Source organism: Shinella fusca (assembly GCF_014203155.1).
Lineage (GTDB): Bacteria > Pseudomonadota > Alphaproteobacteria > Rhizobiales > Rhizobiaceae > Shinella > Shinella fusca.
This window is the reverse complement of record NZ_JACHIK010000001.1, coordinates 332799-389192: the sequence shown is the minus strand read 5'-3', so window position 1 is coordinate 389192 and position 56394 is coordinate 332799. Positions and strand designations below refer to the sequence as shown.

Here is a 56394-nt window from a genome sequence, read left to right as displayed (position 1 = left end):
CCGATCGTGCCGGCGAGCGATGAGGAACTGGCGGCGCGCTATGCGGCGGTCGAGGACGGCGGGCATCTCATCCCGGCCATTCCCTACAGGCAGATCGACCCGAAATACTACCGCCAGCGCGTGAAGGACCCGACCGGCGAGCCGGCGGGCACGGTCGTCGTCGATACCGCCTCGCGCTTCCTCTATGTGGTTGAGCCCGGCGGCACGGCGATGCGCTACGGCGTCGGCATCGGCCGCGACGGCTTTGCCTGGGAGGGCGAGGGCGTCATCCAGTGGCGCCAGCCCTGGCCGCGCTGGAAGGTGCCGGACGACATGATCAAGCGCCAGCCGCATCTTGCCAGATATTCCGTCGAGAACGGCGGCATGGACCCGGGCATCAAGAACCCGCTCGGCGCGCGCGCCCTCTACATCTTCCAGAACGGCAAGGATACGCTCTACAGGCTGCACGGCTCGCCGGAATGGAAATCCATCGGCAAGGCGACCTCGTCCGGCTGCGTGCGGCTCGTCAACCAGGATGTGCTCGACCTCTACAAGCGCGTGCCCTATCACGCGCGCATCGTCGTGCACCAGGCGGCGATCGCCTGAGACGACGGTTCCCTCAGGCAGACTTGAAGCGCGCCATCAGCTCGGCCCGCGCCGGGTCGGTGAGCGTCACGGCGGCGCCGAATTCCAGCGGGGTAAGGGCCGCCTCGTCCGGGTAGACGATCCTGTTGCCGGTGATTTCGGACGGCAGCAGCGCGATGACGCGGCTGTCCGTGGTCGGCGCGCCGTTGGCGATGTGCTCGCGCACCGCGTTCTGCGGGTCCATCAGGAAGTTCAGCAGCGCATAGCCGGCCGGCCGGTTGGCCGCGCTCGTCGGGACGGCGTAGAAATCCGACCAGATCTCGCCGCCGTCGGTGCCGAGCGTGAAGCGGATTTCCGGAATATCGCGGTTGAGCTGCGCGCCGTCGTTCGTCCAGCACATGGTCATCCAGGCCTCGTTGGCGCGCATGGCGGGCTGGTAGTCGGAGTTGACGGCGTAAAGGTGGGGCTTCACCCGCATCAGCAGCTCCTCGGCCTTGGCCAGTTCCTCCGGCTTGACGGAGTTGAAGGAGAAGCCGAGCGAGACGAGGGCGTTGCCGATGGTGGTGAGCTGATAGTCGTGCACCATGGCGCGACCGTCCGCCTCGGTCATGGCGACCTCGAAGAACTGCTTCCAGCTCGTCACGTCCGCCTTCACCTTGTAGGAATTGACGGCGATGCCGGTGGTGCCCCAGTTCTTCGGCAGGGCATAGAGCTTGCCGTCGATGATGCCCTCGTTGGTGAAGCGCGGATTTTCCGATTTCTGGTCGAAGTTCGGCACCTTCGAAAGGTCGATCGGCTCGATGAGGCCGAGGCCGGCATAGGTGGAGATCGTGTAGTTGGTCGGCACGAACAGATCCCAGCCCATGCCGCCGGCCTTGAGTTTTTCCAGCATCTCCTCGTTCGAGCCGAAGACATTCACCTCCACCGCCACGCCGGTGGCGGCGGTGAAGGCCTCGAAGGTGGCGGGGTCGTGATAGTTCGGCCAGGTGGCGAGCGACATGGTCGAGCCGAGGTCTTCCTGCGCATAGGCCGTGGAATTGAAAAGGCCCGGCTGGCGGGCAAGGACCGCCGCCGCAAGGCCGAGACCGGTGACGCCGAGGAAATGGCGGCGCGTGACGGAGCCGCGCTTCAGCCGCATGAATTCGTCCGTCAGCGCAGCCGGGCCGACGGGGGCATTCTCTTTGAACCATTTCGACATCACGCTGTTCCCCTTATCGTTGTGCGGCCCGTTTCCCCTCGGGCCGGAAAGACATGCGTTCGACCGGGATCGACGGTATCACGACCCGCACGCCCGGCGCGATGCGGTCTTCCGGAAGGAGCGTCCAGTGTGCGGCTTGATGCCTATCTCTTTGAATCTGCTCGGCTCCAGCCGGTATCCTATCCCGACAGAGGTGTTTTATCTGTAAACCGGCAGGCAAAGGGCAGACGGCAAGAAAAAGCCCGGCATCGCTGCCGGGCTTCATCAGTCTTTTCAGCAGCTTGCCGTATCGTCCTGACGGATCGATTCCGGCCGTTCAGGTATCGATTCAACCGACCGCGGCGAGGGCCGCCTGTGCGCGGGCGTCGAGGATCTGGCGGGCGGCGTTTGCTGCTTCCTTGCCCTTGACGACGAAGTGGTCGCGGAAGAAGGCGATGTGCGCTTCCGATTCCTGGAAGTTGTGCGGCGTCAGGACGGCGGAGAGCACCGGCACGTCCGTGTCGAGGCCGACGCGCACGATGGCGTCGACCACCGAGCCGGCCACGAAGTCGTGCCGGTAGATGCCGCCGTCGACGACCAGCGCGACGCCGAGGATGGCCGCATAGCGGCCGGTGCGGGCGAGGAACTGGGCGTGCAGCGGGATTTCGAGGGCGCCGGGCACGTCGACCACGTCGACATCCTCGGCCCTGCCGCCGAGCGCCTGCCATTCGGAAATGAAGGAGGTGACCGCCTGGTCGACGATGCCGGCGTGCCAGCGGGCACGGATGACGGCGATACGGGCGGAGGGGGTGGCATTCGCATTCATAGTCCAGGCCTTTCAAGGGTTGAGCCATCTTGCAACGGGTCCCTTGGGCGAACATGCAAAAGACGGATTCCGCCCGTCAGGCGGAGGCCTCCTGCTTGCTCTCTTCCATCCGGACTGTGACCGTCGGCTCCGGCATCGCACCGGATCTGCTGACCCTTCCATGGGAAGGCGCTCGCGGGCTCCCGGATCGCTCCGGATACCGCCGGTGGGGAATTCCGCCCCGCCCTGAGAACGCTTGGAGACTAACGGGCGGACGCCCGCCGATCAAATCCGCGGGCGACGGAAAGAGCCGGATTCACGACAGATTTTTCCAAATTCCGGCCGGTATCGGGAACGGACGGCTAGTCGGAGATGACGAGGAGGTCGCCGGCGGTGAAGCGCAGCGTCACGGTCTCGCCGACGGCCGGCGGCACGAGGCCGGGGCTGTTGAACATGTCGAAGGAGATGATGCTGTCGCCCACCTTCATGCGCGTGCGGATGACCGAACCGAGGAAATTGGTGGAGACGACCGCGCCGGAAAGCGCCGTATCGCCCTTGGCGTCGGGGGCGATGGAGCCGGCTTCCGGGCGCAGCGCCAGCGAGACCATGTCGCCGGCCTTCACGGTGCCGAGCGGTTCGCGCAGCGTCACGCCCTGGTCGCCGATGGAGACGCGGTTGGCGGCGGGGTCGACCACCTTCGCCTCGATGAGGTTGAGCGTGCCGACGAAACCGGCGACGAAGCGGGTGGCGGGGCGGTTGTAGATTTCCGCGGGCGTGCCGATCTGGTCGGCCTTGCCGGCGTTCATGACGACGATGCGGTCGGAGATCGACAGCGCTTCTTCCTGGTCGTGCGTGACGAAGACCGTGGTGATGCCGAGCTGCTGCTGGATCATGCGGATTTCCTCGCGCAGCGACACGCGGATCTTGGCGTCGAGCGCCGAGAGCGGTTCGTCGAGGAGGAGGACCTGGGGCTTCGGCGCCAGCGCCCGGGCGAGCGCCACGCGCTGCTGCTGGCCGCCGGACATCTGGTAGGGGTAGCGGTCGGCGAGGTGATCGAGCTTGATGAGGCCGAGCATTTCCTTGACGCGCGCGTCGATCTCGGCTTTCGGCCGGCCGGCGACCTTGAGGCCGAAGGCGACGTTTTCCGCGACGTTCATGTTCGGGAAGAGCGCATAGGCCTGGAACACCATGCCGATGTTGCGCTGGTTGGGGCGAAGGTTCATCTGGCTCTTGCCGTCGATGGCGATTGCGCCGCCCGACGGGGTCTCGAAGCCGGCGATCATGCGCAGCACCGTCGTCTTGCCGCAGCCCGACGGGCCGAGGAAGGAGACGAACTCGCCCTTCTCGATGGACATGTTGAAATCCTTGACCACCTGGACGGGGCCGAAGGACTTCTGGATGCTGGAGAGTGTCAGGAAGCTCATGGATGGTCCTTAGACGGGGCTTTGCGTGCCCTTCTGGAAGCGGGAGACAAGCTGGATCAGGCCGAGGCAGCCCCAGGTGATGGCGAAGGCGATCACCGCGAGCGCCGCCGGCTCATAGGCGCGGTTGGCGCCGAGGAGCTGCATGTAGGGGCCGAAGGCCGGGCGGTTGAGGAGGGCGGCCATGGTGAATTCGCCGATGACGATGGCGAAGGTGAGGAACGCGCCGGAAAGCACCGCGACCAGCACGTTCGGCAGGATGATGCGGAAGAGGATCGTCGTCCAGCCGGCGCCGAGGCTCTGGGCCGCCTCCGTCAGCGTCGCGATGTCGATGGAGCGCAGGCCCGTGTCGACGGCGCGGTACATGTAGGGCAGGGCGAGCGTCGCATAGCCGAACATCAAGAGGATGTTCGTGCCGGTGATCGAGCCCGTCAGCGGCAGCCAGCTCGACGTGTTGTAGAGCCGGATATAGCCGAAGACGATGACGATGGCCGGGATGACCAGCGGCAGCAGCGTGACGAACTCGATATAGGGGCGAAGGGCCGGCAGCTTCAGGCGCACCCAATAGGCCGTCGGCACGACGAGCAGCACGCCGAAGAGGATCGTGAACAGCGCCATGACGACGGAATAGGTGAAGGTCTCCTGGAAGCGCGGATCGCCGAGCACGACCGCATAGGCATCCAGCGAATAGACGCCGCGGCGCATCTTCAGCGAGAAGTTGGTCATGCCCATCAGGGGCAGGATGAAATAGAGCAGCCCGATGGCGAGGGCGCCCCAGGCCCAGAACTTCTTCATTTGAGCCACCTTTCGCTGCGCGCGCGCAGCCAGATGTAGATCGTGTTGGCGATGCCCGTCACGACGATCATGCCGAAGGCGAGCGCATAGCCGAGATGGGGATTGCCGAGCACATCGCCGCGGATCTGCGCGAAGAGCAGGATCGGCACGATGGAGAGCGAGGAGCCGGTGAGCGCGATGGCGGTGGCCACGGCCCCGAAGGCATTGGCGAAGAGCAGCGCCAGCGTGCCGAGGAAGGAAGGCAGCAGGATCGGGAAGGCGACCATGCGCCAGTATTGCGCATTGGTCGCGCCGAGGATCTGCGCCGCCTCGCGCCATTCGCGCTTCAGGCCGTCGAGCGCGGGCGTGATGATGAGGATCATCAGCGGGATCTGGAAAAAGAGGTAGGTGACCGTCAGGCCCCAGAAGGACAGGATGTTGAAGCCGAGCAGCCGGAGATCGATGCCGAGCTGGCTCTTGAGGAACACGGTGACGAGGCCGACCGGGCCGAGCGTCGCCAGGAACGCGAAGGCGAGCGGCACGCCGGCGAAGTTGGAGGCGACGCCGGAGAAGGTCAGCAGGGGGCCGCGGATCCATTTCGGCAGGCCGCCGAGCACGACGGCGGCGGCGACCGCAAAGCCGATCAGGCAGCCGAGAAGCGCCGAGGCGATGCTGATCTTGATGGAGATCCAGTAGGCCGAGAGGATCGACCTGGTGAAGAGGCCGTGGATGTTCTCCAGCGTGAAGCCGCCATCGGGCGTCTGGAAGGCGCCGATGACGATGCGCATCGTCGGCATGATGAGGAACAGGAGGACGAAGACCGCGAACGGCGCCGCGCCGAGCCAGTGCAGCGGGAGGCGGAAGGGCGCCCGCGCCGGCGGTTTGGCGGCAGAACTGTCTGAAGACATTACATTAGCCTCATGGGGGTGCCTCACGGCAGGCCGCAATCGCCGCCCCGGCCCGAAAGCCGGAGCGGCGGGAGATGATGTTTACTGCACGTTCGCGCCGACGACGCTGTCCCATGCGCCGGTGACGGCTTCCTGGTTGGCGTTCACTTCGTCGAGCGTCGGGAAGTAGGCCTTCTCATAGGATGCTGCCGGCGGCAGGGCGTCGATCAGGTCCTGCGGAACCTTGCCGGCCTTGACCATGGCGTTGAAACGCACCGGATGGCAATAGCCCTTCAGCCAGCCGAGCTGGCCGTCGTCCGAATAGAGGTGTTCCATCCAGAGCTTGGCGGCGTTCGGGTGCGGCGCGTAGGCCGAGATCGCCTGGACGTAGACGCCGGCAAGGACGCCCTTCTCCGGAACGATGACCTCGGTCGGCGGGTTGCCGTTGAGGGTCTTGGCCCAGCTCAGCGCGTTGTAGTCCCAGGCGATCACGATCGGGGTCGAGCCCTGGGCGAGCGTGCCGGACTTGCCGATGACCGGGACAAAGTTGCCGGCCTTGTTCATCTCGGCGAAGTAGGCAAGGCCCGCTTCACCGGCTTCCTTGCCGGCCTTCGCATCCTTGCCGAGGCCGGCGGCCAGAACGCCGAGGATCGCCTGGTTGGAGGCGCGCGGGTCGCCTGCGAGCGCGACCTGGCCGGAATATTCCGGCTTCAAGAGGTCGGCCCAGTCCTTCGGCGAATTGGCGACGAGGTCCTTGTTCACGAAGAAGGACATGACGCCGTAATAGTCGCCGTACCAGTAGCCTTCGGAATCCTTGACGGCATCCGGAATCTCGTCCCAGGTCGAGACCTTGTAGGGCTGGATGAGCCCTTCGGCCTTTGCCTGCGGGCCGAACGCGAGGCCGACGTCGATCACGTCGGGCGACTGCGGGCCCTTGTTGTCCTTGTTGGCCTTGATGGCCTCGATCTCGTCGGCCGAGCCCGCGTCGGGGTTCAGTTCGTTGACCTGGATTTCCGGGTACTTGGCCTTGAAGGCCGCGATGACGTCGCCGTAGCCGCACCAGTCATGCGGCAGGGCGACGGTCGTCAGCATGCCTTCCTTCTTGGCGGCTTCGACGAGCTCGGCGCTCGGGTCGGCGAAGGCGAGCGAGGAGGACGCGACCACCATGGCGGTGGAGAGCGTAAGCAGACGTTTCGTATATGACATCACGGGTGTTCTCCTTTTGTGTGTCAGTCAACTTCGGCGAAGCTGATACTGGTGGTGCATGAAGGTTATGTGACAGTTTTATTTTGGTTTTTCCGGTGTGCCTCACGCCTTCCCGGGCACCTCCTGGCGCGGTTTGCGAAAGAGCCGGCTGGTCTCGAAAAGACCCTCCAGCGTCTTCATTCGGCCGCTGGTCTCCTCCCAGCCCGAACTTTGCACCGCCTCGATCAGCGCTTCCAGGATGAAGAGCGTCACGACCGAGGAATCCCAGGCGGACGGCGCCTCGATATGCACCCGGAAGACTTTTGCCGCGACCTTCGCCACGGGCGAGGCCCACTGGTCGGTGAAGAGCACGATCTCCACGCCCCGCTCGCGGGCGACCCGGCCGAGCGTTTCCACGTCCTGCTCGTAGCGGCGGATGTCGAAGATGACGAGCACGTCGCCGGCCTTCATATTCAGCACGTAATGCGGCCAGGAGCTCGGGTTCGAGGCGATCTGCGTGACGTTGGGGCGGATGACCTGGAGATGGGTGAAGAGATAGTCGGCCAGCGCCTTCGTGATGCGCCCGCCGATGATGTAGATGCTGCGCTGGCGGTCGGCGAGGAGGGCGGCCGCGCCGTCGAACTCGGCGGTCTCGACCTGTGCGAGCGTCTGGCGCAGGTTCGTCATGATCGCGTCGGCGAAGCGGTTGAGGATATGCGTGCCCGGTGCGTTGGCCGCCCAGCGGTCATGCTTGGTGATGGGGCTCGAAAGGGTGGCCTCCAGCTCGTGGTGGAGGCGCGCCTGGAAATCCGGAAAGCCGCGGAAGCCCAGCTTCTGCACCATGCGCGCGACCGTCGGCGTCGACACGCCGGCATTCTCCGCCACCGTGGTGATGGAGCCGAGGCCGGAGACGGGATAGTTGTCGAGCAGCGATGTGGCCAATTGCTTTTCGGCGCGCGTCAGCGCTTCGAAATGAGCATGGATCACATCCGACACCGTCATGGATGCTTGGTTCAGCGTCAAATTGTTCCCCTGCGCCCCGGTCTTTGCCGAAGTTTTGAAAATTAAACATCGCTGTCACAATTCGAGTCAAATGATTTTTTGAAGAGATTTTTTCAAAACCCCGTTGACAGCGGCAAAACCGTGAAGAATTCTTTTCATCAACGATAAAAGCCGGTCGAGGGGATCAGGCTGATGGGAATTCTGACTGGAGAGGAGGGCGACCCCGTCGCCCTGGAGAACGTTTCCGCACGCGGCAGGGTGATCCTGGTGTGCGAACACGCCTCCCGCCTTCTGCCGAAGGCGCTCGGCACGCTCGGCCTTTCCGACGAGGCGCTGGCAAGCCACATCGCCTGGGATCCGGGCGCGCTCGCCGTCTCGCGGCTGCTTGCCGAAAAGCTCGACGCCACGCTGGTCTTCCAGCGCTTCTCGCGCCTCGTCTACGATTGCAACCGCCCGCCCGAATCGCCGGCCGCCATGCCGGAAAAGAGCGAGGTGTTCGAGGTTCCGGGCAATGCGGCGCTCGACGAGGCGGCGCGCAATGCCCGCACCGATGCGCTCTACCGCCCGTTCCGCGACCGGCTCGGCGCGCTGGTGAAGGGCCGCATCCGCGAGGGCAGGGCGCCGGTCATCGTCACCGTGCACAGCTTCACGCCCGTCTATTTCGGCAAGCCCCGCGCGGTCGAGATCGGCATCCTGCACGACGCGGACGCGCGGCTGGCCGATGCCATGCTGGCCGCCGCGGGCCCCGCCTACAGGACGCTGCGCAACGAGCCCTACGGGCCCGAGGACGGCGTGACGCATACGCTGAAGGAGCACGGCCTTTCCAACGGCGTGCCCAACGTGATGATCGAGGTCCGCAACGACCTCATCCAGGATGAAGCCGGCCAAAGGGTCGTGGCCGACTATCTGGCGGGACTGCTCATCGAGAGCCTGCCCGCCGTTCAATAAAAAGAAGACCCGGGGAGCGGCACGCCCGCGGCGCATATCCCACGCATTTCGTGGGCCTCAGACACAGGCGGCCCTCGGCAATTCCGCCAGGGCCAGTCGAACAGGGGAAAAACATGTCAAATTATTCAGATTCGGATAAGCATGAGGACATGCAGGTCCTGCATTCCATGGGATACGCGCAGGAACTCGAGCGGCGCATGAGCCAGTTCTCGAATTTCGCCGTATCCTTCTCCATCATCTGCATTCTTTCCGGCGGCATCAATTCGCTCGCGCAGGCGACCTCCGGCGCGGGCGGCGCGGCCATCGGCATCGGCTGGCCGGTCGGCTGCTTCGTCTCGGCCGTCTTCGCCGTCGCCATGGCGCAGATCAGCTCGGCCTATCCGACGGCCGGCGGCCTCTATCACTGGGGCTCGATCCTCGGCAACCGCTTCACCGGCTGGCTGACCGCCTGGTTCAACCTGCTCGGCCTCGTCACCGTGCTCGGCGCCATCAACGTCGGCACCTACTACTTCTTCATGGGTGCCTTCGGCACGCCCTATCTCGGCCTGGAGGACACGACGATCACCCGCATCGTCTTCCTCTCCATCATCACCGGCGCGCAGGCGCTCGTGAACCACATGGGCATCGGGCTGACGGCGAAGCTGACGGACTTTTCCGGCTATCTCATCTTCGCCACGTCCATCGTGCTCGCCATCGTCTGCCTTGCGGCTGCCGACAGCTACGACATCGCCCGCCTCTTCACCTTCTCGAATTTCTCCGGCGAGGCCGGCGGCAATGTCTGGCCGGAGACGTCCGGCACCTGGGTCTTCCTGCTCGGCCTTCTGCTGCCGATCTACACGATCACCGGCTACGACGCTTCGGCGCATACCTCGGAAGAGACCGTCAAGGCGGCCCATTCGGTGCCGCGCGGCATGATCTCCTCCGTGCTGTGGTCGGCGCTCTTCGGCTACATCATGCTGTGCTCCTTCGTGCTGATGATCCCGTCCTCCGTGGCGAATGCCGACGGCACGACGACGGACGGCATGATCGCCGCCGCCGCGCAGGGCTGGAACGTCTTCTTCTGGGCGATGGAAAGCCAGGTCAATCCGCTGGTGAAGGACATCGTCTTCCTCGCCATCCTCGTCTCGCAATGGCTGTGCGGCCTTGCCACCGTCACCTCGGTCTCGCGCATGATCTTCGCCTTCTCGCGTGACGGCGGCCTGCCGTTCTCGCGCGGCCTGTCGAAGGTCAGCCCGAGCTACCGCACGCCGGTCGCCGCCATCTGGACGGGCTCGATCCTCGCCGTCCTCTTCGTCTGGGGCTCCTCGCTCGTCTCGATCGGCGATACGCCGGTCTACACGATCGTCGTGTCGTGCACGGTCATCTTCCTCTTCTTCTCCTTCGCGATCCCGATCGCGCTCGGCTTCTTCGCCTGGGGCACGTCGAAGTGGGACAAGATGGGGCCGTGGAACCTCGGCGAGGGCGTCTTCAAGCTCTTCGCCCTCCTGTCGATCGCGGCCATCGTGCTGATCTTCGTCCTCGGCATCCAGCCGCCGAACGACTGGGCGCTCTACATCACCGTCGGTTTCCTCGTGCTCACCGCCATCATCTGGTTCGGGCTCGAAAGCCGCCGCTTCAAGGGCCCGCCGATCGGCGACGAGGTCGCCCGCCGCCAGGCGGAGATCGCGGCCGCCGAAAAGGCCGTCGGCGAAGTCTGATCCTTCCTCCTGCGGGGCCGCGCCGCGGCCCCGCCTTCCTCCGACCAATTCCGGGACCGAACCGCCATGAGCATGACTTACACATTCGATGATCTGAAGAAGGATGTCGCCGAAGGCCGCATCGACACCGTCCTTGCCTGCCAGGTCGACATGCAGGGCCGTCTCATGGGCAAGCGGTTCCACGCGCAGTATTTCGTGGACAGCGCCTACGAGGAGACCCATAGCTGCAACTACCTGCTGGCCACCGACATGGAGATGGACACCGTCTCCGGCTACAAGTCGACGAGCTGGGCGGCCGGCTACGGCGACTACACGATGAAGCCGGACCTTGCGACGCTCCGCAAGCTGCCCTGGCTGGAAGGCACCGCGCTGGTGCTCTGCGACGTGCTGGACCACCACACCCATGAAGAGGTGCCGCACTCGCCGCGCGCCATCCTCAAGAAGCAGGTCAAGCGCCTGGAGGCCATGGGCCTCAAGGCCTATATGGCGAGCGAGCTGGAATTCTTCCTGTTCGACCAGACCTTCGACGACGCCCGAGAGAGCGGCTACCGGGACCTGCGCCTCGCCTCGGGCTACAACGAGGACTACCACATCTTCCAGACCACCAAGGAAGAGGACGTGATGCGGGCGCTGCGCAACGGCCTGCAGGGCGCCGGCATTCCCGTGGAGAACTCCAAGGGCGAGGCCTCGGCCGGCCAGGAGGAGATCAACGTGCGCTATGCCGATGCGCTCGCCATGGCCGACCGGCACGCGATCATCAAGAACGCCACCAAGGAGATCGCCTGGCAGCGCGGCAAGGCCGTGACCTTCCTTGCCAAGTGGAACTACACCGCTGCCGGCTCCTCCTCGCACATCCACCAGTCGCTCTGGAGCGTCGACGGCAAGGAGCCGAAATTCTTCGACAAGGATGCCAAGTACGGCATGTCGGAGATGATGCGGCGCTACGTCGCCGGCCTCCTTGCCCATGCGAGCGAGATCACCTATTTCCTCGCGCCCTACATCAATTCCTACAAGCGCTTCGTCGCCGGCACCTTCGCGCCGACCAAGGCCGTCTGGAGCAAGGACAACCGCACGGCGGGCTATCGCCTGTGCGGGGAGGGCAGCAAGGCCATCCGCATCGAATGCCGCGTCGGCGGCTCGGACCTCAACCCCTATCTCGCCATGGCCGCGCTGATCGCCGCGGGCATCGCCGGCATCGAGGGCAAGTTCGAGCTGGAGGCGCCCTTCGAGGGCGACGCCTATGGCGGCAAGGACATCCGCGAGATCCCGAAGACGCTGCGCGGCGCGGCCGCGGCGCTGAAGGATTCGGCCATGCTGCGCGACGCCTTCGGCGACGACGTCATCGACCACTATGTCCGCGCCGCCGAGTGGGAGCAGGAAGAATACGACCGCCGCATCACCGACTGGGAGGTGGCGCGCGGCTTCGAGAGGGCGTAGAAGCGTTTCGGGATTTGCCCCTCACCCTAACCCTCTCCCCGCAAGCGGGGAGAGGGGACTTGCCTTGCGAAACGGCGAAAGGCAGGAAGCCGGTCCGGCACATCCCTTCTCCCCGCTTGCGGGGAGAAGGTCCCGGCAGGGGGATGAGGGACAATCGAAGCGTCGAAACTGAAATTCCGACAGAACCAACAGGAAGTCGATCATGACTGTGATCAAATGCATATCCCCCGTGGACGGCTCGGTCTATGCCGAGCGCGAGGCGATGCCGCTGGCCGCCGCCGAGGCCGTCGTCGCGCGCGCGAAGAAGGCGCAGAAGGCCTGGGCGAAGCGCCCGCTCGAAGAGCGCGTGCAGCTCGTCCTCAAGGGCGTCGCGCGCCTCAACGAGATGGCCGACGAGATCGTGCCGGAGATCGCCTGGCAGATGGGCCGCCCGGTCCGCTACGGCGGCGAGTTCAAGGGCTTCAACGAGCGCTCCAACTATGTGGCCGAGATCGCCGGCTCCTCGCTCACGCCCATCGTCATCGAGAATTCCGAGCGCTTCGAGCGCCGCATCGAGCGTGAGCCGCACGGCGTCGTCTTCGTCATCGCGCCGTGGAACTACCCTTACATGACCGCGATCAACACGGTCGCTCCGGCGCTGATGGCCGGCAACACGGTCATCATCAAGCATGCCGCCCAGACGCTGCTCGTCGGCGAGCGCATGGTGCGCGCCTTCAACGAGGCGGGCGTGCCGGAGGACGTCTTCCAGAACATCTTCCTCGACCATGACACGACCTCGGCGCTGATCGCCGCCAATTCGTTCGACTTCATCAACTTCACCGGCTCCGTCGAGGGCGGCCGGGCGATCGAGCGGGCCGCCGCCGGCACCTTCACGCCAATCGGCCTCGAACTCGGCGGCAAGGATCCGGGCTACGTGATGGAGGACGCCGACCTCGACGCGGCCGTCGATACGCTGATGGACGGCGCCACCTACAATTCCGGCCAGTGCTGCTGCGGTATCGAGCGCATCTACGTCAACGAGAAGCTCTACGACGCCTTCGTGGAAAAGTCCGTCGCCTGGGTCTCCAACTACAAGCTCGGCAACCCGCTCGATCCCGAAACGACGCTCGGGCCGATGGCGCACAAGCGCTTCGCCGCCACCGTCCGCTCGCAGATCGCCGACGCCGTGTCGAAGGGCGCGAGAGCGCTGGTCGACCCGAAACTCTTCCCGGCCGACGACGGCGGCGCCTATGTCGCCCCGCAGGTCCTCGTCGACGTCGACCATTCGATGGAGTTCATGACGGAAGAGACCTTCGGCCCGGCGGTCGGCATCATGAAGGTGAAGAACGACGCGGAAGCGCTCGCCCTGATGAACGACTGCAAATACGGCCTCACCGTCTCGCTGTGGACGAAGGATGCCGAGCGCGCCGCCCGCCTTGCCGGGGACCTTGAGACCGGCACCGTCTTCATGAACCGCGCCGACTATCTCGACCCGGCGCTGTGCTGGACGGGCGTGAAGGAAACGGGCCGCGGCGGCTCGCTCTCCGTCATCGGCTTCCACAACCTCACGAGACCGAAATCCTACCACTTCAGGAAAGCACTCGCATGACCATCACCGCCAACTGGAGCTACCCGACCGCGATCAAGTTCGGGGCAGGGCGCATCAAGGAACTGGCCGACCATTGCAAGGCCGTGGGCATGAGGAAGCCGCTGCTCGTCACCGACCGCGGCCTCTCGACCATGGCGATCACGCAGGGCGCGCTCGACATCCTCGACGCCGCCGGCCTCGGCCGGGCGATGTTCTCGGAGGTCGATCCGAACCCGAACGACAGGAACCTCGAAGCGGGCGTCAAGGCCTTCAGGGACGGCGGCCATGACGGCGTCGTCGCCTTCGGCGGCGGCTCCGGCCTCGACCTCGGCAAGGCGGTCGCCTTCATGTCCGGCCAGACGCGGCCGGTCTGGGATTTCGAGGATATCGGCGACTGGTGGACCCGCGCCAATTCCGACGGCATCGCGCCCATCGTCGCCGTGCCGACGACGGCCGGCACCGGCTCGGAAGTCGGCCGCGCCTCGGTCATCACCAACTCCGAGACGCACACCAAGAAGGTGATCTTCCACCCGAAGTTCCTGCCTTCGGTCACGATCTGCGACCCGGAACTGACGGTCGGCATGCCGAAGGTCATCACCGCCGGCACCGGCATGGACGCCTTCGCCCATTGCCTCGAGGCCTATTCCTCGCCCTTCTACCATCCGATGAGCCAGGGCATCGCGCTCGAAGGCATGCGGCTCGTCAAGGAATACCTGCCGCGCGCCTACAAGGACGGAACGGATATCGAGGCGCGCGCCAACATGATGTCGGCTGCCGCGATGGGTGCCGTCGCCTTCCAGAAGGGGCTGGGCGCGATCCACTCGCTGTCGCACCCGGTCGGGGCGATCTACAACACGCACCACGGCATGACGAATGCCGTCGTGATGCCGCCGGTGCTGACCTTCAACCGCCCGGCCATCGAGGCGAAGATCGCCAGCGCCGCCGCCTATCTCGGCATCGCGGGCGGCTTCGACGGTTTCTTCGACTATGTGCTGCGCCTTCGCGAGGAGCTCGGCGTGCCGGACAAGCTGTCGGCGCTCGGCGTCGGCACCGACCGCATCGGCGAGATGGCGGAAATGGCCATCGTAGATCCGACGGCCGGCGGCAATCCGGTGGAGCTGACGCTCGACGCGGCCAGGCGCCTCTTCGTGGAATGCATCTGATTTCTTATCGTTAACAATTGACAGGGGCCCGGAAAACATTGGTTTTCCGGGCCTTTTTCTTGCAAAGCGCAAATTCGGCGCCCCGCCTCATTAATCTTCGGGATGCGGAAATTTCCGATTTGTTAACCCTGTTTTGAAAGGTTTCATTAGCGGGCGCCATTCCAACCGGGTCGTCTGACGAGAGCGATGAGGAAGCTCGCAGCATTGTCCAAGAGGAAGCCATGCCAGTCATCACATTTGCCAATGCCAAGGGCGGCGCCGGCAAGACCACCGCTGCCCTGATTCTCGCCACCGAGCTTGCAAGCCAGGGCCACCGCGTCACCATCCTCGATGCCGATCCGCAGCGCTGGATCAGCCACTGGCACGAGATCTCCGGCCGCCAGCGCAACATCGCGGTGATCTCGGAAGTCTCCATGGCCTCCATCCAGTGCCATATCCGCGAGAACCGCGCGGCGACCGACTATTTCATCATCGACCTTGCCGGCGCGCGCGATGCGCTGGTCGCCACCGCCATCGGCCTTTCCGACCATGTGATGATTCCCGTGCAGGGCTGTGCGATGGATGCGCGGGGCGCTGCGCAGATCCTCGAGCTCCTGCGGCAGCTCGACGAGAAGGCCGGCATCCGCATTGCCCATTCGGTGGTGCTGACGCGCATGAACTCCATGGTGACGACGCGCGCCATGACGGCCATCAAGGCGCTGCTTTCGTCCCGCGGCGTGACCGTGCTCGATACGCCCATCGGCGAGCGCACCGCCTTCCGCGATATCTTCGATTGCGGCGGCACGCTCTATTCGATGGATCCGGCCAAGGTCAGCAACCTCGACAAGGCGCGCGAGAACGCTCGCCTCTTTGCCGGCGAGGTGCTGCGTCTGCTGCCGGCCCGCACGCGCATGACGGGCGAGCGCGGCTTCTTCCGCACGATCCGGCAGGCCGCCTGATCTCTCGAAATTGACGATCGTCAGGAACGGCTGCGACGAAGGACGCGGCCGTTTCCTTTTGCCGGCCGGCGTCTTGGTAATGAACAATTTACCATGGCTAACCTAATGATATTCCCACAAAAAGCCGAGCCTGAAGACCCATGACGTCTTCGGCGGGACCCATGAAGGGTCGCGGGGTGGAGCATGCCGCCCCGATGATGCATGTCCTCCTTGCCTGTTCCCGCGTTTCCAGGATGCCTCCAGAATGACTCATGCCTCGCAGACCGCCAGCCCGAACCACGACATTGCCCGCCGGCTCGATTATCTCGGCCTCGACGAGGCCGCGCTGAAGCGCCTGCGCAGCCTGAAGCCCTTCATCGAGAAGGAACTGGGCCCCGCCCTCGACAAGTTCTACGCCATCGTGCGCAAGAGCCCGGAGGTGAGCCATCTCTTTTCCGGCGACGCGCATATCGAGCGGGCGAAGGCCGCGCAGCTCGGCCATTGGGCGAACATCGCCGACGGCGACTTCACGCACGACTATGCCGAGAAGGTGCAGACGATCGGCCGCGTGCATGCCCGCATCGGCCTGGAGCCGCGCTGGTACATCGGCGGCTATGCGCTGGTCGTCGAGCATCTTTTGATGGAAGCCGTGCGGGCGCACTGGCCGAAGCGGGGGCTGTTCGCCCGGCAGGAGACCGGGCCGGAGGAATTCGCCGCGACGCTCACGAGCCTCCTCAAGGCCATGTTCCTCGACATGGACCTTTCCATCTCCGTCTACATGGACATGTCGGACATCGCCAAGCAGCAGGCGGTGCAGGCGCAGGTGGTTGCCGAGGAGCGCAAGATCGTCAGCGACAGCTTCGGCGCCGCGCTGAAGCGCATTTCGGCCGGCGACCTGACGGCGCGTATCATCGGCCCGCTGCCGGAGGCCTACGAGGCGCTGCGCGACGACTTCAACCACGCCATCTCCACGCTCTCGCAGGCCATCGGCAATATCGGCGCGGGAGCCGGCTCCATCCATCTGAGCGCGCAGGAGATCGCGGCGGCATCCGACGACCTTGCCAGGCGCACCGAGCGGCAGGCGGCGAACCTCGAGGAGACGGCGGCCGCCGTCGAGGAGGTGACGACCACCGTGCGCCAGACGGCGCAGAGCGCCAACGAGGCGAACGCCCTCGTCATGGCCGCGCGCGACAATGCCGAGCGCAGCGGCGTGGTGGTCGAGGAGGCGATCACCGCCATGGGCGAGATCCAGGCCTCGTCCGCCGCCATCGCCAGCATCATCGAGGTCATCGACGAGATCGCCTTCCAGACGAACCTGCTGGCGCTCAATGCCGGCATCGAGGCCGCACGCGCCGGCGAGGCGGGCCGCGGCTTTGCCGTCGTCGCCTCGGAGGTGCGGGCGCTCGCCCAGCGCTGCGCGGATGCCGCCAAGGACATCCAGAACCTCATCGCCAAGTCGCACGGGCAGGTCGAGGACGGCGTTCGCTCGGTGGGCGAGGTCGCCCAGTCGCTGCGCCAGATCGTCTCGCAGGTCGTCGAGGTGAGCTCGGTGTTCAACGCCATCCGCGCCAGCACGGCCGAACAGGCGACGGGTCTTCAGGCCGTCAACCAGGCGATCAACGCCATGGACCAGATCACCCAGCAGAACGCCGCCATGGTGGAAGAGGCCAATGCCGCAAGCCAGGCCCTGACGCAGGAAGCCGCCTCCATCGCCGCCCAGCTCAGCGCCTTCCGCACCAGCGGCACGGCGCAGGTCGCCGAGGGCGCGGGGTATGTGCGGGCGGCCTGAGCCGGCCGAACGAAACGGAGACGGGCCGTCCGGCCCGTCTATTTCCGCATCCGGGCTTTCAGCAGATCCATCAGCTTGCCGTCGCGCGGCAGCGCGTCCGCCTTGCCCTCCTCGCTCATCCAGTAGAACTGGCCGGGCTTCAGCCTTTCGGGAAGCTCGTAGTCCATGCCGTCCCATTCGTCCTCGCGGAAGGAGTAGAAGGCCCAGTGGCCGCCTCTCTCCTCCACCGCATCCATGACGTCGGTGAGATAGGTGCCGCAATCGGCCCACAGGCGCATGCAGCCGAATTCGGCTGCGACGACGCGTGTCGGCGGCAGGCCCTCGGCCTTCGCCCAGTCGAAGGCGGCGCCGATATGGCCGGCGACGGCCTTGCGGTCCCAGGTCATCCTGCCGCCGTCGTAGTCGGTCGTGACGCCCGGATAGCGCAGCGGCGTCTTGCGCTTCATGTTCGGCGCGCTCGTCGCGTCATAGGGCTCGTACATGTGGAAGGCGTAGAGCACCCGGTCGTCGGCGAGGCGATGCGGCCAGGCGGCGAGCGCGCGCGGATTGGCGTAGTAGCCGCCGTCGACCATGACCGGCGTGACGGGATCGACGGTCCTGATCGCCGCGATGATCTGCGTGTAGAGGCGGGGCAGGTCGCGCGGGCCGCCGTCATGTTCGGCCTGCCAGGCGAGGCGGTCGGCCGTGGTGCCGTTCTCGGCAAGGCCCGTCGTCTTTTCCGGCGCCGGCTCGTTGAGGAGGTTATAGGCGGCGATGGACGGATGGTCCTTCAGCGCGGCTGCGAGATCGCGCCAGAAGGCGACGGCCTCTTTCGCGAAGGCGGGATCGGACCAGAGCCGGTCGTCGAAAACGCCGCCGTTCTGCTGCTTCCAGCGGGCGCCGGGCAGGCTGAGCGGCGTCACCACGACCTTCAGCCCGGCGGCGTTCGCCGCGTCGAGCGTCGCGCGCAGCCTTGCAAGGTCGCCGGCCGGAAGGCCGCGGTATCCGTCGGCATCGCCGAGCAGGAAATCCCGGCCCTCGCCTTTCCACTTGGAGAAGGTGAGGCGCACCCAGGTCGCTCCGGTCTTGGCCAGCGCGTCGAAATAGGCCTTGTCCGGGGCGGCCGCGTTGAAGCTGTTGCCGCCCTTTTGCGGCGTGTCCCAGAAGCGCATGAGATCGGTGGCGGAGGCGGCGGACGGCAGCAGGAGCGCGAGGCAGAGGAGGGCGGGGCGCAACGTTTCGAGCATGGGATTCCGGATTGCTGGTTTTGGCGAAAGAAGGTTCCTTCACCGGCAAAAGCGGCAATTTGCCGGTTCTCCGCGAGACAAAAAGAGGCTCTCCAAAACAAAAGGCCGGCCCCGGGGCCGGCCTCGAATGCCGTTTCGGCAGGCGTCAGTCGACGAATTCCACCGTCACGCCGGGGCTCGTCATCTTGGCGAGCTCGGTGGCATCCCAGTTGGTGAGGCGGATGCAGCCGTGGCTCTGGGTCTTGCCGATCTTCGAGGGATCGGGCGTGCCGTGGATGCCGTAGGTGGGCTTGGAAAGCGCGATCCAGACGGTGCCGACCGGGCCATTAGGGCCGGGCTGCAGCGTCAGTATCTTGTCGTTGGCGCCCTGCTTGAAGTTGATCTTCGGATTGTAGGTATAGCCCGGATTGAGCGCGACGCGCTCGACCGTGACGATGCCGGACGGGGACGGCGTATCGGCCGAGCCGATGCTTGCCGGATAGGCAGCGATCAGCGTGCCTTCCGCGTCATAGGCGAGCACCTGCCTGCGTCCCTTGTCGGCAAGGATCTTCGCGACCTTGCCGGTCTTCTTCTCGCCGATATCGACTACCTTGACGATGGTGCCGGGAATGGTGAAGTCGACGCCCGGATTGATCTCCTTCAGGTACGCCTCGTCCATGTGGAACTTCTCGGCGAGCATCTCGGTCGTCGAGGTGAAGGACATGTGCGGCAGGGCGGCCTTCTGCGCGTAATCGGCGGGGATTTCCGCGACATAGGGGCCGGCCGCGTCGGCGGCGCTGATCTCGTAGGTGGTGAACGCCATGCCGCCGGAAAGGCGAAGGCGCTCCAGGATATCCTCGGCATTGTTCGGGTCGAGCGTCTCGCCCGTCGCGTTCTGCCAGGCCTCGATGGCCTTGGCGACGTTGGAGCCCTTGCGGCCGTCGATCACGCCCGGCGAAAAACCCTCGCGGTCGAGGAAGACCTGGAGCGCGGTGATCTCGTTGGAGCTCATCTTGCCGATGGCGACGGCCGGGGCGAATTTCGGGCCGGGCACGAATTCGGCATTCGGGTCGGTCGCGCCGTCCTGCGGCAGGGACGCCATCTCCTCGCTGCCGCCGGAAACACCGGGCAGGGGCTGCGAGCCGCCGAACTCGGCATCCGGCAGGGACTGGCGCTCGATATCGCCGGGCAGCGCCTCGCGCATTTCCGGTACGGAGCCCGTCGTCACATCGTCGCCATAGTCGGAGCCGGGCGCCGGCGGGAAATAATCCGGGTTCGTCTCGGGGTAGCCGCGCACCTGGCGATAGCGGTCGCGGCGCGGGCGATAGTCGTCGCCGCGGGCGAAGTAGCGGTCGGCCGGCATGGCGGTGGCGACGATGTCGCCCCAGCTATCGACCAGCACCGTGCGGCCGCGCCCGTCGCGCATCCAGCGCACGCTGCCGTCGTCGGGAACGTAGTCGAGGATATCGCCCTGCGGGGTGACGAGGACCGTGTCGCGGGCGAGCTGATGCTGCTGCGCGCCGGCAGGGGCGGCCGCGAATGCGAGCGCCGAGGCCGCGAAAAGTATCGAAAGGCTTGTTTTGAATATCGAATTCACGATTCTTGACCTGCCGGATTGCACATATCGCGCGGACGGAACACTTCAATTCGGACCTTAATATGGAAAAACTGAATCGATGGTGAACGCAACGTCAACGCTTCCTGCAAAAACTTGCAGTCCGGGATGAAGGTTCCCGCCGGAAGGGGGCGCCCGGCAGGGCATTTCCGCTTTTCTCCCATGCGCAAAAATGCTTCTGTCTGAGCCTGATCGCCCCCCTCTGGAGCCCCGGATGACCTTCGCCCTTGCCGCCGATACGCCCACCCAGTCCTTCCGCCTGGACCTGACGCCGCAATCGGCGCTCGACGTGGCAAGCGCCGTCTTTTCCGGCGTCGACCTTGCGCCGGGCTCGGCCATTCCCTCCGACGGCGATCCGCGCATCGACAGGGCGCTGCCGGGCTTCCTCTTCACCTGCGGGCCGGACCATATCCGCCATCCCGTGCCGGTGGAGGGGGCGGCGGACGGGCGGCTCTATCCTCTGCACGGCTCTCTCTCCTCCCATCCCGCCCGCGACATCCTCTTCGAGGAGGACGAGGGGGAGGCGGTCTGCGAGGGGCGTGTCGCGGCGGCGCTCGCCCATGGCGGGTCGGCCGACCTTGCTCGCCGCTGGCGGGCCGACAGGCGTACGGGGCACATCACGCTCGACGATCTCGTCACGAATACCGGCGATGGCGCATGGCCGCCCTTCGCCATGTACCACATCAATTTCGGCACGGGCCTCTTCGACGACGAGACGCGCCTGACGGGGGCCATGCTGCCGGGCGGCAGCCTTCCCTGGCGCTTCGACGAGGGCGACATGAAGATTTTCTGCGTGCCGGCGGCCGGGAGCGCCGAACACGGCTGGGCGGAGATCGCGGTGGGGCCGATCGCCGCGCTCGGCGGGCGCTCCATGCATATCCGCTTCCGCACCGATACGCTGCCCTATCTCCAGGTCTGGCGGAACCAGTCGCCGGGCTGCGCCGTGCTCGGCATCGAGCCCGTCTCGCACCGGCTCGCCGCGCGGGCGGAACTGATTTCGGCCGGCGAGGCGCCGGAGTTCTCGCCCGGCGAAAGCGTCGGCTATGCGCTCGCCTTCGAGGTCCGCTGACGATTGACGCTTTCGCGGCCTCGGCTTAAACGGTGAGCGCCCCTCATTTCGAAAGGACACGCCCATGGATATCCGCGAGATCAACGACGAATATTCCGTCTCCGGCCAGATCACGGTCGAGGACCTCGACGCGATTGCCGCCATGGGCTTCAAGTCCATCGTCTGCCACCGCCCGGACCACGAAGAGGCCGGCCAGCCGGAATTCGCGTCCATCGCCGCCCGCGCCAGGGAACTCGGCATCGAGACCGCCCATGTGCCCGTCGGCCCGATGGGTGTGACGGCCGAAGCGGTGAACGGCATGGTCGACGCCCTCGACGAACTGCCGCGCCCCATGCTCGGCTACTGCCGCTCCGGCATGCGCTCGACGAAGACCTACGAGCAGACGCGGCATATCCGCGGGTGAGGGAAGGCAGCGGCCGCCAGGGTCGCCTGCCAGTCTTTGCCCCACCCTCTGCCGTCATCCTCGGGCTTGACCCGAGGATCCACAGCCACCCGCACCGGCGATGGATGCTCGGGTCAAGCCCGAGCATGACGAAGGAGAGGGCGCAGGACGAAGGAAGGGATGATGAACGCGTCATCCGCCCCCGGGACGCCAACTCCCAACCTCACTTCCCCTCACGGATATCCGAAAGCGTGCGCGTCGGCGTGATCGCTTCGGGATCGAGCTTCACCTCGATGATCGCCGGCTTGCCGCTGGCGCGGGCGCGCAGGAAGGCGGCGGCGAAGTCTTCCGTCTTCTCCACCGTCTCGCCATGGCCGCCACAGGCGCGGGCGAGCGCGGCGAAATCCGGGTTGGTGAGGTCCGTCGCGCTGACGCGGCCGGGATATTCGCGCTCCTGGTGCATGCGGATCGTGCCGTAGATGCCGTTGTTGATGACGAGCGTGATGATCGGCAGCCCGTAGCGCACGGCGGTGGCGAATTCCTGCCCGTGCATCATGAAACAGCCGTCGCCGGCAAAGCAGACGACCTCGCGCTCCGGATGGAGCTGCTTGGCCGCGACCGCCGCCGGCAGGCCGTAGCCCATGGAGCCGGAGGTGGGGGCGGCCTGCGTGCCGTAGCGGCGGAAGCGGTGGAAGCGGTGCAGCCAGGTGGCGTAGTTGCCCGCGCCGTTGGTGAAGATCGTGTCTTCGGCCGTGTTCTCCTCGAGCCACGCCATGATCGGGCCCATCTGCACGGCGCCCGGGCCGGTCATCGGCGGCGTCGACCATTTCAGGTAGCTCTCGTGCATGGCCTTCGTGCGCGCGGCCCAGCGCGGCGTGGCCTTGGGCGAAAGGCCCCCCAGCGCGGCGACGAAATCGTCCGGCGCGGCGGCGATGGCAAGGTCCGGACGATAGACGCGGCCGAGCTCGGACGGGTCGGGATAGACATGCACCAGCGTCTGCTGCGGATAGGGGCTCTGGAGCAGGCTGTAGGTGGCGGACGGCATTTCCGAATAGCGCCCGCCGATGAGGAGGACGAGGTCCGCCTCGCGGATCTCCTTGCCGAGCGCCGGATTGATGCCGATGCCGCTGTCGCCGGCATAGTTGGGATGCGTGTGATCGAACAGCATCTGCCGGCGGAAGGAACAGGAGACCGGCAGCGACCAGCGCTCGGCGAAGGCGGCAAAGCCCTTGACGCTCTCGTCCGACCAGCGCGTGCCGCCGAGGATGGCGATCGGCCGCTCGGCCTTTTCCAGAAGGGCGGCGAGCGTTTCGACCTGCCTGCGGCCGGGATGGGCCTCGACCGGCATATGGGCCTTCGCCTCCACCGTCTCGACCGCATCCGTCAGCATGTCCTCCGGCAGGGCGAGCACGACGGGGCCGGGCCGGCCGGAGGTGGCGACCGCGAAGGCGCGGGTAACGAATTCGGGAATGCGGCGGGCGTCGTCGATCTCGGCCACCCATTTGGCGACCTCGGTGAAGGCGCGGCGGTATTCCACTTCCTGGAAGGCCTCGCGCTCGCGCGCGTCGCGCTGCACCTGGCCGATGAAGAGGATCATCGGGATCGAATCCTGCCGGGCGATGTGCAGGCCCGCCGAGGCGTTGGTGGCACCGGGCCCGCGCGTGACCATGCAGATGCCGGGCTGGCCGGTAAGCCGCCCCCAGCAGTCGGCCATCATCGCCGCGCCGCCTTCCTGCCGGCAGACGACGACGTCGATATCCGTATCATGCAGCGCATCGAGCACCGCGAGGTAGCTTTCGCCCGGCACGCAGGCGACACGCTGGACGCCGTTTGCAACGAGGGCGTCGACGATCAACTGTCCACCGGTCTTCATGCGCTTTTCTTTCCTGCTTCGAGGGTTGCAAGCTCCGCCAGCACGGCGGCGGTGTGTTCGCCGAGCCGCGGGCTCGGTCGGTCGTAGGCAAGCGGCGTGCCGGAGAAGACGATGGGCGTGCGCACGCCCGGAATGCGGTTTCCGTCCGCATCCGGCAGGTCTATGCGCAGCCCGCGGGCCTTCACCTGCGGATCGTCGAAGGTCTCGGCGATGGAGTTGATGGGGCCGGCGGGAACGCCGTCGCGCTCGCAGGCGGCCAGAAGGTCCGCCTTGGCGAGCTTTACCGTCGCGCCCGTCACGAGGCGGCGCACCTCGTCGCGATGGGCGACGCGCGCGCGGTTCGTCGCGAAGCGCTCGTCGTCCGCCACGCCGTCGAGCTTCAGGATCGCACAGAGTTTCCGGAACTGCCCGTCATTGCCGACGGCGAGGATGATATGGCCGTCGGCCGCCGGCACCACCTCGTAGGGCGAGATGTTGGGATGGGCGTTGCCGAGCCGGGCCGGGGCCTTGCCGGAGGCGAGGAAATTCATGTTCTGGTTCGCCATGACGGCCGACTGCACGTCGAGCAGGGCCATGTCGATATGCTGGCCCCTGCCGGTCTTCATGACGTGGATGAGGGCTGCCTGGATGGCCGCGACGGCATAGATGCCGGTGAAGATGTCGGCGATGGCGACGCCCGCCTTCATCGGCTCGCCGTCCGGCGCGCCCGTCACCGACATGAAGCCGGACATGCCCTGCACGATATAGTCGTAGCCTGCGCGGGCGGCATAGGGCCCGTCCTGGCCGAAGCCGGTGATGGAGCAGTAGATTAGCTTGTGATGCGTCTTCGCGAGGCTCTGGTAGTCGAGCCCGTACTTGACGAGGCCCCCCACCTTGAAGTTCTCGATCACCACGTCGGCGGTGTCGATCAGCCGATGGACGATGTCACGGCCTTCCTCCGTCTTGAGGTCGACGGCGATGGAGCGTTTTCCGCGGTTGGTGGAATGGTAATAGGCGGCGGAAAGATTCTCGCCGTCCGCGCCCGTCACGAAGGGCGGCCCCCAGGCGCGCGTGTCGTCGCCGCCCTCGGGATTTTCGATCTTGATGACGTCCGCGCCGAGGTCGGCGAGCATCTGGCCCGCCCAGGGGCCGGCCAGCACCCGCGCCAGCTCGATGACCCTGATGCCGGCAAGCGGCAGGTTCGATTTGTCCATCGCTCTTTCCTCCTCGCCGGGCGCCCCGCAAGGGCGTGCCGCCGGGCCCTTTGCCCCTTGCCTCTGGATAACAAAAAGCCGGAAGGCACGATAGGCGAAGTGCGGCGCAAGGTCATGACGGGTTGTCCTGACATGATGCCTGCCGCGCGCCGGCCGCCCTTTCCTTCCCTCAGACCGGGGCGGAGACGGGCGGGGTCGTCGCCGTCTTGTTGAGCTTGCGCTCGCGCCAGATGACGTAGAGCCCGGAGCCGATGATGATGGCGATGCCGAGCCATTTCACCGCATCGGGCAGGTGGCCGAAGACGAACCAGCCGAGAATGGTGGCCGAGACGATCTCCAGGTATTGCAGCGGCGCGAGCGTGGAGGCGGGGGCCGAGCGATAGGCATAGACGCCGAGGACGCCGGCGATCACCGCCGCGACGGCCGCGCCCGCGATATAGAGCGTGGTCTTCATGTCCGGCATGACGGGCGTGAGGAAGGAAATGCCCGCCTTGCCGCCGATGACGAGCAGCAGGCCGGAAAACAGCCCGCCCCACAGGCCCGCATAGAACTGCATGGACCAGGGGTCCTCCTTCTGCGCCACGAGCCGCGTCAGAAGATAGAAGAGGGCGAGCGAGAAGGCGGCGACGACCGGCAGGAGCGCGATGGGCCCCACTTCCTCCAGGCTCGGCTGGATGACCAGCAGCGAGCCGAAGAAGCCGACGCCGCAGGCCGTGTAGCGCCGCCAGCCGATGGTCTCCTTCAGGAAGATCGAGCCGAGGATGGTGAGGATGATCGGCTCGACGAAGAAGATGGCGATGGCGTCCGCCACCTCCATCACGGCGAGCGGCGTGACAAAGCTGATCATGGTGGTGGCCATCAGCAGGCCGCGGGCGGCGTGCAGGCCCATCTTGCGCCAGGTCACGGCGAAGAGCGTGCCGCGCATCAGGCAGATCGGCGCAAGCACTCCCATCTGGAAGACGAGGCGCACGAAGGTGATCTCCGTCGCCGGCACGGCGGCGACCGCGAGCTTGGCGAAAATGTCGATGACCGGCGAGACGAGCACCGAGAACACCATGAGGAAGAGGCCGAGACTCACCTCGTTGCGAAGCGGCGTTGCGGTTGTCGTGCTCATGGGGTTTCCGCGGGCCGGCGCCCTTTGTCCACCGCCTGTCGACACCAGCCGGCAAAGGCGTCGATGGCCGGATCGCGCAGCGCCGGAACCTCGTTCAGCGTCTCGTGACGCATGCCGGGATAGACGACCGCGGTCACGTCCTCAAGCCGCGATTTCTTCAGTCGGGCGGCAAGCGCGCGCGTTGCCCGGCCGAAATCCGTCGCCGGGTCCTCCTCGCCGCCGACGAGATGGATGGGCAGGCCTTTCGGAAGGCGCGCCAGCCCTTCCGCCGAGACATTCGCGAAGGTGACGGCGAAGATGTCGATCCACATCGAGACGTTGACGTCGAAGCCGCAGAGCGGGTCGGCGATATAGGCATCGACCTCCGCCGCATCGTGCGACAGCCAGTCGAAGGGCGTGCGGTGGCCGGCAATGGCCTTGCCCCAGGCGGCGAAGGTGAGGCGGGGCAGGAGCGCGCTCGGCACGTCCGAGCCCTTGAACATGCGCTCGGCGGCAAGCAGCGCCTGCGCCGCCCGCCCGGCAAGACCCGGCGCGAGGTTGGAATTCCAGACGGCGAGCGCATCGATCTCCGCCGGATACGCCTCCGCGAAGGCGAGCGCGAGGAGCCCGCCCATGGAATGGCCGAACTGTACGACCGGCAGGCCGGGATGCCGGCCGGCGGCGTGGGCGCGCACGGTGCGCATGTCTTCAACCACACGGGCGATACCGCCGCGCGGGGCGAACTGGCCGAGGGGGGCATCGGGCGCGGTGGTGAAGCCGTGGCCGCGGTGGTCGTGGGCGTAGACGTGGAAGCCTTCGCCGGCCATGCGTTCGGCAAGGCGGGCATAGCGGGCGCTGTGCTCGGCAAGGCCGTGGCTGACAAGGAGGATGCCGCGCGCGGCCCCGCGCGCCGGCTCGTGCCGGAGCGCCAGCGTCGCGCCGCTCGCGCTGGCAAGGGCCTGTCTTTCTGAGAACACCGCATTCCTCCCGTTTGCGCCAGCACAACGCGATTTGCGGTGGAAAGACAACGGGATGCCGCGTGCATTTCGAAGCCTCGTCCCGTTTTTCGGGATTTTTCCGATTATGGGTTGCAATTTTCTGATCTTTGGTTGTAAATGATCCTGTTTTGTTCTTATCGGGGCGCTGGTCATGAAGACGAAAGCTGCAATGCCCGTATTGTCTTTTCTCGTTGTCTCCATCGCTCTCTTCCTCGGCGGCGGCATCGCCGCGGCGCAGTCGGCGCCGGAGGGCAAGGCGCGGGAAGTGTTGTCCGTCGGCTGGCAGGCCGGCTATTGCGCCGCACGGCCCAAGAGCCGAGGCTGCACGGGCTTTTCCGCCGAGGCGCCTGCGGCCGGGCGGTTCTCGCTGGTGAACCGCTTTGCGGCCCGCAAGAGCTATTGCGGCATCGAGGCTGCGCTCCAAGAGAAGGCGCGCAAGGGCAAGTGGACCGATCTTCCGGACGTCACACTCGCCGCAGCCACGAAGACGCGCCTTGCCGCCGCCATGCCCGCCGTCCGCGTCGGCCTCGACCGGCGGCAATGGCTGAAGAGCGGAAGCTGCCTCGCCGCCTCGGCCGAGGCCTACTACGCCCGCTCGCTCGATCTTCTCGACGAGCTCAACGCCTCGCCGGTGCGCGCGCTCTTTACGGACCGCAAGGGCGCCGCGATCACGCTCGCCGAGGTCCGCGCCGCCTTCGACGCCGCTTTCGGCAAGGGCGCGGGCGAGCGCGTGCGCCTTGCCTGCCGCAAGGCCGGCGACCGCGTGATCGTGACCGGCCTCACCATCGGGCTTGCTTCCGGCGACGGCCCGCTCAAGGCGCTGATCGCCGGCGCATCCCCGACGAAATCCCGCTGCACCGGCGGCGTGACGGGCGCGGGCGAGGCGGGTTAGCGGCGGCCGCCGCGTTTTCGCGGCCGCGATTGCCGCGGGCACGGAATTCGCCTACATAGCGGGCAAATTTGTCCGATCCGGAGCGCGTTTTCATGGCACGTCAGTTCATCTACCACATGTCGGGGCTCAACAAGGCCTATGGCAACAAGAAGATCCTCGAGAATATCCACCTGTCCTTCTACCCGGATGCCAAGATCGGTATCCTCGGCCCGAACGGGGCGGGCAAGTCGACCGTGCTGCGCATCATGGCCGGCCTCGACAAGGAGTTCACGGGCGAGGCCTGGCTTGCCGAAGGCGCGACGCTCGGCTACCTGCCGCAGGAACCGCAGCTCGATGCGTCCAAGACGGTGCTCGAAAACGTCATGGAGGGCGTTGCCGCCAAGAAGGCGATCCTCGATCGCTACAACGAGCTGATGATGAACTATTCCGACGAGACGGCGGAAGAGGGCGCAAAGCTCCAGGACATCATCGACAGCCAGAACCTCTGGGACCTCGAAAGCCAGGTCGAGATGGCGATGGACGCGTTGCGCTGCCCGCCGGGCGATTCGGGCGTGGAAAGCCTTTCGGGCGGTGAAAAGCGCCGCGTGGCGCTCTGCAAGCTGCTGCTCGCCCAGCCGGACCTGCTGCTCCTCGACGAACCGACCAACCACCTCGACGCCGAGACGATCGCCTGGCTCGAAAAGCACCTGCGCGAATATCCGGGCTCCGTGCTGATGATCACCCACGACCGCTACTTCCTCGACAACGTCACGGGCTGGATTCTCGAGCTCGACCGCGGCCGCGGCATTCCCTACGAGGGCAACTATTCCGCCTACCTCCAGTCCAAGGCCAAGCGCATGGCGCAGGAGGAGCGCGAGGAGGGCGCCCGCCAGAAGGCGCTCTCGCGCGAGCAGGAATGGATCGCCTCTTCGCCCAAGGCCCGCCAGGCCAAGTCCAAGGCCCGCATCAAGGCCTATGACGAGCTGGTGAAGGCGGCGGCGGACCGCCGGCCCGGCGACGCGCAGATCGTCATCCCGGTCGGCGAGCGCCTCGGCAATACGGTCATCGAGGCGGAAAACCTCACCAAGGCCTATGGCGACCGCGTCCTCATCGAGAACCTCACCTTCAAGCTGCCGCCGGGCGGCATCGTCGGCGTCATCGGCCCGAACGGCGCCGGCAAGACGACGCTCTTCCGCATGATCACCGGGCAGGAGCAGCCCGATTCGGGCTCGATCACCGTCGGCGAGACGGTGGACCTCGGCTATGTCGACCAGAGCCGCGACGCGCTGGGCGGCGACAAGACCGTCTGGGAGGAGATTTCCGGCGGCAACGACGTCCTGAAGCTCGGCAAGCACGAGATGAACAGCCGTGCCTATTGCGGCGCCTTCAATTTCAAGGGCGGCGATCAGCAGCAGAAGGTCGGCACGCTCTCGGGCGGCCAGCGCAACCGCGTCCACCTCGCCAAGATGCTGAAGGGCGGCTACAACGTCATCCTGCTCGACGAACCGACCAACGACCTCGACACGGAAACGCTGGCCGCGCTCGAGGACGCGCTGGAAAACTTCGCCGGCTGCGCCGTCATCATCTCGCACGACCGCATGTTCCTCGACCGCCTCGCCACCCATATCCTCGCCTTCGAGGGCGACAGCCATGTCGAATGGTTCGAGGGCAACTTCGAGGACTACGAGCAGGACAAGATCCGCCGCCTCGGCGCGGACGCGGTGAACCCGAAGCGCGTGACCTACAAGCGGCTGACGCGCTGATCAGGCTCTGGGTAGGTGGAGCGGGGGAATGCCCCTCATCCGCCTGCCGGCACCTTCTCCCCGCAAGCGGGGAGAAGGGATATTGCCGCACTATTTTCCTCAACTGGCTGGCGAGGCATCGCCGCTGGCTCCTTCTCCCCGCTTGCGGGGAGAAGGTCGCGGCAGCGGGATGAGGGGCAGGCCCGGCAACCGGCACCGACCATCCGTTTCAAACCCCGGCCCGCCGGGGTTTTTCTTTGCCGCGGTTGATGGGAAGATCGGTGAGGCGGATTGGCTCTTGCGCATTGCGGGTTAATCACATAAACATATCTTTATGTCTTGATTGGAACGATCATGGGCGACACGCAGAAACTCGGACTGGACGACATCGTGGAGATCCTGAAGGCGGCGGGCGAGCCGACGCGCCTTCGCCTTCTCGCGCTGCTCTCGCACGGCGACCTCACGGTGACGGACCTGACCGACATTCTCGGCCAGTCCCAGCCGCGCATATCGCGCCATCTGAAGCTCCTGGCCGAGGCCGCGCTGATCGACCGCTACCAGGAGGGCGCCTGGGCGTTCTTCCGCCTCAGCCAGGGCGGGGCGGCCGTGGCGCTCGCCCGCGGGCTGCTCGATGCCATCGATCCGGCGGATGCCGTTTTCGCGCGCGATGACGAGCGGCTGCGCGCCTTGAAGAAGGTGCGCGCCGACAAGGCGCAGGCCTATTTCAGCCGCAACGCGGCCGAGTGGGACGTGGTGCGGCGCCTCCATGTCAGCGAGGCGGAGGTGGAGGCCAAGCTCGCCGAGCTGATCGGCACGGCGCCGGTCGATGCCTTCCTCGATCTCGGCACGGGCACCGGCCGTATCCTGCAGCTTTTCGAAGGGCTTTACCGGCGCGGCGTCGGTGTCGATGCCAGCCGCGACATGCTGGCGGTGGCGCGGGCCAATCTCGACCGGGCGGGCATCACCAAGGCCTCGATCCGCCACGGCGACATCTTCAACCTGCCGCTGGAGCGCGACGAGTTCGACGTCGTGACGATCCATCAGGTGCTGCATTTCCTCGACGAGCCGGAAGCGGCGATAAGCGAGGCGGCGCGCATGCTGGCGCCCGGCGGGCGCCTTGCCATCATCGACCTTGCGCCGCACGCGCTGGAGCGCCTGCGCGACGAGCACGCCCATATCCGCCTCGGCTTCTCGCACCAGACCATGTCCGAATGGCTGGAAAAGGCGGGGCTTGCCGTGGAGGAGGTCGTCGACCTGAAGCCGGCACATTCTGAAGAGGATGCGCTGACCGTGACCATCTGGCTTGCCCGCGACCAGCGCGCGGAAGCAGCCGACGCCATTGCCATACGCAGGAGGAGTTGACATGAAGCAGGCGACCGCCAGCCCAGCCCGCAAGGACATCCGCCTGTCCTTCGAGTTTTTTCCGCCGAAGACGGCGGAAGCCGAAGGCCAGCTCTGGGAAACGGCCGCCGCGCTTTCGGCCTATGCGCCGGGCTTCATGTCGGTCACCTACGGGGCCGGCGGCTCCACCAAGGCGCCGACGCTTTCCACCGTGCGCCACCTTCTCGCCATGGGCCTTCCGGCCGCCTCGCACCTGACCTGCGTCGGCGCGACGAAGGCGGAGGTCGATGCCGTCGTCGCGGATTTCCGCGCCGCCGGGGTCCGCCATTTCGTCGCGCTGCGCGGCGATCCGCCGGAGGGCGTCGGCACGGCCTACAGGCCCTTCCCGGGCGGCTATGCCAATGCCGCCGAACTTGTCGCAGGCCTGCGCGGCATCGCCGATTTCGAGGTCTCCGTTTCCGCCTATCCGGAAAAGCATCCGCAGAGCCCGGACGTGGCGGCCGATATCGACATGCTGAAGCGCAAGGTGGATGCGGGCGCCACGCGCGCGCTCACCCAGTTCTTCTTCGAGAACGACGATTTCGAGCGCTACCTGGAGCGGGTGCGCAAGGCTGGCATCACCATTCCCGTCGTGCCGGGCATCCTGCCGGTGCACAACCTCGCGCAGGTGCAGAAATTCGCCGGCATGTGCGGCGCTTCCGTGCCGGGCTGGCTGGCCGAGAGGCTCGCCCCCGTAGACGACCGGCCGCAGGAGCGCGCCGCCGTGGCGGTGGAGCTGGCGATCCGCCAGGTGGAGGACCTTGTCGCCCGCGGCGTCAGCGAGTTCCACTTCTATACGATGAACCGCGCGGCGCTGGTGTCGGCGGTGTGCGACGGCGCCGGCTTTGCCCGGATCGACCGTGCCGCTGCGGCGGGCGCCGCGGCCTGAAGGCTTCCCCCGAAATGAAAATGCATGGCGCCGTTTCCGGGGCCATGCATTCCTGAATGGGTTTCGGCAGGGTTTGTGCTTCTCCCTGACCTTTCTTTTCGCTTGATCGCCTCAGATGAAGATCATCGTTGCGATGAAGAGGAACGCTGCACTGATCATCAGAACATTCAAGGAATGTGTGAGTCCCATGGCTTACCTCCTTGCGTTTACGATCCGATATTACGACCGAAAAAAGCGTGTTGGAAAGGCGTTTTGTTGCTGCGTTGCAACATCCGGCCGCGGCCGGACGGTTATTCACAATGTTAACCTGCTGAATTTCCTCCTTTATTTTGCGCGCCACAAAAAATTCACAATCCCTAACGGATGACGAGTGCAGACATTGTTCATTTACCATGCTGCTCGAAGGCGACCTCGCAATCCGAGGCATTGCCATGAAACGGCGGGAAGGCCGCTTTGTTCCCGGCGCTCTCAGCGCTTGCGCAAGCGGGAAAAAACGCGTCCGTCGAGCACGACGAGGCCGAAAAGCACCAGCGCCATGCCGAGGAGGCCGAGCGGCGTCAGCCGTTCGCCGAGGAAGAGCATGCCGGCGAGAATCGCGCTCGGCGGCACGAGCAGGGTGACGAGCGAGGTATTGGTGGCGCCGGCGACCGCCATGATCCGGAAGAAGAGGATATAGCCGTAGGCGGTGGAGAGGAGGGCCAGCGCCAGCACGGCGAGGATCACTGAGAGCGGCGGCAGGGGGATCTGCCAGGGCGAATCGAGCGTAAGCGAGACGGGCAGCATCAGGAGCGTGGAGGCCGTGAGCTGGCCGCTAGCGATGACGGGCGGCGTCACGCCGCGGAAGCGCTTGCCGTAGGTCGCGGCGAAACCGTAGGAGACGGCGGCGAGCACCGGCAGGACGACGGCCCAGAGCGGCGGGCCGCCCGCGCCGGTGAAGGGGGCGAGCGCCCGGGGGCCGATCAGCACGGCGGTGCCGAGAAGGCCGATGAGGCAGCCGGCGATCTTCTGCGGCGAGAGCTTTTCGTCCACCGTCATGCGGTTGGCGATGAGGACGGTGAAGATGGGCGTCGTCGCGTTGAGGATGGAGGCGAGGCCCGCGCCGATCTGCGTCTGGCCGAGGAAGATCAGCATGTGCGGCACGGCGTTGTTGAGGAGGCCGAGCAGCAGGAATTCGCGCCAGCGGCCCCGCAGCGTCGCATAGATGTCGAAGCGGCCGGCGATATAGGCGTGGAGGGCAAGCGCGGCGATGCCGACGCGCAGCAGCACCAGCGTCGCCGGCGGCACATGGCCGACCGCGACGCGCGCGAAGAAGAACGAGCCGCCCCAGATCATGCCGAGCAGCGCGAGCAGGCCCCAGGTTGCCGCGCTCATGCGCGTCGATGCTGCCGGCTGTTCCATGTGTTTCCTCAAGGCATGGGAAAAGCGGCCGGCCCGGCATTCGGGATGCGCCGCTTCAAGGTCGGGGCATTCCTAGCGCAACGGGCAGCGGGCGGCCACCCGATTTCGATGGGATTGAAGTCCCCTCCCTAAATCCCTCCCCACAAGGGGGAGGGACTTAACCCGCCGCCCCGTTACGGAAAAATGGGAAGGAAGAGCAAGCCTCCAGCGTTCTCTCCCCTTGTGGGGGAGATGCCGGCAGGCAGAGAGGGTCTTGAAGCCCGATCGTCCGCGCCCGATCAGAGCGCGGCGAGCAGGGCCTGCGTGGCCCAGCCGTCGGCGGGCATGCCGAGGCGGAGCTGTTCCTTCTGGATCGCCGCGCGGGTGCCGGAACCGAGGATGCCGTCGATCTTGCCGATGTCGTGGCCGCGCGCCTGCAGCTTGGTCTGGAGCTGCTTCATGGCCTCGTCGGAAAGGCCTTCCTCCGGGTTGCCGCGCTCATAGGGCGGGGCGCCGGCAAGGCGGGTGGCGAAATAGGCGGCCGAGGTCGTGTAGATGAACGACTGGTTCCATTCGAGATAGACGTTGAAGTTCGGATAGGTGATGAAGGCCGGGCCCTTGCGGCCCTGCGGCAGCACCAGCGAGGCTTCGAGGTTGCCGAAGGAGGTGTCGCCGTCGCGCGGCTTGACGCCGAGGGCGAACCAGTCGGCGGCCTTCATGCCTGGCTGCAGGCCGGTCTTCTCGAAGGGCATGACGTCCGGCACGGAGACTTCCTGTATCCACGGCTGGCCCTTCACGAAGCCGAGATGCTGGATGAACTTGGCGGCGGTCAGGATGGCGTCGGGCGAACTCTTCTTCACGTCGATATGGCCGTCGCCGTCGCCGTCGACGCCGTAGGCGATGATGTCGCGCGGCAGCATCTGCACCTGGCCGATCTCGCCGGCCCAGGCGCCCGTCGTGCCGTTCGGGTCGAGGTCGCCATGGCCGACCATCTCGATGGCGGCGAGAAGCTGCGGGCGGAAGATTTCCGGCCGGCGGCAATCGTGCGAGAGCGTGACGAGGGCGTTGCGGGTGTTGAAATCGCCCTGCACGGCGCCGAAGTCGGTTTCCATCGCCCAGAAGGCGGCGATCACCTGGCCGGGCACGCCGAATTCCTGCTCGGCGCGGGCGAAGACCGGCGCGAGGTCCTTCAGCTTCTTGCGGCCGATGTCGAGGCGGGCCTGGCTGACGGTGCGCTTGGAGAATTCGAGGAAGGTCTGGCGGAAGACGCCCTGGGCGCGGTCACGCGAGAGCACCTTCTGGTCGATCGCCGCACCGGCGAGCGCCCGGTCGGCCACCTCGGCGGAAACGCCGAGCGTCTGCACCTCGGCCTTCACGCCTTCGAGGAAGGTGGCAAGGTCGCCGCCGCAGGCGGGGGCCGTCTGGGCCTGCGCGCCGCCGGCGAGAAGGAAAGCCGCAAGGCCCGCTGCCAGTGTCGTCGTAAGGTTCTGCCGCATCTCGTTCTCCTGGATCCGTTGTCCGCCCGGCTGTCTCAGATGAATGTGACGGAAGCAAGAAGAAAAAGGCAAGCCTGGCGTGCAAGCCGGCCCTGCACCGCAAAAAGTCGGCCGTCAGCGGGAAACGGAAGCGACCCAGGCGTTCCAGTTCTTCGCCGAGCCGGCAAAGACGTTGATGTCCGTGTGTTCGCCGGCAACGCCGGGCACCACGCCCGTCGAGGTATATTGCCAGAACGCCCATTTGCGCGCCGGATAGATGTTCTCCGGATGGTTGGCGACCGAGCGCAGCCAGAAATGGTAATCGTCGAAATAGCCGACGAGGTTGTCGCGGTGGAAGTCGACCGTCGTATAGATGATCGGCCGCTTGCCGTAATGGGCTTCGAGGCGGTCCATGAAGCGCTTGAGCGCGGTGCGCACCTCGTCTGCCGGCGGCCGCAGCTTGCAGGTCGGCGAGGCGGGGTTCCATTCGGCGTCCAGCACGGGGGGAAGCTGCACGGCCTCCTTCGGCACGTTGGCGATGAACCAGTCGGCCTGCGCATCCGCCGTCGAGCAGAAGTAATAGAAGTGATAGGGTGCGTGGGCGAGGCCGGCGGCGCGCGCGCCGCGCCAATAGTCGGCAAAGCGGCTGTCGAGGCGGTCCGTGCCTTCCGTCGCCTTCAGGAAGGCGAAGGTGACGCCGCTCTTCTTCACCGTCTGCCAGTCGATGTCGCCGTTCCACTTGGACACGTCGATGCCGTGCACCTGGTGGCGGTGCGGGCTGCGCGCGCCGAAATCCTGCGGATCCTTGTCCTTGAAACGCGGCAGCGAAGCCGTCGACACCAGATCGTAATCGGTGGTCGAGCAGGAGGTCGCAAGGAGCGCGAGAGGCAGGAGAGCCGGAATGAGCCGACGCATGAGTGTCCCGTTGTTGCGTGTTTATGAAGCCTGCCTCGAAAGGGGCGGGCCGTAAAGAGGGACACGCGTGACGGGGCCTTCGATCTATCGCGCCTTTTCGTAAAATTACGGTTAGCGGGACGTTAAGCGCGCAGAAGAACGGGCGGCGCGTCGGCACCGCCCGTTGCGTTCGGTCCGCCGCGGCGTCAGAACTTCATGCTGACGCCGACCATGATGGCGTGCGAATCGATATCGCCATCGAGCCCGGCGGCGCCGAAGACGTCCGATTTGCTGTAGTCGGAATAGCGGTACTCGACACGCCCCGCCACATTGTCGGTGAAGGCGTGCTCAACGCCGGCGCCGATCGTCCAGCCGTGCAGGGTTTCGCCCTCGCTCGCGCCGGTCGTGACGTTGTTCAGCTTCGCATGGGTGAAGGCGTAGCCGCCGGTGCCGTAGATCAGGGTACGGTCGATGGCATAGCCGATGCGCGCGCGCACCGAGCCGCCCCAGGTCGTTTCCGTCTCCAGCGTCGTGCCGGCGCCGGCATCGAAGCGCTCGTCGTTGAAGTCGCGCTTGATATCGGCTTCAACGCCGTAGACCCAGCCGTCGTTGAAGAAATTGTAGCCTGCATAGCCGCCAAGGGCGAAGCCGTTCAGGTCACGGTCGACAAGGGAGGCGCCGCCCGCGGAATAGTCCACGCCCGTCCAGGCGTAGCCCGTGTTCACGCCGACATAGAAGCCGCCCCAGTCGTAAACCCCCGCCACCTCGGTGATCGGGGTTTCCACCGGCGGTTCGGCTACGGCCATGTCGGCCGAAAATGCCGGAATTGCACTGGCGCTCAAGAGGATGCCGGCGGCACCGAAGATCATGGATTTCATGGAATGGTCCTTCCCGCTCGATACTCGCGCGAAGCCCCGCGCGCGAATGACAACAATGGCTCCAACGCACCAGGCGGGCCGCGGTTCCCGAAAAAGAAGCCTCCCCTTATTTCTTGGGGTGCGGATGCCAAGGGACGCTTAACACTCTGTCATCCTTTGTCCGCTAGAACACCCTCAGGCCGTGGTGGCCGAAGCACCCTGTTGTCATGATAACAACGGTTTAGGGTTACATGATGTTGAAAACCTCGTTGCCGGGGACCGGCCGGCATCCTGCGCTCGCGGGAGCGGTCTTCGGAGCCTTCCTGCCCGCCGCCTGCCTTGCCGCCCATCACATTCTCAGCACCTATGCCGGGGCAGACACCCTCGGTTTTTCCGCCTCCGCCGCGGCGGCGCTTGCGCTCGCGCCGATCTTCGGCATGGGCTTCTACCGGCTGGGACGGCAAAGGGCGCTCCTTCTCGCCGAACTGCGCCGACGGCGCAAGCGCGAGGAGCGGCTGGTGCGGGGGCTTTACCACGACCGGCTGACCGGGCTTGCCAACCGCTTCTGCCTGGAGCGGGATATCCGCGATCTCCTGCGGGCGGGCGCCGCCGAAAGCCGCCCGGCGCTGCTGCTTCTCGATCTCGACCGCTTCAAGGCCGTCAACGACAGCCTCGGGCACGATGCCGGCGACCAGCTTCTGGCGGCGCTCGCCGCGCGCCTCACGCAGGCGCTGCGCACGACGGGCAAGGTCTACCGCCTCGGCGGCGATGAATTCGTGGTGACGATCCCGGGCGCGCCGTCGACGGGCAAGGTGGAGGATGCCTGCCGCGCCATCCGCGCGCTCCTTGCCGAACCGTTCGAGCTGAGGCAGGCGCGCATTGCGAGCGGCTGCAGCATCGGCGTCACCTTCCTGGAGGCGGGCGACACCACGATGTCCGAGCTCGTCAAGCGGGCCGATATCGCGCTTTACGCCGCCAAGGGCGCGCCGGGCGGCGTGCGCTTCTTCGATGCGGCGCTCGCGGCGGAGAATGCCGCCCGCACGGCGCTTGCCGGGGATATCGCCCGGGGGCTTCCGGCCGGCGAATTCTTCCTCGAATACCAGCCGATCGTCGGCATCGAGAGCCGCGCGGTGCGCGCCTTCGAGGCGTTGCTGCGCTGGCGCCACCCGGAGCGGGGCGTGCTGCTGCCCGGCGCCTTCCTGCCGATCGCGGAGAAGGCCGGCCTCATCCGGCCGCTCGGCAACTGGGCGCTGCGGGAGGCCTGCCGGGTCGCGGCCGGCTGGCCGGCGCCGACCGGCATCGCCGTCAACGTCGCCGGCGACCAACTCCGGGACCGTGCCTTCGTCGACCACGTCGCCGAATGCCTTGGCGAGAGCGGCCTTGCGCCGGGGCGGCTGACGGTGGAGGTGCGCGAGGCGGTCTTCCTTGCCGATGCGGCCGTTCGCGAAACGCTCGGGGCGCTCGGCGCCCGCGGCGTACGGATCGTGCTCGAGGGGTTCGGTGCCGGCCCGTCCGCCATCGAGAGCCTGCGGGCCTTGCCCGTCGACGGGCTGAAGATCGACCGCGCGCTTGCCCGGACGATGGCGGAGAACGCCCGCGACGGCGATCTTACGGGCATCCTCCTGCGGCTCGCCCGGGCATTCCAGATGACGGCGACGGTGGTGGGCATCGAGACGGAAGGCCAGCTCGATTTCCTGCGGCAGCACGGGACATGCGAGGTGCAGGGCGACCTGATCTGCCCGCCGGTCTCTGCCTCCGATGCGTCTGCCCTGCTGGCGCAGGCCGAAAACCGGCTTTCCGCCTGAGGCCTTGCGCGGATGCGAAAGGCCTTTTCATCACGGCGGATTCCTGATTGTCTCCGGGACTCGAAGGAGAGGCCGCAATGAGACGATTCTACAGGCTGGCCGCTTGGGCGCTTTCCGTCCTCGCCCTTGTCCTGGTCGTCGGGGCAAGCTGGCTCATCGTATCGCCGCCCGCGCTCTTCAGCGTCGGCTCGGCCTATGCGGCCAAGATCGTCTGCTCCAGCGTCTTCGTTTCCGGCCGTAATGCCGACAGGGTGCTGGCCGAGGACGTGCAGGCGCCCGGCCATCCGCTTCTCCGGTTCATGGGACAAACGGTCGACTACACGGAAAAGACCGTCACGACCCATCTCTTCGGCATCTTCGCGCCCGGCTATGCCGTGTGGCACGAGGGTTTCGGCTGCTCCGGCGTGCCGGACGGCGATTTCCGCGCCGCGCGGCAGGCCGTGTCGGACGTTCCCCTGCCGAAAATCCCGGCGGGCGATCCCGCCGTCCTCTGGCCGGACGGGAAGGCGGTGACGCCGGACGCGCGGCTTGCCGCGGCGCTCGCCGATCCCGCGCTCGCCGGCCCGGGCATGCGGGCGATCGTCGTGGTCAAGGACGGCCGCATCGTCGCGGAGCGCTACGACGAGGGCTTTTCGGCGCAAACGCCGCTCCTCGGCTGGTCGATGACGAAGTCGGTGAATGCGGCGCTCATCGGCAGGCTGCTTGCGGCCGGCGCGCTTTCGCCGGACATGGCCGGGCTCTTTCCCGAATGGAGCGGGGACGCGCGTTCGCGCATCACGCTGGCGCAGCTTCTGGCGATGGAGAGCGGGCTTGCCTTCAACGAGGACTACGGCACCGTCACCGACGTCACGCGCATGCTCTTCCTCGAGCCGGACATGACGCGCTTCGTCCTCTCGCTGCCGCTCGAGACCAATCCGGGTGAAACGTTCAACTATTCCAGCGGCACGGCCGTGCTGCTGTCGCGCCTTTGGATGGGCGCGCTCGGCGGGCGCGTGCAGGCGCTCTCCTTCCCGGCGCGCGGGCTCTTCGCGCCGCTCGGCATGGCGAGCGCGGTCATGGAGCCGGACGAGACCGGCATCTTCGTCGGCTCCTCCTATATGTATGCGAGCGCACGCGACTGGGCGCGCTTCGCGCTGCTCCTGCTTCAGGACGGCGTGTGGAAGGGAAGCCGGCTGCTGCCGGAGGGGTTCGTCGGGGCGATGGCGGCGCCCACCGAGGCTTCCGGCGGCGTCTACAGCCATATGCAGACCTGGACGCAGGGGCCGGGCGAAAAGAGCGATGCCGATTACGGCCTGCCGGAGGATGCCTTCTGGCTGCTCGGGCATGACGGCCAGTCGGTCGCCGTCGTTCCCTCGCAAGGGCTGGCGGTGATCCGGCTGGGGCTGACGCCGTCGAAACTCGGCTACCGGCCCCAACCGCTGGTGAAGCGCATCCTCGATGCGATGGACGCCTCGAAGGCGACGGCCGGTCAGGCGCCGACCTGAGCGATCCAGTCGTTGAGATTGTAGGTGTTGGAGATACGCGCGACCTTGCCGTCGCGGATCTCGAAGAAGGCGCCGGCGGGCAGCACATAGGTCTGGCCGTTCGCTTCCGGCAGGCCCTCGTCGGTGGCGAGGTACTGGCCGTTGACGATAAATTCGGCCGCCCCGCGCGTGCCGTCGTCGTTCGCCATGATGACGATGTCGGTCAGCGTCTCGCGGTAGGAGCGGTTCATGTGTTCCATGAAGGTGCGGAAGGCGTCCTTGCCGACCTGGCGGCCGCCCTGGTTGATGTCGTGGACGACGTCGTCGTGCAAGAGATCGAAGAAGGCCTCCATGTCCTGCCTGTTGAAAGCATCGTAATAGGCGCGGATCGTCTCTTTTGCCGGCATCTCATCCCTCATATCGTTGTCCTACGGGCGCAGCCCTTATAGCATTGTTCAAGCCTTTGGGAACATTCACGGATATGCAGATCAAGACCGTCCATGGACAAGCCGTGACGCCCTATGTCGCGGACCTCGCGCGCCTGCGCACCGAGGTCTTCCGCGCCTTTCCCTATCTCTACGAGGGCAGCGAGGACTACGAGGTCTCCTACCTTCGCACCTACGCGCAGTCGCCGGAAAGCCTCTTCGTGCTGGCGCTCGACGGGACGCGCATCGTGGGCGCCTCGACGGGTGTACCGATGGCGGATGCGCCGGACGTCTTCAGGGCGCCCTTCGTCGCGGCCGGGATCGACCCTGCGGGCGTGTTCTATTTCGGCGAATCCGTGCTGCTGGCGCAATATCGGGGCAGGGGGCTCGGCGTGCGCTTCTTCGAGGAGCGCGAGGCCTATGCGCGCCGCCTCGGCCGCTTCGACTGGTGCGCCTTCTGCGCGGTGGAGCGCCCGAAGGACCATCCGCTCCGGCCCGCCGGTTACGCGCCGCTCGACGATTTCTGGGGCAAGCGCGGATACGAGCACCGCGCGGACCTGCGCACGGTGCTGGAATGGCAGGATATCGGAGAGGCGGGCGAGAGCGGAAAGCCCATGTCGTTCTGGCTGAAACGCGTGCCGGCAGGCGGATGAGGAGTGGCGCGAAGAGCGCTTACCGCAGGCCCGTCTCGTCGAGCAGGCCCTTGCGCTTGGCGTGGTAGTAATAGCCGGCGGCGTAGAGGCGGACGGCGCCGTCGTTCTTGTCGTCGGCCACCAGCCAGGCGCCGCGCAGGTACTTGCCGGCATACTTGATGTTCGTCTCGGCGTCGAACAGGCCTTCGGCCGGGCCGTCGAAGCCCATGCTCTTGGCCGTCGCGTACTTGATCTGCATCAGGCCGTAGTGGCCGTTGTTATAGGCCTTGGGATTGTAGCGGCTCTCGCGCTTGACGACCCGATGCAGGAGCGATTCGGGAATGCCGTAGATCGCGGCGTATTTGGTGATGAGGCCGTCGATCGGCGTGCCCGACCTGGTGAAGGCCTGCTGCGGGACGAGGCCCGTGCGGGTGGTCAGCACCGCATTGCTGAGAAGCGCCGGCTTGGCGATCGGCACGATCTTGTGGGTGGCGACGAGCTGCTCGAGGCCTTCCGGCTCGCCGGTGTCGAAGCCGGGCTCCATGTAGGAGACGCCGCTCACCGTGTCGTAGGACTGCGCCGCCGCGGCGACCGGGCTTGCCGCATCGCCCGAATTGCCGGCGAGCGCCGCCGTGGCGGCGGCCGCGTCCGAGACGGGCCTGGCTTCGGCAAGGGCGGAGACAGGAACGGCGGCGTCGTCCAGCGAGGCGACCGCCATCGGCAGGGCGTCGGGCGTGTTCTCCGTGCCCGGCTTGGCGACGGGCAGCACGGCGTAGGCGACTTCCGTCACGGTGCCGTCGGCGGCCGCGAGGTCCGTGGCGGCGGGGGTTTGCGCCGTGGCGGGCGTCACCGTCGTCCTTGCCGTCGCCGTGTCCTCGGCAACGCTCGCGCAGCCGGCGACGGAGGCCAGAAGGCCCGCGCAGGCCAGCGCGGCAAGACGGTGAACGGGGGAATATGCCATGGTCGTCGCTCTCGGTTTGCCGGGATGCGGGGGCGCCGAAACGCCCCGGCTTTGCAAATCAATCGGCCGTGGCCGTGCCCCGCTCATAGCCGATCGGGCGCCGGGCGGCAACCCGCAGGCTTCGCCATGCCTCAGGCGGCGGCCCGCTTGAGGCCGATCGTCAGCAGTCCGGCGCCGATCAGCAGCGTGCCGCCGGCGCGGTTGACCACCTTCTGGACGGAGGGCTTGCGGATGGTCTTGCGCGCCGCGGAGGCGAGGAGCGCATAGAAGAGCGCGTTCAGCGAGCCGAGCGCGAGGAAGGTGGCCTCGAAGATCGCCATCTGCGGCAGGACGGGCTGCGACACGTCGAGGAACTGCGGCAGGAAGGCGACGAAGAAGACGATGCTCTTGGGGTTGAGAGCCGTCACCACATAGGCGTGGGCGAAGATGCGGAAGGGCTTTCCCTCCGTCGGCGCCTCGCCCTCGGCACCGAGCGAGACGGGCGCACGCCACAGCTTGATGCCGAGCCAGACAAGATAGGCCGCGCCCGCCCATTTCAGCACGGTGAAGATCGCGGCGGAGGTGGCGAGCAGCGCGCCGAGGCCGAGCATGGAGGCGGTCATGGCAGTGAAGTCGCCGAGCGCGACGCCGGCGACCGTGGCACCCGCCGCCTTGCGGCCGTGGCCGAGCGCATAGGAGATGACGAGGAGGATCGTCGGGCCGGGAATGGCCAGCATGACGGCGGAGGCGGCGGCGAAGGCAAGCCAGTGGTCGAGCGACATGAAAACTCCCCGGATCGAGTGCGGTCCGGGGAGCAAGCCATTGCGATTTCACGCCGTCAAGCGGGATATTTCAGCCGGCCGGCTTCCATTTCTGGCCGATGGCGTCCATCACCTCGCCGAACCATTTCGCCGAGGTGTCGAAATGCTTGCCGCCCTTGATGCGCGGGAACTCGATGGTGCGCAGCTTGCCGCCCTGCGCCTCGTCGTGGCCGGTGACGCCGGAGACCTTGTTCAGCGCGCTTTCGACGGCAAGGTCGGTCATGCTCTGGATGAGGCGGAGGTCGTCGCGGTTGGCCGGGGCCGAGCGGGCGTAGTAGCCCGATTTCTGCACCATGGAGCGCTCGGCGCCGAGAAGGGCCGCGAACTGCTTGGAGAACCAGTTGCCGACATTGATCGTGTCGATCTTCACATGGCCGAAGGCGTCGCGCTTGACGGTCTCGCCGGCCGCTTCCCGTTCCGCCACGATGGCGTCGAGGCAGGCGCCTTCCGAGACGAACAGCGTGACGAAGCCGGTGCGGTCCATGACGGCCTTCAGGCGCTCGGCCTCGCCTTCGAGGTTGAAGTCCATCTCCGGCAGGTAGAGGCCGTCGATGTTCTTCAATTGCTTGTTCATCATGAAGCCGTCGACATATTCGTTGCCGCTGGTCTTCTGGATATAGGCGCGGGCGGTGGCCGCGGTGAGCCAGCCGCAATGGCGGCCCATGACCTCGTGCACGACGAGGGTTTTGGGCGCCGCGCTCTGCTCGTTGCTGACATGGTCGAAGAAGCCGGCGCCGACTTCGGCCGCCGTCCAGGCGCCGAGCGACTGGCGGATCGGCACGACGTCGTTGTCGACGGTCTTCGGCAGGCCGACGACGGTGAGGTTGTAGCCGTTCGCGCCGAGATAGGCGGCAAGGTCGGCGGCCGTCGTGTTGGTGTCGTCGCCGCCGATCGTGTGGAGGATGGTGATGCCGTCCTTGGCAAGGCGCTCGGCCGCCACGCGCAGCGGGTTCTCGCCTTCCTTGACGAGGCCGCGCTTCACGCAGTCGGCCGCGTTCGTCAGCTTCACGCGGCTGTTGCCGATGGGCGAGCCGCCGTAGCGATGGAGGAGGGGGGCCTTCTCGCGCATCTCCTTGGTGATGTCGATGCGGTCGGCAAGCAGCAGGCCCTGGTAGCCCGAGCGATAGGCGACGAGCTCGATCTCCGGCGCGACGTCGCTGTAGCGTTCGATGAGGCCTCCGACCGCGGACGACAGGCAGGGGGCGAGCCCGCCGGCGGTCAGCATTGCGACTTTCTGCTTGGCCATAATTCCTCCTCGGCTTCAGCACGTCTCGATGGGTGCCGTTGCGGTCTTCGTCTGCGCATCTCCGCACGCAAAACCGCTCCACACTTTTGCTGGAGTTGCTCCTAGCGCAGAATCCCTTTGAGGGGAACGGCGCGGCGAACTTATCCGCACTCCGTGACGTTTTGACTTCTATGCCTTTCCGGCGAAAATCCGGTATCTCCGCTTCGGATGCATCCACTTATTGAGGGGCATCAAAATTTTGTCATGGCATGTTTTCTGCCTTGCTTTCCCTGCAATTGTCTGATCAAGATCACCTTATGTTCCAGAATTCGAGAACCTGTTTCATCGGTGCCGTGTGGGATCGCCTCGTCGGCATGGTCACTGAGGCCGCCAGCAATGTGCTGTCCGGCGTGGTGGAGGCCGTGCGCACCCTTTTCGAGGGCGACGCGGAGACGCGCCGGCAGGTGGCCTTTTCCGTCGCCATGATCGCGCTTTCGGCCAAGATGGCGAAGGCCGACGGCGTGGTGACGGCCGCCGAGGTCGATGCCTTCAAGGACATCTTCAAGTATCCCGACGACCAGGCGGCCAATGTCGCCCGGCTCTACAACCTCGCCCGCCAGGACGTCGCCGGCTTCGAGGCCTACGCGGAGAAGATGCGGGCGCTGTGCGTCTCCTGCGAGAAGAACTGCCCGATCCTGGAAGACATCGTCGACGGCCTGTTCCACATCGCCAAGGCGGACGGCGTGATCCACGAGAACGAGATGGCCTTCCTTTCCCGCGTGGCGGAGATCTTCGGCATGGCCGAGGAGCGCTTCGAGCAGATCACCGCGCGGCACGTCCATCTCAGCGGGCGCGACCCCTACAAGGTGCTGGGCGTCAAGCCGAGCGACGATTTTTCCGAGATCCGCAAGCGCTACCGCGTGCTCGCCTCGGAGAACCATCCCGACAGGCTGGTGGCGCGCGGCGTGCCGGCCGAGTTCCACCGGATCGCGAACGACCGCATGGCCGCGCTCAACGCCGCCTTCGAGGCGATCGAGAAGGAACGCTGCGCCGCATGAGCGCATTTGTCTGCGACTATTCCGGTGCGACCGCCGCGCCGTCGCCGAATTTCGGCGAACGGGCGGGCGGGCGGTCCCCGGATATCATCCTCCTGCATTACACCGGCATGGAAACGGCCGACGGCGCGCTGAAATGGCTCCGTGCGCCGGAAAGCCAGGTCTCCTGCCATTACTTCGTGCATGAGGACGGGCGTATCGAGCAGCTCGTCCGCGAGACGGATCGCGCCTGGCACGCCGGAAAGAGCTTCTGGAAGGGCGAGACGGACATCAACTCCGCCTCCATCGGCATCGAGATCGCCAATGCCGGCCATCCCGGCGGGCTGCCGGATTTCCCCGACGCGCAGATCGCGGCGGTCGTCGAACTTTGTCTCGATTGTGGCGGAAGGTGGGGCATTGCCCCCGAACGGATGCTTGCGCACTCCGACGTGGCCCCCGTCCGCAAGGTCGATCCGGGCGAAAAGTTCCCCTGGGGCCGGCTCCATGAGAAGGGCGTCGGGCACTGGGTCGCGCCGTCGCCGGTCACGGGCGGGCGCTTCTTCCAGCGGGGGGATGCGGGCCAGCCCGTCGAAGCGCTCCAGACCATGCTGTCGCTCTATGGTTACGGCGTTGAAATCGATGGGAATTATTCGGAAAAGACGGAAGGAGCGGTCGCCGCCTTCCAGCGGCATTTCCGGCCCGAGCGGGTGGACGGCATCGCCGATTTCTCCACCATCGACACGCTGCACCGGCTGCTTTCCGCCCTGCCGCGGCTGGCCGCCTGACAAGGGCGATTTCCCGGAATTGTTACCGGCTGTAACGGAAGTTTACCGCTCCGCCACACCCTGACCCGAATGGGCATGTTCTTTCCCTCTGCGTTCGTTGCAGCGCAGCATGCGGTCAGGGCCTGATCGCACTCAACGAGGATCACGACTTTTGCGCAAGGCGCGCGGCGGAGGACGCTGCGCGCCAGGGCTTAGCCTTTGCGCCCATTGGAGACTGGAACTACATGAGAAGACTTCTTGCCGCCCTCGGCGCGGCCTGCCTTTGCGCGTCCGTTTTTTCCGCCGGCATGGCGCATGCGGCGTCCGGCCACAAGACCCAAACGGAGAAGACCCGCCCCCTGTTCCAGGCCAAGGCGAAGGGCAAGGCGAAAGCCCACAAGACGGCGGCCAAGCGCCACAAGCGCAAGGCGGTGATCGACAAGGACGGCATCATCACCGGCTCGCTGCAGACGTTCAGGAGCACCACCGGCTATCCGAAGGCCGAGAACCCGCTGAAGGAGGGCGTGAAGGTCGCCGGCTATTCGGGCCTCATCCAGTCCTATGCCAAGGCCTACGGCGTGCCGGTCGACCTTGCCCATGCGGTCGTCCGCGTCGAGAGCAATTTCAATCCGCGGGCGCGCGGCAGCGCCGGGGAGATCGGCCTCATGCAGATCAAGCCGGCGACGGCGCGCATGATGGGCTATCGCGGCAGCGCCAAGGGGCTCTACGATCCGGAGACCAACATCAAGTTCGGCATGAAATACCTCGCCATGGCGCAGGACCTCGGCGACGGCACGACCTGCAGCACCATCCTCAAGTACAATGCCGGCCACGGCGCACGGCGCATGAACCCGGTCTCCAAGCGCTATTGCGGCAAGGTGCAGGCCCTCATCGACTAGGACCGATCGCCATTCAGCCCAATCCGGCCTGAACTGAATGTCGATCGGTCCTGAGGCGACTTTTCGCAGGCTGGAATCGGCATCCCGCCATGCTATTGGCAGGGACGACAGGTGAGGAGGACAGGATGCGGCATTTCGATTTCGTCGTCGTCGGCAGGGGCATGATGGGGGCCGCGGCGGCGCGGCATCTTTCGCGCACGGGCGCCTCGGTGGCGCTCGTCGGGCGCGGGGAGCCGGCCGACTGGCAGGCGCATGACGGCGTCTTCGCCAGCCATTACGACAGCGGCCGCATCACCCGCACGATCGACAACGATCCCGACTGGGCGCTGCTCGCCAACCGCTCCATCGCCCGCTATCGCGAAATCGAGGCCGAGAGCGGCATCGCCTTCTACGGCGAGACCGGGTGCCTGATCAGCGGGGCGTCCGGCGGCGCCTTCATCGGCTCGGTGGAGGCCGTCGCAAAGCGCTACGGGCTCGATGCGCCCCTGCTCGGCCGGGCGGAGCTTGGTCGCCGCTTTCCCTGGTTCGCGCTGCCGGAAACCTCCTCCGGCGTCTTCGAGGCGAAGGGGGCGGGCTATGTCGATCCGCGCAAGCTGGTCGCCGCGCAGGTCGCCTGCCTGGAAAAGGCCGGCGGCGTGCCGATCCTCGACGAGGCGCTTTCCGTGACGGAAACCGGCGACCGCGCGACCGTTGCGCTCGGATCCGGCGGTTCGGTCACCGGCGGGCGCGTGCTCGTTGCGACCGGCGGCTTCTCGCGGGCGCCGGGGCTCCTGCCGAAGGTGCCGGCGCTGGTCGTCAAGGCGCGGACGGTCGTGCTGGCGCAGTTGACGCCCGGGCAGGCGGAGGCCTTTTCCGGCATGCCTTCGTGGATCGACGAGAGCGGCGATCCTTCGGACCATTTCTATTTCCTGCCGCCTATCGTTTACCCGGACGGGCATTCCTATCTCAAGATCGGCGGCGATCCGACGGAGATCGAGCTCGACGAGGAGCAGGCGATCCGCGACTGGTTCCGTGGGCAGGGCGACCCGGGGGCGGTGGCCCATCTGAAGCGGCTGCTCGCCCGTTCCATTCCGGGCCTCGACCCGGTGCGCCTCGTCTCCGTTCCGTGCGTGACGACCTATACGGTGCACGGCTATCCCTATGCCGGCTTCGTGGAGGGCGAGCGCATCGCGCTCATGACCGGCGGCAACGGGGCGGCGGCGAAGAGTTCTGACGAGATCGGCCGCGTCGGCGCGGACCTTCTCCTTCGCGGCCGGCTCGACGAGCCGGATTATGCGACGGATTTCGCCGTTCATTTTCGCTGAGGCTCTGGTCTTTCCTGTCGGTATCGGCTAGGCAGCGCCTGCCAGTTGGCCGGGCAGCCGCGCCTTGCAAGGGTCGAAAGGCCGCAGGGTGAGGAAAGTCCGGGCTCCACGGAAACACGGTGCCGGATAACGTCCGGCGGGGGTGACCCCAGGGAAAGTGCCACAGAAAGCAAACCGCCTTCCTTGGAAGGTAAGGGTGAAAGGGTGGGGTAAGAGCCCACCGCGGTCCTGGCGACAGGGCCGGCACGGTAAACCCCACCGGGAGCAAAACCGAATAGGGATGACGCGGGCCGCGCAAGCGGTCCAGCCTGTTTCCGGGCCGGTCATCCGGGTGGGTTGCAAGAGGCCGGGCGCAAGTCCGGTCCCAGATGAATGGCTGCCACGTTCCGGCGAAAGCCAGAGCCATACAGAACCCGGCTTACAGGCCAACTGGCAAAAATCTCCTTCCCTTGCGAAGTTTTTTCGCGGCACGCCAAGGTGCTGAATTCCTTGGGGTTCGCGCGCGCCTTGCAGTACGGCGAATTGCGCGCGGGCGCTGTCCCGCCTCGTGCAAATCCAAGGCGTTGAACGACGTTTCCTAACCTTTTGTTAAACTTAACGGCTTATAAACGATTGGAGGTCCGAAGACGGGAGACGAGGTCTCTTCCCATTGACGCCCATATGGTCCCATGGTATCCCAAAATCGCACTGCACGAGGACGCATGAGCGTCCGATCATCGCAAACCTTTGAGGTCGACCGGCTGGGGACGGTGAGGCGCTTTTGCGCCGCGCCGAGGCTGGATTGCGGGCGCAGTGTTGTGTCGGTTATGTCGGGGCGGATGCACAGCGTCCCGGCGGGGGAAGCGGCTGTATCGCGTCATGACCCGGTTCCTGTCCAATGCGACGAACAGGATAGATGCCAAGGGGAGGGTTTCCGTTCCCTCGGCATTCCGTTCCGTCCTGTCGCAACGGGACATCCGGGAACTTTATTGCTTCCAGGATTTCATGTTTCCGGCCATCAGCGTCGGCGGCCCGGATCTGCTCGATCGTCTCGAGCGCCAGATCGCCAGCGAGGACGCTTTTGCGCCGAAGGCCAACCGGATGTCGCTCCTCATTCACGGGGGCGGCGTCTTCATGAAGCTCGATTCGGAGGGACGCCTGCCGGTCACGGATTTCATCCGGGACTATACGGGCATTACGACGGACGTGACCTTTGTCGGTCGGGCGGATCATTTTCAGCTCTGGGCACCGCAGACATTCCTAGCCACGCAGGCGGCTGCCCGGGAAGAGTTCAGGACGCGAGGTCTGGGCTCGGAGTAAGACGGAGAATCGGAATGGCGGCGGATCTTGGCGGAGGTTCTACTGATGCCGATGGCGGACCGGTCCGTCACATTCCGGTTCTTCTCTCCGAGGTCATCGAGGCGCTCGCGCCGAGGCCCGGCGCCGTCATCCTCGACGGCACGTTCGGAGCCGGCGGCTACACGTCGGCGATCCTGGCTGCCGGCGCCAACGTCATCGCGCTCGACCGCGACCCGACGGCCATCGAAGGCGGGCAGGGGCTGGTAAAGGCCTCCGGCGGCCGGCTTTCGCTCATCCATTCGCGCTTTTCCGATCTTGCCGACCACGCGCCCGCAGGCGGGCTCGACGGCGTCGTGCTCGATATCGGCGTCTCCTCCATGCAGATCGACGAGGCGGAACGCGGCTTCTCCTTCCAGAAGAACGGCCCGCTCGACATGCGCATGTCCGCCTCCGGCGTCTCGGCCGCCGACGTGGTGAACCGCGCGAAGGTCTCCGACCTTGCCCGCATCTTCGGCTTCCTCGGCGAGGAGAAGCAGGCCGGCCGCATCGCCCGGGCCATCGAGAAGGCGCGCGAGAAGGAGCCCTTCACCACGACGCGGCAGCTCGCCAACCTCATCGAGCTCACGACCCCGCGCAAGGCCAAGGACAAGATCCATCCGGCAACGCGCGTCTTCCAGGCGCTGCGCGTCTTCGTCAACGACGAGCTCGGCGAGCTCGCCCGCGCGCTGATCGCCGCCGAGCGCGCGCTGAAGCCCGGCGGGCGGCTCGTCGTCGTTTCCTTCCATTCGCTGGAGGACCGCATCGTCAAGAAATTCTTCCAGGATCGCTCCGGCAAGGCTGCGGGCTCCCGGCACCTGCCGGAGGTTCACGACCGCGCCGCAACCTTCGCACCAGTCGGGCGCCCTATGGTGGCCGCCGGCGACGAGGAGAGCGCGGTCAACCCGCGCGCACGATCCGCGAAGCTGAGAGCAGGCGAGCGCACCAGCGCCCCCGCCGGGACGGATGATCTGTCCATTTTCAACCTGCCCAACCTTGCCGGCCTCGAGAAGATGGGAAGCTGAGTGATGTTCCGTACCCTTGATGTCGTGATGATCGCCGTCATGACCGCAGCAGCAACCGTCACCTATTCGATCAAGCACCAGGCCGACAACAAGCTCGAAGAGGTGCGCAAGCTCGATGCCGAGATCAAGCTGGAGGAGGACACGATCGACCTCCTGAAGGCCGACTGGGCGCTGGCGACCCAGCCGAACCGGCTCGAGCGCCTCGTGCAGATATTCGAGGGCGACCTGAAGCTCGTTCCGACCGAATCGACCCAGCTCGCCCAGCCGAACGAGCTGCCGATGCCCGTCGCCGAACTGCCCGCGCTTCCCGCGGAGAAGGACGACAAGGTCGCCAGGGCCAAGACGCCCGCCTCGGGCACGGATGCAATCCAGACCGGATCGGTGGCGCGCTGATGTCCTTCCTTTCCCGTATCATGGTCGTCAAGAGCAAGGCGCACTTCAACGCCGGCGGCAACAACAACCGTTCGGCCGGCGCCGGCGGCCAGTCCTTCGAAGGCACGCGCAAGCGCTCCGGCTCGCAGGCCCGCAGCCGCGTCGCCGTCATGATCTGCTGCTTCGGCGTCGCCTATGCCGTCATCGGCGGCCGCCTCGTGCAGTACGGCATGGCCTCGCCCGAGACCGTTTCCTCGATCAGCCCGGCCGACCGCCTGATGGCCTCGCGCCCGGACATCGTCGACCGCAACGGCGAGATCCTCGCCACCGACATCCGCACCGTCTCGCTCTATGCCGAGCCGAACAGGATCGTCGACGCGGACGAGGCCGTCGAGATGCTCGCCACCGTGCTGCCGGACCTCGACCGGCGCGACATCTACCGCAAGCTCACCTCCAAGAGCCGCTTCCAGTGGCTGAAGCGCCAGTTGACGCCCAAGCAGCAGAGCCGCATCCTGGCGCTCGGCATTCCCGGCGTCGGCTTCCGGCCGGAAAAGCGCCGCTTCTATCCGGGCGGCCCCACCGCCTCGCACATCGTCGGCTACGTCAATATCGACAACCGCGGCATCTCCGGCATGGAGCGCTACATCGACAACCAGGGCCTTGCCGACCTTGCCGCCATCGGCATGACGAGCGACGCCAAGCTGGAGCCGGTGCGCCTTTCCATCGACCTTCGCGTGCAGGCGATCGTGCGCGACGTCGTCAAGGACGGCATGGAGAAGTACAAGGCCATCTCGGCCGGCGCCGTGGTGCTGAACGTGCATACCGGCGAAGTCCTCGGCATGGCCTCCTACCCTGACTTCGACCCGAACAACCCGGCCGAAGGCGCCGAGGAGGGCTGGCTGAACCGCATGTCGAACGGTACGTTCGAGATGGGCTCGACCTTCAAGAGCTTCACGCTCGCCATGGCGCTCGATTCGGGCAAGGTGAAGCTCACCGACAGCTTCGACGCCAGCAAGCCCATCCGCATCGGCGGCTTCACCATCCACGACTTCCACGGCAAGCACCGCGTCCTGACGGTGCCGGAAATCTTCCAGTATTCCTCCAATATCGGCACGGCCAAGATGGCCGACGTCATCGGCATCGAGGGGCACAAGGAATTCCTCACCCGCATGGGCCTGCTGACGCGGCTCGAAACCGAGCTTCCCGAGGTCAAGACGCCGAGCCAGCCGGCCGTCTGGAAGAAGATCAACTCGATCACCATCTCCTACGGCCACGGCGTCTCGACGACGCCGCTGCAGACGGCCGTCGCCGCCGCCGCGCTCCTCAACGGCGGCAAGCTCATCAACCCGACCTTCCTGCCGCGCAGCCGCGAGGAGGCCGACGAGATCGCCAAGATGGTCGTCAAGCCGTCGACGGTGGACGCGATGCGCTACCTCTACAAGCTGAACGGCAACGACGGCTCCGGCCGCAACGCGCTCGTTCCCGGCTTCAATGTCGGCGGCAAGACGGGCACGGCCAACAAGGTGGTGAACGGGCGTTATTCCAACACGCTCAACTTCAACGCCTTCGTCTCGGGCTTCCCCATCGACAACCCCGATTACGTGGTCCTGACCTTCATCGACGCCCCGCAGACGGGCAAGGGCGGCGGGCGCACCGCCGGCAGCAACGCCGCCCCGATGGTGGGCGAGATCATCCGCCGTTCCGCCGCGCTTCTCGGTGTAAAGCCGAAATTCGGTGACGACGGCTCTGCCTTGCTTGTGTCTTATTGAACGGAGAAGACGGGACGCCGATTCGGAGGCGAAACGGCTGCCAACAGAAAGACAGAGCGGACAATGAAGATCAGTGACCTTGCCGGACCCGAAATCGCACTTCCCGATGCCGTCGCCGCGACGGACGTGACGGGCATTGCCAGCGATAGCCGCAAGGTGAAACCGGGCGATCTCTTCGTCGCCCTTTCCGGCACCAAGGCCGACGGCAGCGCGTTCATCGCCGATGCCGTTTCGCGCGGGGCCGCCGCCGTCGTCGTCTCGGCCGGAGCGTCGGTCGATGCGTCCGTGCCGGTCGTCGCGGTCAGGGAGCCCCGCCGCTTCCTCGCCCTTGCCGCCGCCCGCTTCTACGGCCGCCAGCCGGAAACCATGGTCGCCGTCACCGGCACGGCGGGCAAGACCTCCGTCGCCGCCTTCACGCGGCAGATCTGGGCGCATGCCGGCCATGCCGCGGCGATGATCGGCACGACGGGCGTCGTCGCGCCCGGCCGCAACGACTACGGCTCGCTGACGACGCCGGACCCCGTCTCGCTGCATGCGCTGCTCGCCGAGCTGGCCGATGCCGGCGTCACCCATGCCGCGATGGAGGCCTCCAGCCACGGCCTCGACCAGTCGCGCCTCGACGGCGTGAAGCTTTCCGCCGGCGCCTTCACCAATCTCGGCCGCGACCACATGGACTACCATCCGACGGTCGAGCACTACATGGCCTCCAAGATGCGGCTCTTCGATACGCTGCTGCCGAAGGGCGCGCCCGCCGTCGTCTATGCCGACGACGAATGGTCGGGCACGGCGATCGACACGGCCCGCAAGGCGGGCTGCGACGTGCGCACGGTCGGCCGCAAGGGCGACTATCTGGCGCTGAAGCGCGTCGAGCACTTCCGCCACAAGCAGACCGCCGAGATCCATGTCGGCGGCGACATCTTCGAAGTGCACATTCCGCTCGCCGGCGATTTCCAGGTGGCCAACGCGCTCGTCGCGGCCGGCCTTGCCATGTCGACCGGCGTTCCCGCCGCAACCGCGATGGCCGCGCTGGAAAAACTGGTCGGCGCTTCCGGCCGGCTCGAACTGGTGGGACACGCGAAGAACGGCGCGCTCGCCTATGTCGACTATGCGCACAAGCCGGATGCGCTGGAGAACGTGCTGACCTCCGTGCGCCCCTTCACGACGGGCCGCATCATCGTGGTCTTCGGCTGCGGCGGCGACCGCGACAAGGGCAAGCGGCCGATCATGGGCGAGATCGCCACGCGCCTTGCCGACGTGGTGATCGTCACCGACGACAATCCGCGCTCGGAAGTGCCGGCCGTCATCCGCTCCGAGATCATGGCCGCCGCGAAGGGCGCGACCGAGATCGGCGATCGCGCGGAGGCGATCCGCAGCGCTGTCGGCATGCTGCAGGCGGGCGACACGCTGATCGTCGCCGGCAAGGGACACGAGGAGGGCCAGACCGTCGGCTCCGTGACGCTGCCCTTTTCCGACCATGCCGAGCTCGGCAAGGCACTGGAGGAGAGCGCACGGTGACATGGCTCTGGACAAGCGCTGATCTCGTCGCGGCCATGAACGGCCGCCCCATCGGCAACCTGCCGCAGGGCGTGACCGGCATTTCCATCGACAGCCGCGGCATCACGCCGGGCGAGGCCTTCTTCGCCATCAAGGGCGACCGGGTCGACGGCCACGATTTCGCAAGCCTTGCCGTTGCCAACGGCGCGGCGCTGCTCGTCGTCAGCGAGGCGAAGCTCCCGGCGCTCGGCCGCCTCGTCTCGCCGATGATCGTCGTGCCGGACGTGCTGCAGGCGCTGGTGGACCTCGGCTGCGCGGCGCGCGACCGCACGGCCGCCCGCATCGTCGCCGTCACCGGCTCGGTCGGCAAGACGACGACCAAGGAGATGCTGCGCCAGGCGCTTGCGCCCTCCGGTGCCGTGCACGCCTCCGTCGCCTCCTTCAACAACCATTGGGGCGTGCCGCTGACGCTTGCCAGGATGCCCGAAACAACGGATTTCGGCATCTTCGAGATCGGCATGAACCATGCCGGCGAAATCCGCCCGCTCGTTTCCATGGTGCGCCCGCATATCGCGATGGTGACGACCATCGCCCCGGCCCATCTCGGCAATTTCCGTGACCTCGAGGAGATCGCCGCCGCCAAGGCCGAGATTTTCGAGGGCGTGGTGCCGGGCGGCCATGCGCTCATCAACCGCGACAACGAGCAATACGCCTTCCTCGAAAAGGCCGCGCGCGCGGCGGGCGTCTCGCATATCCATGGCTTCGGCGCGGACCCGAAGGCCGAGTTCCGCCTGCTCGATTTCGTGAGCGGGCCGGAGGGCAGCCTGCTGCGCGCCGCCATCGGCAACCAGACGCTGGAGGTGCCGATGGGCGCACCCGGCCGGCATATCGCGGAAAACGCCGTCGCCGTGCTCGGCGCGGTGCATCTTGCCCATGGCGATATCGAGAAGGCGATGGCCGGCCTTGCCACCATGCAGGCGGAAAAGGGCCGCGGCCGGCGCTACCGGCTGGCAAAGGACGGCGGCTGGTTCACGCTGATCGACGAGAGCTACAACGCCAACCCCACCTCGATGCGCGCGGCCATCGCGCTCCTGCGCGACGCCGAGCCGCATGGGCAGGGCCGGCGCATCGCCGTGCTCGGCGACATGCTGGAGATGGGCGAGCACTCGCCCGCCGTCCATGCCGGCCTTGCCGAACCGCTCGCCGAGGCGGGCATTGCCACCGTCTGGCTCGGCGGCCCGGACATGGCGGCGCTGCGCGACGCGCTGGCGGAGACCATCGAGACGACCTACCGCGAGACGGCCGACGAGCTCGCCGCCCATGCGCTGGAAAGCGTGCGTCCGGGCGACGTCCTCGTCGTCAAATCGTCGAAGGGCACGGGCTTCAGCCGCATCGTTGCGGCCCTGCTTGACAAATACCAGGCATTCCCGGAGAGGGAAGGCCGGAGTTGAGGAGGTTCGGCCGGGCAGACGCCCGCCGGACCTTCTTTTTATGTGATCTGCTTCCCATCCCGGCCCGTCACGCCGCGGATGCTTCCAGGAACCTTTTGGGGAAAGGGTGACAATGCTGCTTTGGCTCGTCGAGCTGGCGAACACCATCCAGGTGTTCAACCTGTTCCGCTACATTACCTTCCGGACAGGCGCCGCGCTGTTCACCTCGGCCACCATCGTCTTCCTGTTCGGGCCGATGATCATCTCCTCCCTGCGTATCCGCCAGGGCAAGGGTCAGCCGATCCGTGCCGACGGGCCGCAGACGCATTTCAAGAAGGCCGGCACGCCCACCATGGGCGGCCTGATGATCCTTGCCGGCATCGTCGGCAGCGCGCTGCTGTGGGCGGACCTTTCCAACGTCTATGTCGTCGCCACGCTCCTCGTCACGCTCGGCTTCGGCGCCATCGGCTTCTACGACGACTATCTCAAGGTCACCAAGCAGACGGAGAAGGGCTTTTCGGGCAAGGCGCGCCTCGGCCTCGAATTCCTGATCGCCGGCATCGCGACCTATTTCATGATGCGCGCCTCGATGTCTGCCGGGGCTTCCGGCTCGACCTTCGCCTCGTCCATCGCCTTTCCCTTCGCCAAGGACCTCCTCGTCAACCTCGGCATCTTCTTCGTGCTGTTCGGCGGCTTCGTCATCGTGGCGGCCGGCAATGCGGTGAACCTGACGGACGGGCTCGACGGGCTCGCCACCGTTCCCGTGATGATCTCGGCGGCGGCCTTCGGCCTCATCGCCTATCTTGCCGGCAACGCGGTCTTCGCCAACTACCTGCAGATCCATTTCGTGCCCGGCACGGGCGAGCTTGCCGTGGTGCTCGGCGCGGTCATCGGCGCCGGCCTCGGCTTCCTGTGGTTCAACGCGCCGCCGGCCGCCATCTTCATGGGCGATACGGGCTCGCTCGCCCTCGGCGGGCTCATCGGCTCGGTCGCCGTCGCCACCAAGCACGAGATCGTCATGGCCATCATCGGCGGCCTCTTCGTCATGGAGACCCTGTCGGTCATCATCCAGGTCGGCTCGTTCAAGCTCACGGGCAAGCGCGTCTTCCTCATGGCGCCGATCCACCATCACTTCGAGAAGAAGGGATGGACGGAAAGCCAGGTCGTCGTGCGCTTCTGGATCATCTCGGTCGTGCTGGCGCTGGTCGGCCTTTCCACGCTCAAGCTGCGGTAAGGCGCCATGATCCCCGTCACCACCTTCAAGGGGAAGTCGGTCGCGCTCTTCGGGCTCGGCGGCTCGGGCCTTGCGACGGCGCTGGCGCTCGCCGCGGGCGGGGCGGACGTCACCGCCTGGGACGACAATCCGGCAAGCGTCGAAAACGCCTCGGCCGCAGGCGTGAAGACCGGCGACCTCCGGGCGCTGGACTGGAGT

The 56394-nt window shown here is 66.4% G+C and carries 50 protein-coding genes, 1 other RNA gene and 1 riboswitch (2 of these 52 running past the window's edge); of the genes, 30 read left to right on the top strand and 21 right to left on the bottom strand.

All coding sequences use genetic code 11. From position 1 onward, the window contains the following. A protein-coding gene (locus HNQ66_RS01910; RefSeq protein ID WP_184140271.1) for a L,D-transpeptidase crosses the window boundary here: on the top strand, positions 1-585 show its 3' portion. It extends 123 nt beyond the left edge of the window; the window shows 585 of its 708 coding nt (coding positions 124-708); the start codon falls outside the window, past its left edge; the stop codon is at positions 583-585. Between the two features lie 13 nt (positions 586-598). Here the strand turns inward: HNQ66_RS01910 and HNQ66_RS01905 are convergent, their stop codons facing one another. The 7 genes from HNQ66_RS01905 to HNQ66_RS01875 all read right to left on the bottom strand — a co-directional run bounded on the left by HNQ66_RS01905 (position 599) and on the right by HNQ66_RS01875 (position 7830). After that, complete coding sequence (locus HNQ66_RS01905) at positions 599-1762, bottom strand: polyamine ABC transporter substrate-binding protein (protein WP_184140269.1); 1164 nt, start codon at positions 1760-1762, stop codon at positions 599-601. 328 nt (positions 1763-2090) lie between these two features. Continuing rightward, positions 2091-2567 (bottom strand): 6,7-dimethyl-8-ribityllumazine synthase, encoded by a 477-nt coding sequence (locus tag HNQ66_RS01900; RefSeq protein WP_184140268.1) that lies wholly within the window; start codon positions 2565-2567, stop codon positions 2091-2093. Between the two features lie 93 nt (positions 2568-2660). After that, a riboswitch (FMN riboswitch) is annotated at positions 2661-2804 on the bottom strand. Between the two features lie 104 nt (positions 2805-2908). Next, positions 2909-3970, bottom strand: a complete 1062-nt coding sequence (locus HNQ66_RS01895; RefSeq protein WP_184140266.1) for an ABC transporter ATP-binding protein — start codon at positions 3968-3970, stop codon at positions 2909-2911. 9 nt (positions 3971-3979) lie between these two features. Next, positions 3980-4762 (bottom strand): ABC transporter permease, encoded by a 783-nt coding sequence (locus tag HNQ66_RS01890; protein ID WP_184140264.1) that lies wholly within the window; start codon positions 4760-4762, stop codon positions 3980-3982. Then, positions 4759-5649: an ABC transporter permease gene (locus HNQ66_RS01885; protein WP_184140262.1), complete on the bottom strand. Its 891-nt coding sequence runs from the start codon at positions 5647-5649 to the stop codon at positions 4759-4761. Before HNQ66_RS01885 ends, HNQ66_RS01890 begins: the two co-directional genes overlap by 4 nt. Before the next feature lie 81 nt (positions 5650-5730). Continuing rightward, positions 5731-6834: an ABC transporter substrate-binding protein gene (locus tag HNQ66_RS01880; RefSeq protein WP_210308634.1), complete on the bottom strand. Its 1104-nt coding sequence runs from the start codon at positions 6832-6834 to the stop codon at positions 5731-5733. Positions 6835-6936: 102 nt separating this feature from the next. Continuing rightward, positions 6937-7830 (bottom strand): MurR/RpiR family transcriptional regulator, encoded by an 894-nt coding sequence (locus tag HNQ66_RS01875; protein ID WP_246434133.1) that lies wholly within the window; start codon positions 7828-7830, stop codon positions 6937-6939. A gap of 174 nt (positions 7831-8004) precedes the next feature. Between HNQ66_RS01875 and HNQ66_RS01870 the strand changes: the two genes are divergently transcribed. The 7 genes from HNQ66_RS01870 to HNQ66_RS01840 all read left to right on the top strand — a co-directional run bounded on the left by HNQ66_RS01870 (position 8005) and on the right by HNQ66_RS01840 (position 17333). After that, positions 8005-8763: an N-formylglutamate amidohydrolase gene (locus HNQ66_RS01870; protein ID WP_184140469.1), complete on the top strand. Its 759-nt coding sequence runs from the start codon at positions 8005-8007 to the stop codon at positions 8761-8763. A 113-nt stretch (positions 8764-8876) separates the two neighbouring features. Beyond that, complete coding sequence (locus tag HNQ66_RS01865; protein ID WP_184140258.1) at positions 8877-10460, top strand: amino acid permease; 1584 nt, start codon at positions 8877-8879, stop codon at positions 10458-10460. 72 nt (positions 10461-10532) lie between these two features. After that, complete coding sequence (locus HNQ66_RS01860; protein ID WP_184140467.1) at positions 10533-11897, top strand: glutamine synthetase family protein; 1365 nt, start codon at positions 10533-10535, stop codon at positions 11895-11897. A gap of 202 nt (positions 11898-12099) precedes the next feature. Beyond that, on the top strand, positions 12100-13485 hold the full coding sequence (locus HNQ66_RS01855) for an aldehyde dehydrogenase family protein (protein ID WP_184140256.1): 1386 nt from the start codon (positions 12100-12102) through the stop codon (positions 13483-13485). After that, a complete protein-coding gene (locus tag HNQ66_RS01850; RefSeq protein WP_184140254.1) occupies positions 13482-14627 on the top strand; it encodes an iron-containing alcohol dehydrogenase in 1146 nt (381 codons plus the stop codon). Before HNQ66_RS01855 ends, HNQ66_RS01850 begins: the two co-directional genes overlap by 4 nt. A gap of 221 nt (positions 14628-14848) precedes the next feature. Beyond that, complete coding sequence (locus HNQ66_RS01845) at positions 14849-15565, top strand: ParA family protein (protein WP_184140252.1); 717 nt, start codon at positions 14849-14851, stop codon at positions 15563-15565. Positions 15566-15809: 244 nt separating this feature from the next. Then, positions 15810-17333, top strand: a complete 1524-nt coding sequence (locus HNQ66_RS01840; RefSeq protein WP_184140250.1) for a globin-coupled sensor protein — start codon at positions 15810-15812, stop codon at positions 17331-17333. 38 nt (positions 17334-17371) lie between these two features. Here HNQ66_RS01840 and HNQ66_RS01835 read toward each other — a convergent pair whose 3' ends face one another. Together HNQ66_RS01835 and HNQ66_RS01830 are read right to left on the bottom strand one after the other, a co-directional pair. Then, complete coding sequence (locus HNQ66_RS01835; RefSeq protein ID WP_184140248.1) at positions 17372-18559, bottom strand: glycoside hydrolase family 5 protein; 1188 nt, start codon at positions 18557-18559, stop codon at positions 17372-17374. Between the two features lie 145 nt (positions 18560-18704). Further along, complete coding sequence (locus HNQ66_RS01830) at positions 18705-20135, bottom strand: L,D-transpeptidase family protein (RefSeq protein ID WP_184140246.1); 1431 nt, start codon at positions 20133-20135, stop codon at positions 18705-18707. 232 nt (positions 20136-20367) lie between these two features. On the opposite strand from HNQ66_RS01830, the gene HNQ66_RS01825 reads away from it, so the two are divergent. Together HNQ66_RS01825 and HNQ66_RS01820 are read left to right on the top strand one after the other, a co-directional pair. After that, entirely contained in the window at positions 20368-21222 is an 855-nt protein-coding gene (locus HNQ66_RS01825; RefSeq protein WP_184140244.1) for a DUF4432 family protein, read from the top strand. A gap of 64 nt (positions 21223-21286) precedes the next feature. Beyond that, complete coding sequence (locus tag HNQ66_RS01820) at positions 21287-21625, top strand: protein tyrosine phosphatase family protein (RefSeq protein ID WP_184140242.1); 339 nt, start codon at positions 21287-21289, stop codon at positions 21623-21625. Positions 21626-21827: 202 nt separating this feature from the next. On the opposite strand, the gene HNQ66_RS01815 is transcribed toward HNQ66_RS01820, so the two are convergent. The 4 genes from HNQ66_RS01815 to HNQ66_RS01800 all read right to left on the bottom strand — a co-directional run bounded on the left by HNQ66_RS01815 (position 21828) and on the right by HNQ66_RS01800 (position 26740). Then, positions 21828-23477, bottom strand: a complete 1650-nt coding sequence (locus HNQ66_RS01815) for a thiamine pyrophosphate-binding protein (RefSeq protein WP_184140240.1) — start codon at positions 23475-23477, stop codon at positions 21828-21830. Further along, positions 23474-24670 carry a succinate--glutarate CoA-transferase gene (caiB, locus tag HNQ66_RS01810; protein WP_184140238.1) on the bottom strand — a complete coding sequence of 399 codons (1197 nt, stop codon included), beginning with the start codon at positions 24668-24670 and terminating at the stop codon, positions 23474-23476. Before caiB ends, HNQ66_RS01815 begins: the two co-directional genes overlap by 4 nt. A 169-nt stretch (positions 24671-24839) precedes the next feature. Then, positions 24840-25784: a DMT family transporter gene (locus tag HNQ66_RS01805; RefSeq protein WP_184140236.1), complete on the bottom strand. Its 945-nt coding sequence runs from the start codon at positions 25782-25784 to the stop codon at positions 24840-24842. After that, positions 25781-26740: an alpha/beta fold hydrolase gene (locus HNQ66_RS01800; RefSeq protein ID WP_184140234.1), complete on the bottom strand. Its 960-nt coding sequence runs from the start codon at positions 26738-26740 to the stop codon at positions 25781-25783. The genes HNQ66_RS01805 and HNQ66_RS01800 overlap by 4 nt, the downstream gene beginning before the upstream one ends. 190 nt (positions 26741-26930) lie before the next feature. Between HNQ66_RS01800 and HNQ66_RS01795 the strand changes: the two genes are divergently transcribed. The 4 genes from HNQ66_RS01795 (at position 26931) to metF (ending at position 31643) form a co-directional block, all read left to right on the top strand. After that, the gene (locus HNQ66_RS01795; protein ID WP_184140232.1) at positions 26931-27653 is read left to right on the top strand and encodes a ribonuclease T2 family protein; all 723 of its coding nucleotides are present in this window, start codon (positions 26931-26933) and stop codon (positions 27651-27653) included. A gap of 92 nt (positions 27654-27745) precedes the next feature. Then, positions 27746-29395, top strand: a complete 1650-nt coding sequence (ettA, locus tag HNQ66_RS01790; RefSeq protein ID WP_184140230.1) for an energy-dependent translational throttle protein EttA — start codon at positions 27746-27748, stop codon at positions 29393-29395. A gap of 333 nt (positions 29396-29728) precedes the next feature. Continuing rightward, entirely contained in the window at positions 29729-30736 is a 1008-nt protein-coding gene (locus HNQ66_RS01785; RefSeq protein ID WP_184140228.1) for an ArsR/SmtB family transcription factor, read from the top strand. Position 30737: 1 nt separating this feature from the next. Beyond that, positions 30738-31643, top strand: coding sequence for a methylenetetrahydrofolate reductase [NAD(P)H] (gene metF / locus HNQ66_RS01780; RefSeq protein WP_184140226.1), 906 nt, complete (start codon positions 30738-30740; stop codon positions 31641-31643). Between the two features lie 468 nt (positions 31644-32111). Here the strand turns inward: metF and HNQ66_RS01775 are convergent, their stop codons facing one another. The 4 genes from HNQ66_RS01775 to HNQ66_RS01760 form a co-directional block, all read right to left on the bottom strand. Continuing rightward, positions 32112-33041 carry a DMT family transporter gene (locus tag HNQ66_RS01775; protein WP_246434103.1) on the bottom strand — a complete coding sequence of 310 codons (930 nt, stop codon included), beginning with the start codon at positions 33039-33041 and terminating at the stop codon, positions 32112-32114. A gap of 278 nt (positions 33042-33319) precedes the next feature. Then, a complete protein-coding gene (locus HNQ66_RS01770) occupies positions 33320-34516 on the bottom strand; it encodes a lytic murein transglycosylase (protein WP_184140224.1) in 1197 nt (398 codons plus the stop codon). Between the two features lie 114 nt (positions 34517-34630). Then, on the bottom strand, positions 34631-35410 hold the full coding sequence (locus HNQ66_RS01765) for a glycoside hydrolase family 25 protein (protein WP_184140222.1): 780 nt from the start codon (positions 35408-35410) through the stop codon (positions 34631-34633). Between the two features lie 185 nt (positions 35411-35595). After that, positions 35596-36267 (bottom strand): outer membrane protein, encoded by a 672-nt coding sequence (locus HNQ66_RS01760; protein ID WP_184140220.1) that lies wholly within the window; start codon positions 36265-36267, stop codon positions 35596-35598. 248 nt (positions 36268-36515) lie between these two features. Between HNQ66_RS01760 and HNQ66_RS01755 the strand changes: the two genes are divergently transcribed. After that, positions 36516-38051 carry a putative bifunctional diguanylate cyclase/phosphodiesterase gene (locus HNQ66_RS01755; protein WP_184140218.1) on the top strand — a complete coding sequence of 512 codons (1536 nt, stop codon included), beginning with the start codon at positions 36516-36518 and terminating at the stop codon, positions 38049-38051. A gap of 77 nt (positions 38052-38128) precedes the next feature. Next, complete coding sequence (locus tag HNQ66_RS01750) at positions 38129-39535, top strand: serine hydrolase domain-containing protein (protein WP_184140216.1); 1407 nt, start codon at positions 38129-38131, stop codon at positions 39533-39535. On the opposite strand, the gene HNQ66_RS01745 is transcribed toward HNQ66_RS01750, so the two are convergent. Then, on the bottom strand, positions 39520-39921 hold the full coding sequence (locus tag HNQ66_RS01745) for a ketosteroid isomerase-related protein (RefSeq protein WP_184140463.1): 402 nt from the start codon (positions 39919-39921) through the stop codon (positions 39520-39522). The two genes, HNQ66_RS01750 and HNQ66_RS01745, sit on opposite strands and share 16 nt — an antisense overlap. 74 nt (positions 39922-39995) lie before the next feature. Here HNQ66_RS01745 and HNQ66_RS01740 point away from each other — a divergent pair, with 74 nt between their 5' ends. After that, positions 39996-40592, top strand: coding sequence for a GNAT family N-acetyltransferase (locus HNQ66_RS01740; protein WP_184140214.1), 597 nt, complete (start codon positions 39996-39998; stop codon positions 40590-40592). 19 nt (positions 40593-40611) lie between these two features. On the opposite strand, the gene HNQ66_RS01735 is transcribed toward HNQ66_RS01740, so the two are convergent. From HNQ66_RS01735 to HNQ66_RS01725, 3 genes are all read right to left on the bottom strand, one after another. Next, on the bottom strand, positions 40612-41532 hold the full coding sequence (locus HNQ66_RS01735) for a lytic transglycosylase domain-containing protein (protein ID WP_210308633.1): 921 nt from the start codon (positions 41530-41532) through the stop codon (positions 40612-40614). A gap of 131 nt (positions 41533-41663) precedes the next feature. After that, a complete protein-coding gene (locus HNQ66_RS01730; RefSeq protein WP_184140213.1) occupies positions 41664-42293 on the bottom strand; it encodes a LysE family translocator in 630 nt (209 codons plus the stop codon). A 70-nt stretch (positions 42294-42363) separates the two neighbouring features. Further along, positions 42364-43578, bottom strand: a complete 1215-nt coding sequence (locus HNQ66_RS01725) for a pyrophosphate--fructose-6-phosphate 1-phosphotransferase (RefSeq protein WP_184140211.1) — start codon at positions 43576-43578, stop codon at positions 42364-42366. A gap of 353 nt (positions 43579-43931) precedes the next feature. Here HNQ66_RS01725 and HNQ66_RS01720 point away from each other — a divergent pair, with 353 nt between their 5' ends. From HNQ66_RS01720 to murD, 13 genes are all read left to right on the top strand, one after another. Next, positions 43932-44615, top strand: coding sequence for a TerB family tellurite resistance protein (locus tag HNQ66_RS01720; RefSeq protein WP_380777865.1), 684 nt, complete (start codon positions 43932-43934; stop codon positions 44613-44615). Then, entirely contained in the window at positions 44612-45376 is a 765-nt protein-coding gene (locus HNQ66_RS01715; RefSeq protein ID WP_184140207.1) for an N-acetylmuramoyl-L-alanine amidase, read from the top strand. The genes HNQ66_RS01720 and HNQ66_RS01715 overlap by 4 nt, the downstream gene beginning before the upstream one ends. Before the next feature lie 224 nt (positions 45377-45600). After that, positions 45601-46254 carry a lytic transglycosylase domain-containing protein gene (locus HNQ66_RS01710; RefSeq protein WP_380777863.1) on the top strand — a complete coding sequence of 218 codons (654 nt, stop codon included), beginning with the start codon at positions 45601-45603 and terminating at the stop codon, positions 46252-46254. A gap of 125 nt (positions 46255-46379) precedes the next feature. After that, positions 46380-47558: an NAD(P)/FAD-dependent oxidoreductase gene (locus tag HNQ66_RS01705; RefSeq protein ID WP_184140205.1), complete on the top strand. Its 1179-nt coding sequence runs from the start codon at positions 46380-46382 to the stop codon at positions 47556-47558. A 41-nt stretch (positions 47559-47599) separates the two neighbouring features. Continuing rightward, an RNA gene (rnpB, locus tag HNQ66_RS01700) (RNase P RNA component class A) lies at positions 47600-47995 on the top strand. Between the two features lie 421 nt (positions 47996-48416). After that, a complete protein-coding gene (gene mraZ / locus HNQ66_RS01695) occupies positions 48417-48857 on the top strand; it encodes a division/cell wall cluster transcriptional repressor MraZ (protein WP_184140203.1) in 441 nt (146 codons plus the stop codon). Positions 48858-48871: 14 nt separating this feature from the next. After that, positions 48872-49897 carry a 16S rRNA (cytosine(1402)-N(4))-methyltransferase RsmH gene (gene rsmH / locus HNQ66_RS01690; RefSeq protein ID WP_184140201.1) on the top strand — a complete coding sequence of 342 codons (1026 nt, stop codon included), beginning with the start codon at positions 48872-48874 and terminating at the stop codon, positions 49895-49897. A 3-nt stretch (positions 49898-49900) separates the two neighbouring features. Continuing rightward, a complete protein-coding gene (ftsL, locus tag HNQ66_RS01685; protein ID WP_184140199.1) occupies positions 49901-50290 on the top strand; it encodes a cell division protein FtsL in 390 nt (129 codons plus the stop codon). Then, entirely contained in the window at positions 50290-52038 is a 1749-nt protein-coding gene (locus tag HNQ66_RS01680) for a peptidoglycan D,D-transpeptidase FtsI family protein (protein ID WP_184140197.1), read from the top strand. Before ftsL ends, HNQ66_RS01680 begins: the two co-directional genes overlap by 1 nt. Before the next feature lie 63 nt (positions 52039-52101). Then, positions 52102-53553 (top strand): UDP-N-acetylmuramoyl-L-alanyl-D-glutamate--2,6-diaminopimelate ligase, encoded by a 1452-nt coding sequence (locus HNQ66_RS01675; protein WP_184140195.1) that lies wholly within the window; start codon positions 52102-52104, stop codon positions 53551-53553. Beyond that, on the top strand, positions 53550-54983 hold the full coding sequence (locus tag HNQ66_RS01670; protein ID WP_184140193.1) for a UDP-N-acetylmuramoylalanyl-D-glutamyl-2,6-diaminopimelate--D-alanyl-D-alanine ligase: 1434 nt from the start codon (positions 53550-53552) through the stop codon (positions 54981-54983). Before HNQ66_RS01675 ends, HNQ66_RS01670 begins: the two co-directional genes overlap by 4 nt. A gap of 112 nt (positions 54984-55095) precedes the next feature. After that, positions 55096-56196, top strand: a complete 1101-nt coding sequence (mraY, locus tag HNQ66_RS01665; protein ID WP_184140191.1) for a phospho-N-acetylmuramoyl-pentapeptide-transferase — start codon at positions 55096-55098, stop codon at positions 56194-56196. Between the two features lie 6 nt (positions 56197-56202). After that, positions 56203-56394: the start of a UDP-N-acetylmuramoyl-L-alanine--D-glutamate ligase gene (murD, locus tag HNQ66_RS01660; RefSeq protein ID WP_184140189.1), read on the top strand. It continues 1206 nt past the right edge of the window; 192 of the gene's 1398 nt are visible here — the first part of the coding sequence; it begins with the start codon at positions 56203-56205; the stop codon falls past the right edge of the window.

Coding starts and splice junctions, on each gene's coding strand:
- HNQ66_RS01905 (WP_184140269.1), bottom strand. CDS start 1,762: ATGTCGAAATGGTTCAAAGAGAATGCCCCCGTCGGCCCGGCTGCGCTG.
- HNQ66_RS01900 (WP_184140268.1), bottom strand. CDS start 2,567: ATGAATGCGAATGCCACCCCCTCCGCCCGTATCGCCGTCATCCGTGCC.
- HNQ66_RS01895 (WP_184140266.1), bottom strand. CDS start 3,970: ATGAGCTTCCTGACACTCTCCAGCATCCAGAAGTCCTTCGGCCCCGTC.
- HNQ66_RS01890 (WP_184140264.1), bottom strand. CDS start 4,762: ATGAAGAAGTTCTGGGCCTGGGGCGCCCTCGCCATCGGGCTGCTCTAT.
- HNQ66_RS01885 (WP_184140262.1), bottom strand. CDS start 5,649: ATGTCTTCAGACAGTTCTGCCGCCAAACCGCCGGCGCGGGCGCCCTTC.
- HNQ66_RS01880 (WP_210308634.1), bottom strand. CDS start 6,834: ATGTCATATACGAAACGTCTGCTTACGCTCTCCACCGCCATGGTGGTC.
- HNQ66_RS01865 (WP_184140258.1), top strand. CDS start 8,877: ATGTCAAATTATTCAGATTCGGATAAGCATGAGGACATGCAGGTCCTG.
- HNQ66_RS01860 (WP_184140467.1), top strand. CDS start 10,533: ATGACTTACACATTCGATGATCTGAAGAAGGATGTCGCCGAAGGCCGC.
- HNQ66_RS01855 (WP_184140256.1), top strand. CDS start 12,100: ATGACTGTGATCAAATGCATATCCCCCGTGGACGGCTCGGTCTATGCC.
- HNQ66_RS01850 (WP_184140254.1), top strand. CDS start 13,482: ATGACCATCACCGCCAACTGGAGCTACCCGACCGCGATCAAGTTCGGG.
- HNQ66_RS01845 (WP_184140252.1), top strand. CDS start 14,849: ATGCCAGTCATCACATTTGCCAATGCCAAGGGCGGCGCCGGCAAGACC.
- HNQ66_RS01840 (WP_184140250.1), top strand. CDS start 15,810: ATGACTCATGCCTCGCAGACCGCCAGCCCGAACCACGACATTGCCCGC.
- HNQ66_RS01835 (WP_184140248.1), bottom strand. CDS start 18,559: ATGCTCGAAACGTTGCGCCCCGCCCTCCTCTGCCTCGCGCTCCTGCTG.
- HNQ66_RS01825 (WP_184140244.1), top strand. CDS start 20,368: ATGACCTTCGCCCTTGCCGCCGATACGCCCACCCAGTCCTTCCGCCTG.
- HNQ66_RS01820 (WP_184140242.1), top strand. CDS start 21,287: ATGGATATCCGCGAGATCAACGACGAATATTCCGTCTCCGGCCAGATC.
- HNQ66_RS01815 (WP_184140240.1), bottom strand. CDS start 23,477: ATGAAGACCGGTGGACAGTTGATCGTCGACGCCCTCGTTGCAAACGGC.
- caiB (WP_184140238.1), bottom strand. CDS start 24,670: ATGGACAAATCGAACCTGCCGCTTGCCGGCATCAGGGTCATCGAGCTG.
- HNQ66_RS01805 (WP_184140236.1), bottom strand. CDS start 25,784: ATGAGCACGACAACCGCAACGCCGCTTCGCAACGAGGTGAGTCTCGGC.
- HNQ66_RS01795 (WP_184140232.1), top strand. CDS start 26,931: ATGCCCGTATTGTCTTTTCTCGTTGTCTCCATCGCTCTCTTCCTCGGC.
- ettA (WP_184140230.1), top strand. CDS start 27,746: ATGGCACGTCAGTTCATCTACCACATGTCGGGGCTCAACAAGGCCTAT.
- HNQ66_RS01785 (WP_184140228.1), top strand. CDS start 29,729: ATGGGCGACACGCAGAAACTCGGACTGGACGACATCGTGGAGATCCTG.
- metF (WP_184140226.1), top strand. CDS start 30,738: ATGAAGCAGGCGACCGCCAGCCCAGCCCGCAAGGACATCCGCCTGTCC.
- HNQ66_RS01775 (WP_246434103.1), bottom strand. CDS start 33,041: ATGGAACAGCCGGCAGCATCGACGCGCATGAGCGCGGCAACCTGGGGC.
- HNQ66_RS01770 (WP_184140224.1), bottom strand. CDS start 34,516: ATGCGGCAGAACCTTACGACGACACTGGCAGCGGGCCTTGCGGCTTTC.
- HNQ66_RS01765 (WP_184140222.1), bottom strand. CDS start 35,410: ATGCGTCGGCTCATTCCGGCTCTCCTGCCTCTCGCGCTCCTTGCGACC.
- HNQ66_RS01760 (WP_184140220.1), bottom strand. CDS start 36,267: ATGAAATCCATGATCTTCGGTGCCGCCGGCATCCTCTTGAGCGCCAGT.
- HNQ66_RS01750 (WP_184140216.1), top strand. CDS start 38,129: ATGAGACGATTCTACAGGCTGGCCGCTTGGGCGCTTTCCGTCCTCGCC.
- HNQ66_RS01745 (WP_184140463.1), bottom strand. CDS start 39,921: ATGCCGGCAAAAGAGACGATCCGCGCCTATTACGATGCTTTCAACAGG.
- HNQ66_RS01740 (WP_184140214.1), top strand. CDS start 39,996: ATGCAGATCAAGACCGTCCATGGACAAGCCGTGACGCCCTATGTCGCG.
- HNQ66_RS01735 (WP_210308633.1), bottom strand. CDS start 41,532: ATGGCATATTCCCCCGTTCACCGTCTTGCCGCGCTGGCCTGCGCGGGC.
- HNQ66_RS01730 (WP_184140213.1), bottom strand. CDS start 42,293: ATGTCGCTCGACCACTGGCTTGCCTTCGCCGCCGCCTCCGCCGTCATG.
- HNQ66_RS01725 (WP_184140211.1), bottom strand. CDS start 43,578: ATGGCCAAGCAGAAAGTCGCAATGCTGACCGCCGGCGGGCTCGCCCCC.
- HNQ66_RS01720 (WP_380777865.1), top strand. CDS start 43,932: ATGGTCACTGAGGCCGCCAGCAATGTGCTGTCCGGCGTGGTGGAGGCC.
- HNQ66_RS01715 (WP_184140207.1), top strand. CDS start 44,612: ATGAGCGCATTTGTCTGCGACTATTCCGGTGCGACCGCCGCGCCGTCG.
- HNQ66_RS01710 (WP_380777863.1), top strand. CDS start 45,601: ATGAGAAGACTTCTTGCCGCCCTCGGCGCGGCCTGCCTTTGCGCGTCC.
- HNQ66_RS01705 (WP_184140205.1), top strand. CDS start 46,380: ATGCGGCATTTCGATTTCGTCGTCGTCGGCAGGGGCATGATGGGGGCC.
- mraZ (WP_184140203.1), top strand. CDS start 48,417: ATGACCCGGTTCCTGTCCAATGCGACGAACAGGATAGATGCCAAGGGG.
- rsmH (WP_184140201.1), top strand. CDS start 48,872: ATGGCGGCGGATCTTGGCGGAGGTTCTACTGATGCCGATGGCGGACCG.
- ftsL (WP_184140199.1), top strand. CDS start 49,901: ATGTTCCGTACCCTTGATGTCGTGATGATCGCCGTCATGACCGCAGCA.
- HNQ66_RS01680 (WP_184140197.1), top strand. CDS start 50,290: ATGTCCTTCCTTTCCCGTATCATGGTCGTCAAGAGCAAGGCGCACTTC.
- HNQ66_RS01675 (WP_184140195.1), top strand. CDS start 52,102: ATGAAGATCAGTGACCTTGCCGGACCCGAAATCGCACTTCCCGATGCC.
- mraY (WP_184140191.1), top strand. CDS start 55,096: ATGCTGCTTTGGCTCGTCGAGCTGGCGAACACCATCCAGGTGTTCAAC.